This window comes from Collinsella aerofaciens (assembly GCF_040910245.1).
Lineage (GTDB): Bacteria > Actinomycetota > Coriobacteriia > Coriobacteriales > Coriobacteriaceae > Collinsella.
In genome coordinates this window covers 1-54449 of sequence record NZ_JBDGAY010000018.1, presented here as the reverse complement: position 1 = coordinate 54449, position 54449 = coordinate 1, and the positions used below count along the sequence as shown (strand labels likewise).

Below are 54449 nucleotides of genomic sequence, written 5' to 3'. Positions count from 1 at the left end.
AAAGCCGTTTGTCTCCACCCGCGTAGCGGGTGGTTTAAAGCTGGCCGCTGCGCGGCCAGCAGACTAAAGTCTTGAATGCAAAAAGGGATCCGTCCATTGCGGACGGATCCCTTAAAACAAGTGATCGTCAAACCGATTTACTCGGCGTCGGTCTCCTCGTCCTTCTTCTCGGAAGGCAGCGGGGTAACCTCGATCTCGACGCCCAGAGTCTCAGCAGCAGACTTCATGGACAGGGAGATACGACGACGGTCGAGGTCAATCTCCATGACCTTGACCTGAACCTTGTCGCCCACGTGGGTGACCTGAGAAGGCTGGTCGACGTGCTTGTTGGCCATCTCGGAGATGTGCACCAGGCCCTCGATGCCCTCGCCCAGGTCGACGAAAGCGCCGAACGGGACAAGCTTGGTCACAGTGCCCTCGACGATAGCGCCGACGGGGTACTTCTTGACCAGTGCGCGCCACGGATCCTCGGTGGTCTGCTTGAGACCCAGGGAGATGCGCTCACGGTTGAGATCGACGTCGAGAACCTCGACCTCGACCTCCTGGCCGACCTTGACAACCTCGGAAGGATGGTTGACGTGGTTCCAGGAGAGCTCGGAGATGTGGATGAGGCCGTCGATACCGCCGAGGTCGACGAAGGCGCCGAAGTCGACGATGGAGGAAACGGTGCCCTGGAGACGCATGCCAGACTTGAGCTTGGACAGGATCTCGGAGCGCTCGGCCTTACGGGACTCCTCGAGCACGACGCGACGGGAGAGGACGACGTTGTTGCGGTTGCGGTCCATCTCGATAACGCGGGCCTCGATGCGGGTGCCCATGTAGGAGGTGAGGTCCTTGACGCGACGGAGGTCGACGAGGGAAGCGGGCAGGAAGCCACGCAGGCCGATGTCGAGGATCAGGCCGCCCTTGACAACCTCGATAACCTCGCCCTCGACGTTCTCGCCAGAGTTGAACTTCTCCTCGATGCGGTTCCAAGCACGCTCGTACTCGGCACGCTTCTTGGACAGGACCAGACGACCGTCCTTGTCCTCCTTCTGGAGAACCAGGGCCTCGATGGGATCACCGAGTGCAACGATGTCTGCAGGGTTAGCGTCCTTGCGGATGGACAGCTCGCGGACCGGGATAACGCCCTCGGACTTGAATCCGATGTCAACGAGCACCTCGTCATGCTCGATCTTAACGACAGTGCCGTTAACGAGATCGCCCTCATCAAAGTCGGTAATCGTACCGTCGATGAGGTTGTTCATCTCCTCCTCGTTGACATCGTCAAGAGAGAAAATGGACGAGTTCTGAATCTCACTCAAAGGTGGACCCCTTTCGAACTACGGGGCCCCGATTGCTAGGACCTACAGAAGGGTGCGACAAGCACACAACGTTTAGGAACACTCGGGAGCCGACAGATACTAATGTGACGCTTATGCAATCACGTTCGTATAGGTTACGGGGAAATGGGTTCGATTTCAAGCGTGAACTGCGTTTTTTTACTCGTGTGAAGACTTTTTCGTAATCTTATGGACAGCTGTCTCCACAACTTGACGATAAGCAGTTTGCCCATACACCTTTAGGGTAAAGTATCCGGAGCCAACGATTCTGGAACGATTTTTCGAGAAAGGTGCCCGCGTGCTCAAAGCAGTCGTTTTCGATATGGACGAAACGCTTCTTAGCATCAACCTCAATGCATTCATCCTTCGATATTTTAAGGATGTCTCGTCGATGCTCGCGGATATCGGTCGCCGCAGCCACGGTGGCACGATGGCACGCCTCGGCACCATCTTGGTCGACCTCAACGCGAATCGCCGAAGCGGCACGGATAATCGCACCAATCTGGAGTTCTACCAAGAAGAGGTTGAGCGCCGGTGCGGCATTTGCCTCTCGGACCCACTTATCTACGAGGCGTTTACCTACTACGACCGCGAAGTCCTGCCGTACAAGAACGACGATGTCATCAACGCCCACGCCATGCCGGGCGCACACGCCGCGCTTCAGGCCGTACAGGATGCAGGACTGCGCTGCGCGCTCTTCACCAACCCCAGCTTTCCGCAGGGGGCCATCGAGTGCCGCATGGGTTGGGGCGATCTGGCCGACGCCCCCTTTGAGCTCGTCACGCACATGGGAAACACCACCCGCTGCAAGCCCGATGCCACCTACTATCTAGAGCAGCTTCAGGTGATGGGGCTCGAGCCGCACGAGGTCCTCATGGTGGGCAACGATCCCAAACGCGACTTCCCCAGCCCCGCCTGCGGCATTCAGACTGCCTATGTGGGCCAAGGCAAGCCCAGCCGAGCCACCTGGCGCGGAACCATGGAAGACTTCGCCCGCGACTTTAACGCCGTAGTAGAAGCCTTCTACGAGCACCAAATAGCCGACGAACTGTCCTAGCCAATAGAACAACAAACGAAGATAACGCCGATGTTTTGGCAACGACAGCGAAAGCCCGCCAGAGCGAGCAAGGTGCCTTGAAACGAGGCGGCATTGACCTTCTGGTTATGCCGCCGAAGTTGAAAGGCAGATTGCCGCTCTGGCGGGCTTGCAGCGTCGGCTAGTTACGCGGTTTGGTAAAACCGCGTAACTAGCATACTTGGGTTTTGCCGATCATGATGTTTAGGATCTCGACGTCGGTGTCCTTCATGCCCACACGGCCTACATAGCCCATGCTGGCGATTGTCTGCTCGACGGTATCCTGGATCAGGCCCTCACCGGCACGGAAGCCGCGGCCCTGCATGGCCATATCGTGGCCCAGAATCGCCGCATCAACGGCAGCGGAAATCTTGGCGGCACAGCTTGCCTTGGCGCCATCGCACACGATGCCGCCCACGTTACCGAGCGTGTTCGAAACCGTCGCGCCAATCTGCTCGCGCGTGCCACCACACAGCCAGGTAATCGCGGCACCGGCACCGCATGCGGCGCAAATAGCACCGCAAAACGCCGAGAGCGCACCAATATAGCTCTTGATATGCACGGCGATCAGATCGGACAGCATCACGGCGCGCACCAGGCGCTCGTGGTCGCAGCGCAAGTACTCGGCATACTCCATAACAGGCAGCGCGCAAGTAATGCCCTGATTGCCCGAGCCGCACACAATGGCGACTGGCAGCGCGCAGCCGTTCATGCGGGCATCGGACCCGGCGGCTGCACGGGCACGGGCACGGCAGGCGACGTCATCGGCACGTGCGCCCAGCAGCGTACGGCCCACCTCGGCGCCCCAAGCGTGCGCCAGGCCCTCGGCACTGATCGCGCCATTCAGCTCAATCTGACGCTCAACGGCAGCGCGGGCGTCCTCAATGTCACCGTCCTCGATAAAGTCGATGATGGACTCAATGCTCATAGGGGTATCGGCGCTATCTGCCGCACGCTCGGCCACGACGCGCTCGGCGCAGGCGGCACACTCCCCCGCCGACTTGCCGCATACCGGAATACCGTCGAGCGTATGGCACGTAACATTGGTGTGGTGGTCGGTAATCTCGACGACCGCGGCATGGCCCCCGGCCGTTGCGGTCACCTTGATGTAGAGGTTGGGCACACCCTCGACAAGCGACACATCGCAGTAACCGGCATCGGCGAGAAGCTCGGACACGCGAGCACGGTCTTCGTCGTTAACGCTCTCGAGCACCTCGAGCGCGCTCTTGGCGTCACCGCCCACGGCACCCAGCACGGCCGCCGCTTCAATACCGTGCATGCCGCCCGAGTTGGGCACGGTCACGCTCTTAACGTTCTTGATGATGTTGCCCGAGCAGGCAACGTCCATATGATCGGGTTCGCAACCGAGCGTCTGGCTCGCCAGCGCCGCGGCATAGGCAACGGCAATGGGCTCGGTGCAGCCGAGCGCACAGACAAGCTCGCGGTTCAAAACATCGCAAAACGCGGTATCACGAAGGGAATCGGCAGGCATAGGTATCTCCTACTTGTATAAAGGGCTGGGCTCTCGATAATAGTTAGCTCTTTTATTTGATAACAATGCATCAAAAACCGCAACCCAAGTTCCGGCGGACGGCGTTCAAGCGCAAACTGACAGCATTAATACATGAAAAACTAGTCTTGTTGCATGCTAAAAACTAGTCTTGTTGCATGCTAAAGCGTTTGACCAAAAAACACCCGAGCGTTTACACAAAAGTCGCGCTATCATGCAGTCGAACGCGGTAAAACCTTTAGCAATTCCGCCGCACGGACCAGAGAGGAACCACTCATGAAGATTGGTATCGGTAACGACCACGCCGCCGTCGAGCTCAAGAACATCATCTCCGAGCACCTGAAGGAGCGCGGCTGCGAGGTCGTGAACTTTGGCACCGACACCTCCGAGAGCTTCGATTACCCCATCGCCGGCTACAAGGTGGGTAAGGCCGTGGCCAACGGTGACGTCGACCTGGGTATCCTGATCTGCGGTACCGGCGTCGGCATCAGCCTGGCCGCCAACAAGGTCGAAGGTGTTCGCGCCGTCGTATGCTCCGAGCCCTTCAGCGCCAAGCTCTCCCGCATGCACAACAACACCAACGTGCTCGCCTTTGGCGCCCGCGTCGTGGGCTCCGAGCTCGCCAAGATGATTGTCGACGAGTGGCTCGACGCCGAGTTTGAGGGCGGTCGTCACGAGCGTCGCGTTAACCTCCTCAACGAGATCGACCACACGCGCGGCCTCAAGGTCGTCGACGAGGCCTAAACTACTCAGTGCCACAAGCTAACAGCAGGGGCCCGCTCGGAGCTCATGTCCGAGCGGGCCCCTTCATAGATTTTGGAATAAAAAGGGCGCCGCGGATGGAATTCCGCAGCGCCCAAGCCACACGCTAACAGCTTTAAGGAGTCAAAGCTGGTTTAGCCAAAAAAGCGCTTGATCTCGATCTCGGCGTTCTCCAGGCAGTCGGAGCCGTGGATCACGTTGGCATTGACATCGACAGCAAAGTCGCCGCGAATGGTGCCGGGGGCAGCATCAAGCGGGTTAGTAGCGCCCATAAGGGTGCGCATCTTGGAGACAGCGGAGAGACCGGAAACGACCATCTTGACGACCGGACCGCTCGTCATAAAGTCGCAGAGACTGCCAAAGAAGGGCTTGTCGGCCAGATGGGCGTAGTGCTCCTCGACGGTAGCGCGCTCGAGCGTGGTCATCTCCATGCGCTCGATGACAAGGCCGCTGCGCTCAATGCGAGCAACGATCTCGCCGATCTTGCGGTCGCGCACGGCGTCGGGCTTAATCATGATGAAAGTCTTCTCGATAGCCATAAGGTAGCCTTTCAAGTAGGTTCGCGCGTGCCCAAGTCCCATTCCGGCACCCGCCTGGACTGCATCGTAACAGAGTTTTAGCTGCAGTTAAACAAAAAGCTGTTTATTGAAACGCTGCAATTTATTAAAACGCTCCATATGTGTCACTTCTGTTTCGAAGCCCGATTAGAGTACCATCCGACCGCCCATCAACCGCATCGAACCGAGCGGACGGTCGGTTGTCGCCCGTGAACGCACCCCCTTCACAACCTGCCCAAAGGTCCTACAGAAGTTCTCGACAGACCCCTCCCTTCTCTATAACAAAACGGGCGCCCACCGTAGCGGGCACCCGTAAAGGCAAGATATGATGAACACACCAGACAGACGCATCCAATAAGTTAATTAGCCCCGTGACCCATCTCGACAACCTTGGTCAGCGATCCAAACATGCCTTCGTCGGCCACGAGCTGCGCCTCGGCACGCTGCAGCTGAACGGCAACGGCGGCAGGGGCGGTACCGCCCTCGGTCGTGCGCGCGGCGACAATCGACGGGATGTCGAGCGCCTCGGTAATGTCGCGCTCAAAGAGCGGGCTTGCCTCCTGGAACACCTCAAACGGCAGGTCCTCAAGATTGCAGCCGCGCTTCTCGCACATCAGGACCAGATGGCCCACCACGGCATGTGCCTCGCGGAACGGCAGGCCACGCTTGGCCAGGTAATCAGCAACATCGGTAGCGGCAAGGTGCCCCACGCCGCACTCGCGCGCCATGGCATCCTCGTTGACGGTCCAAGTCGAAATCATACCAGCCATAACGGACAGGCACTGCATGAGCGTGTGAGCGGTATCGAGCGCGCCCTCCTTGTCCTCCTGCAAGTCCTTGTTATAAGCAAGCGGCAGACCCTTCATGGTCACGAGCAGCTGCACCAGGTTGCCATAGACTCGGCCACTCTTGCCGCGGATAAGCTCGGCAAAGTCGGGATTCTTCTTCTGCGGCATGATGGACGAGCCGGTGGAGTACGAGTCGGAAAGCGTGATAAAGCCAAATTCGGAGCTCGACCACAGCACGATCTCCTCGGAAAGACGCGACAGGTGCATGGCCATGACGGAGCCGGCGTAATGCAGATCGAGCAGGAAATCACGGTCGGAAACCGCATCGAGCGAGTTGGGAATCACGCCCGCAAAGCCAAGTTCAGCAGCCGTCATCTGGCGATCGAGCGGATAGCTCGTACCGGCAAGCGCGGCAGCACCCAGCGGGCAGTTGTCGGCGGCATCAAAGGCGGCCTTCAAACGTGTAAAGTCGCGCGCGAACATCCAGGAATACGCCAGCAGATGATGCGAGAGCAGCACGGGCTGAGCGTGCTGCATATGCGTGTAACCCGGCAGAATCACCTTGTCGTACTTCTTAGCCGCATCCACCAGCACATGGCGCAGCTCAAGATTGGCCTCCATGAGCTCCTTGGCCAGCGCCTTGACGCCCAGGCGTGTATCGGTCGCCACCTGGTCGTTGCGCGAACGCCCAGTATGCAAGCGCTTACCGGCCTCTCCGATGCGGCGCGTCAGCTCGCTCTCGATGGACATATGAATGTCCTCGTCGTTGATATCGAAGGTGAAGTTGCCGGCATCGATATCCTGTTCGATTCCGGTCAGGCCCTCGGCAATCGCCTGCTCGTCCTCGGCACTGATGATGCCTTGGGCGGCCAGCATCTTGGCATGTGCCTTAGAGCCGGCGATATCCTGCTTATAGAGATGTTTGTCGACCGGCAGCGACGCGCCAAACTCCTGCGTGACCTCGGCCACGCCCGCCTCAAAACGACCGCCCCAAAGAGTCATGGGATCGTCCCCTTTCATCAAATACCAAACGAAGCGCCCAAAGCAATACGCCATGTCGCTAAAGCGATTTACCAACCGCTAGTTTTGCACATTCCCCACTGCATGCGAGGCCATGTAGCTAATTTGCAAAGAAGTGACGCACCATGCACTTGGCACCCAACGTCTCCCTCCGGATATTGCCCTGCGAACCGTCAATCCAAGCCTTCAGGCTCATAGGGACGTCCTCGACCTTTGCAGCATCGAGCTCGGGCGCGAGGGCAAGTAAAGCATGCGCGATGACATTGAACATATTGGATACTCCTCATATATATAGGCGCAAGGCCGACAAATTGATAGAAAGAGCCCCGCCGGACAACCCCGGCGGGGCTCGGACTCAGCCGCAAGCGCGGCATCATATATGCGGGCGGAACGTAGGGGCCACCGATGTTAAGAAGTGTCAGCAAGCATAACGAAAGGTAGGGACCCCGTGCGCCCGTTTTGTATCACGCGGATGGGCCGCGCGGATACCAAGGGAAGGAAAAGCCTTAGGCCTGGGCGGCGGCAGAGCTGGGACCCTGGACCTTTGCCCACGTCTTGAGCGACAGCGTATCGATCTCGATAAAGCCGGCGCTGGCCTTCTCGTCAAACGTGGTGTCGCGGTCGTAGGTAGCCAGACCGTAGTCGTAGAGGCTGAAGGGGCTCTTGCGGCCGACGACATGGCAGTTGCCCTTAAAGAACTTCAGGCGGACGGTGCCGGTCACGAACTTCTGGGTGTCGGCCATAAAGGCGTCGAGCGCGTTCTTGAGCGGGCTGTACCACTGGCCGTTATACACGGCGGTGGCCCAATCCTGCTCGAGCTTGATCTTGGTCTTGAGCAAGTCGCCCTCGACGCAAATGTCCTCGAGCGCCTTGTGGGCGGTGATGAGCGTCAGGGCGCCGGGAACCTCATAGCACTCGCGGCTCTTGAGGCCCACCAGACGGTCCTCAACCAGGTCGAGACGGCCAAAGCCGTTGTCGCCCGAAATCTTGTTGAGGGCGATGACGATCTCGGAGAGCTTCATCTTCTTGCCGTCGACGGCGACGGGCTTGCCGGCCTCAAACTCAATCTCGGTATACGTCGGGGTGTCGGGCGTGTCCTCGGGATTCTTGGTCATAACCCAAGCGTCGTCGAGCGGCTCGTTCCAGGGATCCTCCAGGTGGCCGCACTCAATGGCACGACCCCACAGGTTGTCGTCGATGGAATAGGGGTTGTCGTTGGCACCCTCGGGAACCGGTACGTTGTGAGCGTGGGCATAGGCGACCTCGTCGGGACGGCACTTCAGATCCCACTCGCGAACCGGGGCGATAACCTTGAGCTCAGGGTCGAGGGCCTTGACGGCAGCCTCGAAGCGGACCTGGTCGTTACCCTTGCCGGTGCAGCCGTGGGCGACGTAGGTCGCGCCAAACTCGTGAGCGACCTCGACAAGCTTCTTGGCGAGCAGCGGGCGAGACAGGGCGGAGAGCAGCGGGTACTTGTTCTCGTACATGGAGTTTGCAGCGATGGCCTTAGTCAGGAACTCATCGGAGAACTCGTCGCGCAGGTCGAGTACCTGGCAATCGAGAACGCCCAGGTCAAGCGCCTTCTGCTTCTTGGCGTCCAGGCCGGTCTCCTCCTGGCCCACGTTGCCGCAGACACAAACGACATCGAGATTCTTCTCGTCCTGGAGCCACTTGACACATACGGATGTATCAAGACCACCGGAATATGCGAGAACGACTTTTTCCTTGCTCATGGCTGTTTCCTTTCGCCCTTGGTAGCTAGTTAGAACATCGGTCAGTTGCAAGTCATTTCAAGGTCATATACCGTGCAATATCAGGTTAAATAGCAAAAATCAGCACATACATGCCCTAGAAACATGCGGCTATGTCGTGCTAAAACCCAACGACCTCAAAATGACTCTGTTGAGGCATTGCGCCCCATGCGGACAGAGACGATTGTTATCGTCGTCGGGAAATTGCGCGCTGGCGTCGGATGGCATTGTCTGCAGTGGTGATGATCTTTACGAACTGCATCTGCCTCTCCTTTCACGTATCGCCGGGCGCAATTCTAATATCGTAAACGGTACCTTTTCCTCGGTAAGCGGTTGTTTTTCCGTCTCCGTTTTCGATGTTCGCTATATTACGCTAAAGTGCCCGCAGCACAAGCGACAAATTCAAATTTCTGAAAAGTTTTTTCATTAGTTTGTGAAGCGTGGTGCAAATACGCTCCGTTCCTGCGAAAATACGGCCGACTACGAGTTGATGGTTATAACGTCTGAAACAATCTCGAAACGAAAGGCTCGCTTTTATGCAAACTTACGAATCGGACGCCAATATCGGAAACATTAAGCTCATCGCCGTCGACATGGACAAGACGCTGCTGACCGACGAGCGCGTGTTGCCGCAGGGTCTTGATGAGCGCTTGGACAAGCTCGCCGACGCCGGCATCGTATTCTGCCCCGCCAGCGGACGTCCAGCCCCCAAGCTCGAAGAGATGTTCGAGGGCATCAAGAACCGCCTCGCTTTTTGTCCCGACAACGGAGCGTGCGTCATCTATCGCGGCAACTATATCTATAAGAGCAATATTGACGTGGAGCTGTATCAGCAGGTCCTGAGCCGCGCCTCGGAGGATCCGCGCGCTGTCCCCGTCCTGTGCTGCTTCGACGAGTTCTACGTGCTTGCCCGCGACCATCAGTACCACGACGAGATCAGCGTCTACTACAACACAATCAACTACGTCGACAGCTTTGAGGGCATTGATTTCGAGTCCAACAAGATTTCGGTCTTCTTCCCCGGCTACGACGCCGAGCCCGCTTTCCGCGAGACCTATAGCCCCGAGTTCTCGGACAAGCTCTACGTCACCAACGCCGGGCGCGAGTGGATCGACTTTATGAACCTGGGTGTCGACAAGGGCGCCGGCGTCGCGCACCTGTGCGAGCACCTGGGCATCGATATTGCCGATGCCGCCGCCGTGGGCGATACCTACAACGACATCCCCATGCTCGAGCGCGTCGGCCACAGCTTTATCGTGGACAATGCCGAGGAGCACATGAACGCGCACGCCAAGTGGCGCATTCCGAGCAACAACGACGGGGGCGTACTGACGCTCATCGACGCCATCTTGGCGGCTCGCTAACGCGCTCGTCGGACCTGGCCGGGTGGCATGGGTTAACTTTTCGCTCGGTCAGGTCCTGGGCTCGCTCGGAAAGCACATTAAGTGCTTTCCGGCTCGTGCGGAATCTACGAAAAACTTACCCGCCTCGCCCGGCCAGGTCCTTGGGTAACTTGCTTGCCGCCTGGATGGCGTCTTGGCGTCTAGATACTTGGCTGATTTTTTGGAATGAAGGGGGCTCCTTGTTGGCAAGGAGCCCCCTTCTGTTTTGGTTACTTTGGGATTGTTGGTGCGTCTTTATTTGGCATCGGCCCAGGTTATGCCGGTGCTGGCTTCGGCGATCAACGGTACGCGGAGGTCTACTACGTGTTCCATGACGTCGCGGACCATGGCGGTGAGGCGCTCGACTTCGTCGACGGGGCACTCAAAGTCCAGTTCGTCGTGCACCTGCAGAATCATGTGGGCGGCAAAGCCCTCTTCTTCCAGGCGGCGGCTTACGCGGGCCATGGCGATCTTGATGATGTCGGCCGCGGTGCCCTGCATGGGGTGGTTCATGGCCGTGCGCTCGCCAAAGCCGCGGAGCTGTGGGTTTTTGGCCTTGAGCTCCGGAATGTGACGCCGGCGACCGTACATGGTCTCGGCGTAGCCCGTCTGCTTGGCACGCGCCACCACGTTGTCGAGGAACGTACGCACGCCCGGGTAGGCCTCGTAGTAGCGATCGATCATATCGCGCGCCTCGGCCATCGAGATATGCAGCGACTGCGACAGACCGTAGGCCTGCTGGCCGTACACGATGCCAAAGTTCACGGCCTTGGCGCGACTGCGCAGATCGGGTGTCACCTCGGACACCGGCACGCCAAATACGCGCGCGGCCGTCTCGGCATGGAAGTCCTCACCCTCGTTAAAGGCACGTACCAGATGTTCATCACCCGAAAGATGCGCCAGCAGACGCAGCTCGATCTGCGAGTAGTCCACCGCCAAAAAGACGCTGCCCTCGCCTGCCGAGAACGCCGTCTTGACGGTGCGGCCCAGCTCCGAGCGCGTCGGGATGTTCTGCAGATTGGGGTCGCTCGAGGACAGACGCCCCGTCGCGGTGATGGTCTGGTTGTACGTGGTGTGCACTCGACCGTCACCACGGCGCAACGGACCTAGCGTGTCCAGATAGGTCGACTTAATCTTGGACTTCTCACGCCAGTCCAAAATCAGGCGCACGATCTCGTGGTCGCGGGCAAGGTCGCTCAACACCTTGGCGTTGGTCGAATAATAGCCGCGCTTAGTCTTTTTGAGGCCCTTGGTCGGAAGCCCCATAACGTCAAACAGCACGTGCGACAGCTGCATGGGACTGCCAATATTAAAGGTCTCGTCACCCGCCAGGCCGCGAATGCTGCGCTCGACCTCGGCAATCTGGGTCGCCAGACCCTCGGACAGACTGTGCAGACGCTCGGGGTCCACGAGCATGCCCGCGCGCTCCATCTTGGCAAGCACCGGAACGAGCGGCATCTCGATGCCATCGAACACGTTGGCGGCATTCTCGCGGGCCATACGGTCACGCAACGGCGCCACGAGCGCCAGCGTCAAGGCCGCCGTGCGAGCGGCGGGCGCAGGAGCGTCCTCACCGGCACCCTCTGCGCCGCGTGCCGCAGGCAGCGACATCTGCAGGTAGGTATCGGCCAGATACGCCTCATCGAACTCGGAGCGGTCGGAATCCAGCAGGTAGGCGGCGACCACGGTATCGAAGATGCGCGTAGAATCGACTGCCAGCGAATCCATGAGCTCGGGCTCAGAAGAATCGATGGGCGAAAGCTCGTGCAACAGCGTCTTCATATCCGGGCTCGTCACGCGGCCTTCCATAAACAGGCGCGCGAGCACACCAGCGATCACGCCGTGGGCAAAATTGAAGCCCTCAACCTCAGCCGCCACACCGCTGTCGCCCTCCTCGAGCGCGAACAGGCCCTTGGACGTCGCCAACCACAGCGTGCGCGTCAGTCCAAAGAGCGCGCCCTCTTCCTTGTCGTCGTCCACCACGGCGGCGGCCCACTCGCCGGCATCGATCGCGCGGGAGATCTCAGCCGCAACGGCACCAAGCGCGTCAGCATCGCCGGCGGCTGCGCGAACCATCGCAGGCATCTCAAACACACTGGAGGCAGCAGCAGCCCCGTCCTCGCCGCCGATCAGCGCCAAGAAACGGTTCTGCATGGCGGTGATACCAAGCGTACCCAGCGCCGCGGAAACCTCATCAGCAGAAAACGCCGGGAAGGACGTCGCCTCAAAATCGAGCTCAACAGGCGCATCGGTGCGGATGGTCGCGACCTTGCGACTCAGCAGCGCGTCGTCGATGTGCGCGCGCAGGTTTTCGCCCATCTTGCCCTTGACCTCGTCGGCATGTGCGATGACCTCGTCCAGGCTACCGTACTGCGCAATGAGCGCGCTCGCCTTTTTGGGGCCGATGCCCGGCACGCCGGGGATGTTATCGGACGTGTCGCCCTTCAGACCATAAAAGTCGGGTACGAGCGCCGGCGTGATGCCGTGATACAGATCGTCCACGCTCTCGGGTGTCATGATCGCCACGTCGGACAGGCCCTTGCGGGTCGAGACCACGTTGACGTGCTCGGTCACGAGCTGATACATATCGCGATCACCGGTCACCAGCAGCATGTCACAGCCGGCCTGCTCGCCCAGGCGCGCCATAGTGCCCAGGATGTCATCGCCTTCCCAGCCCTCAGACTGCAGAATCGGCACGTTGAGCGCGGTGAGCAGCTCCTTGATCATAGGGAACTGCGCGTGCAGATCGGGGTCCATGGGCGGACGTTGAGCCTTGTACTGCGGCAGCATCTCCATGCGCACGCGCGGCTTGCCCTTGTCAAACGCCACGACCACGCCGTCGGGATTAAAGGCGTCAATCATCTTGAGGAACATATTCAAAAAGCCAAAGATCGCGTTGGTGGGACGACCGTCCGGCGCGTTCATGGTGGGCGGCACGGCGTGGAAGGCGCGGTGCATGAGCGAGTTGCCGTCGATAACGGCAAAGGTGCGGCGCTTGTCAGACATATTGAATACCTCGCTTTGGGCTGGGCACGGTTTGCTCACTCCAGTTTACACGCTCCCCGCCCCTCGGCCACCTCATATCAAGCTCCCCCGCCACCGTGAGCCCGCGCGTGATACGATGGCTCACGGTACATCAACCAGCACGATCGATCCGAAAGGAGCCTGCGTCATGGAGCGTCCCTGCGCATGGAAAAAGTACACGCCACAGCAAATCGAGGAGCTCGAGGAGCTTTGCCGCGGCTATAAGCAGTTTTTGAGCGAGAACAAGACCGAGCGCCTGTGCGTCAAGACCGGCATCAAGATGGCCGCGGAGGCGGGCTACGTCAATCTAGAGACCGTAATCGCCGAGGGCCGCGCGCTCAAGGCCGGCGACAAGGTGTACGCCGCCAACCACGGCAAGGACCTCATGCTCGTCAACCTGGGCACCGCCCCGCTCGAGCAGGGCTTTAACATCCTGGGCGCCCACGTGGACTCGCCGCGCCTGGACCTTAAGCAGAATCCCGCTTTCGAGGCCGGCGACATGGCTTATCTCGACACGCACTACTATGGCGGCGTCAAGAGCTACCACTGGGTCGCTTCCCCGCTCGCGCTCGTAGGCGTCATCTGCAAAAAGGACGGCACCACCGTCGACATTAACATCGGCGACAAGGCAGACGACCCGGTCTTTACCATCTCCGACCTGCTGATCCACCTCTCGAGCGAGCAGATGGCCAAGCCCGCCAAGGACGCCGTCGACGCCGAGATCCTCGACGTGATCGTGGGCGGCCGCCCCGTCAAGTTTGACGAGGACGACAAGGACGCCCCCAAGGAGCCCGTCAAGCAGATGTTCCTGGACATCCTCAAGGAGCAGTACGACGTCGAGGAGGAGGACTTCCTCTCCGCCGAGATCGAGGTCGTGCCCGCCGGCCCGGCCCGCGACATGGGCCTCGACCGCTCCATGATTCTGGGCTATGGCCACGACGACCGTGTCTGCGCCTATCCGTCCATGCTCGCCCAGATCGACGTCGCCAACGTGGAGCGCACGAGCATCACACTCATCGTCGACAAAGAGGAGATCGGTTCCGTGGGTGCCACCGGCATGACGAGCCGCTTCTTCGAGAACACCGTCGCCGAGATCATGACGCTCGCCGGCGAGGATAGCCCGCTGGCCCTGCGCCGCGCACTCGCCCACAGCCGTATGCTCTCCTCTGACGTGTCCGCCGGCTTCGACCCGGGCTACGCCGGCAAGTTCGAAACCAAGAACGCAGCCTTTATGGGTCGCGGCCTGTGCTTTAACAAGTACACGGGCAGCCGCGGCAAGGGTGGCTCCAACGACGCCGACGCCGAGTATGTGGCCCTCGTCCGCGACATCATGGACGAGGCCGGCGTAGACTTCCAGACCTGCGAGCTCGGTCGCGTCAACGCGGGCGGCGGCGGCACCATCGCCTACATCATGGCCGAGTACGACATGAACGTCATCGACTCCGGCGTTGCCGTCCTGTCCATGCACGCCCTGTGGGAGGTCGCCAACAAGGCCGACATCTACGAGGCCTACCGCGGCTACAAGGCCTTCCTCGAGCGCGCCTAACCAACCCTTCATCAGTTGCGGTGAAATACAGACTAAACTGGCCCATAAACGGCCAAAACAGACCGTATTCCACCGCAACTTCCTTTTTGGCAGAGGAGAGTCCATGCTGCAGGCCATCATTTCGCCCGCCAAGCAAATGCGCGCGGCCCAAGATGCTTTTGAAGTCCTGGGCATTCCACCTTTTGCGCACGAGACGGCTCGCCTCCACCGCGCACTGCTAGATATCGAGCGGAATGAAGGCAGCGGCGGCCTGCAGGCCCTTTGGAACGTGAGCGACAAACTGCTGGGGCCTTGCCTCAACACCCTGCATGAGTTCAGGCCCATCCTGAAAAACGGCGATCTCGACAATCCCGCACTCGCCCGTCACCTCTCCCCCGCCGTCATGTCCTATCACGGCATTCAATACCAGAGCATGGCGCCCAAGGTGATGGATTCCGCGCAGCTCGACTGGCTACAAAACCATCTCTGGATCCTCTCGGGCCTTTACGGATGCGTACGCCCCTTTCATGCCGTTGAACCGTATCGGCTGGAGATGGGCGCGAAGCTTGCCGTCGACGGTGCCCGAGACCTCTACGCGTTTTGGGGCGACAAGCTCGCACGGGCTATCGCTCCGGCAGGCTCCAACGCAACGATCGTCAACCTCGCCAGCGCGGAATACGCCAAAGCCGTTCTGCCCCGCCTCACCACCGATGTCACGGTCGTCACATGCCTCTTTGGCGAAGGCGTCCGCAACGGCAAGCCCATCCAGCGCTCGACCGCCAGCAAAAAGGCGCGCGGCTCCATGGTGCGCTGGATGGCAGAAAACAAGCTCAAGGATGCAAGCGAGCTCACCGCGTTCGACGTAGGTTATCGACACTTTCCCGAGCTTTCAGACAAAAACACCCTGGTATTCATGAACGTTCAGGCACAATAGGCCCGCCGTTTCCAAACACCCCGTTACTCCGCCAAGCCATCAGCCTTAGCGATCTCGCTCGTCGAGCCATCTTGATAAGTAACCTTGACATGCTCCACCTCGGACACCTTGACGCCCGATGGGGGCTCCAGGCGCCATTCCGTCAGCGCGATATCCATCGTCGTGGGCACATCCCCTTGATCTTTGAGCTCGACCGACAGCGTCTTAAGCGACGCATCGAAGGTCACGCGCTCGATCTCTTCACCAGGAATGGAGCCACCGCTCAGCTGCAGCTGAACAAACTCGTCGCGCGGATACCAATAGTCGCCCGGCGCGGCAACGGTATTGTCGCCCGCGACCTTCACTGTCATGATCGGCAGGGCATCGTCGGCCTCAAACTCCCAGGCAGCGCCGCCGCGACCGCCAAACGTCCAGATACAAAAGGCAATCACCAGCACGGCAAGCACCGCAAAACCAATCGCGACAAGGCCATGGTGCGCGCGGCTTTCCTCGGCCGATACATCCCATTGCGTCTCTCGATATAGATGCTTGTCTTCCATGTTCGCCTCCCCACAGGCACGCTCGTTGGCCCAATCGTACCCATTCAGGCTATACTTGAGCCCATGACATAACGGGGAGCTTGCAGGACAAGACGGCAGGCTGAGATTGGGCACGCCCGCCCTGACCCGCAAACCTGATATGGGTAATGCCAACGAAGGGAGCCGTGCCAATGAGCACACAGACCGAGCCCAAGCTCGTCACGCAAATCGACTTCGCCCGCGCCGGGCAGATCACACCGCAGATGAAGGAAGTCGCCGAGCGCGAGCATCGCGACCCCGAGTACATCCGCGAGCGCGTGGCCGACGGCCGCATCGCCATTCCCGCCAACATCGTGCACATCAAAAAGGGCATGCGCGCCTTTGGTGTCGGCGAGGGCCTGTCCACCAAGGTCAACGTCAACCTGGGCATCTCGGGCGATAAGGCCGATGCCGCCGAGGAGTGGAAGAAGGTCAAGATCGCCGAGGACTTTGGCGCCGACGCCATCATGGACCTTTCCAACTCGGGCAAGACGCGCCAGTTCCGCCAGCAGCTCATCGACGAGACGCCGCTCATGGTGGGCACCGTCCCCATGTACGACGCCATCGGCTACATGGAAAAGCCGCTGGTCAAGCTTACCAAGGACGACCTGTTCGAGGTCGTGCGCGCGCACGCCGAGGACGGCGTGGACTTTATGACCATCCACTGCGGCATCAACAAGTCGGTCACCAAGACCTTTAAGGAGACCGGCCGCCTGATGAACATCGTCAGCCGCGGCGGCTCGCTGCTGTTTGGCTGGATGGAGGTCACCGGCAACGAGAACCCGTTCTATGAGTTCTACGATGAGCTGCTCGAGATTTGCCATGAGTACGACGTGACGATTTCGCTCGGCGACTCCTGCCGCCCGGGCTGCCTCTACGACTCCAACGATGCCACCGAGACCGCCGAGATGATCGAGCTAGGCAAGCTGTGCAAGCGCGCATGGGCCGCGGGCGTCCAGGTTATGGTCGAGGGACCGGGCCACATGGCGCTCGACGAGATCGCCGCCAATATGAAGCTGCAGAAGCGCCTGTGCCACAACGCCCCGTTCTATGTGCTGGGGCCGCTGGTGACCGATATCGGTGTGGGCTACGACCACATCACCGCCGCCATCGGTGGCGCCATCTCCGCGAGCTCCGGCGCCGACTTCCTGTGCTACGTGACACCGGCAGAGCACCTGTGCCTGCCCAACGCCCAGGATGTGCTTGACGGCCTCATGGCCACTAAGATTGCCGCGCACGCCGCCGATATCGCCAAGAAGGTACCGCACGCCCGCGACATGGACGACAAGATGGGCCAGGCACGCCGCAAGCTCGACTGGGATGCCATGTGGAAGTGCGCTCTCGACCCGGTCACCGGCAAGAAGCGCTACGAGGAGTCCCCTGCCGCCACTGAGGGCACCTGCACCATGTGCGGCAAGATGTGCGCCGTCCGCACCGTTAACAAGGTGTTCGAGGGCACGACGATCGATCTTGGCATGGAGGATTAGCTTTTTCGAGGTAATCGCCATCAAGCCTGCTGTAACGTCCGTCAATTGTTGACTTGTGAACATTTGCTTATATTTGCGTAAAGATTGCATCGCCCGCCCGGGATCGGCATACAGCCGGCCCGGGCATCTTTATAATGCGGGGTAAAAGACCCATTTGAATCCGACCGGACAAGGGAGCGAACATGGATCGCAGTAAGGTACCCGCCGTTCTATCCATCGCGGGATCCGATTCCAGCGGCGGTGCCGGCATTCAGGCCGACATCAAGACCATTACGGCGCACCGCCTGTATGCCGAGACGGCCATTACAGCCATCACCGCACAGAACACCCTGGGCGTCACCGCCGTGCAGGATATCTCGCCAGATATCGTAGCCGCGCAAATCGACGCTGTCTTTGACGACATCCGCCCGAGCGCCGTCAAGATCGGCATGGTTTCTTCTGTCGAGATTATCGAAGTCATCGCCGACCGCTTGAGCGCTTGGAACGCAACGAACGTGGTCGTCGACCCCGTCATGGTCGCCACCTCGGGCGCTCGTCTCATTGCCGAGGATGCCTCCGAGGCACTCACCCGCCGCCTGTTCCCGTTGGCAACCGTCATCACGCCCAACATTCCCGAGGCTATGGCGCTGCTCGATTACGAGGTCGATTCCGAGCGCACACAGCAAAATGCCGCCATGCTTCTCACCCGCCGCTTTGGCTGCGCGTCCCTCGTTAAGGGTGGGCATCTTGTCAACGAAGCCAACGATGTGCTAGCAGAGCCCGCGCCGCTCGATGACGAGGGCAACCACCTGGGCGATCCACTCACCACGTGGTTCCGCCACAAGCGCATCGAGACCGGCAACACGCATGGCACTGGCTGCACGCTTTCGTCCGCCATCGCCTGCGCGCTGGCCCAGGACATGGAACTTGCCGACGCCGTCAACGCCGGCAAGGCCTACCTAACCGGAGCTCTCGCCGCCGGCTTTGACATGGGCAAAGGTTCCGGCCCCGTCAACCATATGTGGCAGTACTAAAGCCCGCAGCCCAAAACCACCGCAAAGGGGACAGACACCTTTGCGGTGGCTACCACAAACGTCTCGATCTGTAACAGTTAGAGCCCATTTTTCGGCCCACCTGTTACAGATCGAGATATTCTAATTCCGCTGAGAAGAGATCTCGATCTGTAACAGTAACTCGGCAAAATCGACCCTAGATGTTACAGATCAAGACAAACGACCGATATCGACCTAAATAATCTCAATCTGTAACATCTAGCCCGTTTTCGGCCTTAGAACTGTTACAGATCAAGACAAACGAAACAAGCCACCGCAAAGGGAGCTTTTGTGGTGCTTTGGGTCGCGCTACTCACCAAGCATCTCTTTGAGCTTGGCTGCCACGGCGTGGCCCAGGCTCTCGTGGCTTTCGGGCATCATATGCAGGTAGTCGATATCACCCGGCTCGGCGAAATCGGCGGCATTCAAAAAGTCGCAGCCAAACTGCTCTGCCACGTGCGCATAGTACTCGCCAAAATGCTCAGATGCCTCAACGGAATGCTCGTCAAAGTCGGTCATATACACATCGGCGATCTGCGGCTTGATCTTGATAGGAGCCATCAGCAGAATGCGCGGACAAGGCGCAGCGTCGGTCCACGGAAACGCGCAGGCGGCGCGAATCAGTGCCATGGCGCCACGGGCGATATCGGAAGCTGTCACGTTAAAGACCGTCTTACAGTCGTTGGTGCCCAGCATGATCACAATGGCGTCCAGCGGCTTATGGGCCTCGAGCAGCATCGGAAGCGCGCGAATGCCGTTGAGGTTAGTGTCCAGATGGCACATATCGTCGCGCACCGTCGTGCGGCCGTTAAGCCCCTCCTCAATCACATGCCAGCCCTCGCCCAGGTCACGCTGCGCCACGCCGCACCAGCGCACATCCTGCGCATAGCGCACCGCGGTGCCATCGCGCATACCAGCCGGATCATAGCCATAGGTGTTGCTGTCACCAAAGCACAGAACGTTTTTCATCGTAAGCCCTTCCTTTAGTAAAAAGCCGACGGGAGCAGCCCTCCCGCCGGCTCGACCTATCTGTCGGCACGTACCGATTACAGGTACTTGCGCCAATCGTCCTCGTCCTCATCATCCTCGGCAGCAGCCTGGGCCTGCTCGACGGCACGAGCGGCTGCAGCACGGGCGGCAGCCTGGGCATAGGACTCCTCGTTGCGCTCGGGGAAGCTTGCCAACACGTGCTCAAACTTGGCGAAGTCCTCATCCCAGCGCGTAGAAGGCACAGCAAAGAACACCTGCTTGACCTTGAAGTCGCCCGACGCGAGCTCCTTACGGAAGAGCTCGGCTACGGCCTCGGCATCAAAGCCGTTATTGTCGCAGCCCCAAGCACCCAGCACGAGCTTCTCACGACCCAGCTCATCGCAGATGGCAAGGACAAAGCGGATACGGTCGCGCAGGGCGTCAAGCAAGGCATCGTCGCTCACGCGGTACTCCTGGCGAGCACGCTTGACGTTGGGCGCGGCGGCCACGATCACGTCGGCATACGCATGCACATGGTTGCGATCGAAGCGCACCGCGGGCACCACCAGCGCACGGTTGCGGTACAGCTCGCAGTTGATGTTGCGGCGACGGTTCTCGCCGTACCACTTGCGCTGCTTGTCGAGCACGTTGTACAGGTACGAATCGGCGCAGAGCGTCGCCTCCTGGCCCAGGTAGCCCTGGATATAGCCGCCGCCCGGATTGGTAAACGAGGCAAAGGCAAGCACGGCCATATCGCAGAACTGCGCATAGCCGCGGCCGTTATCGAGGATTGCCTGCGTGGCGGAGGCATCAAGCACGGTGACCTCGGGCAGGACCGGAGCAGCCTCCTCCGCGGGCGCGGACTCAGCCTCGTCGGCCAACTCGGTGGAACCGAGCGCCACCTCAGGCTCGACCGCAGTCTCCACCTCAGCGGCCTCAACCTCGACAGCCTCAGCAGCCTCGACGTCCTCGGCAGCCTGCTCCTCAGCAGCCGCAGCCGCTTGGGCCTTGGCCTTCATCGCCGCGACAAAACCGGCAGGCATACCATCGAACTCGCGCACGCCGGTAAGCGAACGCTCGATGTCCTTGGCGCAGGCCTCGGACACAGCCGCCACATGGCGCTCGGCGGCCTTGGCACGCGCCTCGCGCTTGGGATTGGGCTGACCCGCCCGGTTAGACCTGCGGTTACGGTTCCTGTTGTCGACATCTGCCATACGTGGCCACCTTTCCTGTCGCTGCCGCTATCGGCTTTTTCCCATCCATGATACCCCGCCGCGCACAAAAAAGACGGCCCCGAAGGACCGCCTTTCGTATCGTTTTACCGTGTCCGGCAGGAAGCGTCGCAATGCCGCGCTTTAATCGCGACGGCCGAGGATGTTCAGAATGCGCAGGAACACGTTGATAATGTCCACGAACAGGTTAGACGCCATGAGCACCGCATTGGGCAGCGTGGGCGGCACCGTCGTGGCAACATAGGTGTCGTAGCCAATAAAGCCGGCGAACACCACGATCACGATCAGGTCGGTGATGGTCTGCGAGACACCCATGAACATCAGCACGATCTCAACCAGAATCGTGGCGAGCAGAATGCCAAAACCGATGCCATATACGCGCTGGAAAAACTTGGGGAAGGTCACGCCCAGCGCACCAAAGACAAAGGTGATGGCGGCCGTGGCGATAAAGGCGGTGTTGATAGTGGGCAGGTCATAGTTGGCAAGGCCAAACGACGCGGTCAGGCCAAAGGTGCTCGCAAAGATCACGTAACCCACGAGCGACAGGCCCACGGACTGCTTGCCCGCAGCAGCCGACATCATGACGATACCGACAATAGTCAGGATAAACGAGCCAAAGACCAGTGGCAGGGCGGCGCCGCTCATCATCATGCGGGCAAACGCCATGGTGCTCGTAAAGTAAGCACCGGCGCCCATGGCGCAAAAGCCCAAGAAGATGAGGGCAGACATGGCAAGATTGTACGCGCGCGGCGACATCTCCTTGGCGCGACTTGCGCCGGTCTCGATGGGGCCGTTCTGATAGCCCTGGATATCGTTCATACTTCGTCCTTTCAAAAGCGCACAACAGCGCCGTAGGTGACAAGATTTCTGCCATTGTACCCGAATGCTGTACGTCCTTACCTACGGCGCTCGCCCTCAAGCGTACGATCAAAGGCCCAGACCCACCAACGCATCACGTGCGCCTGCGAGCCGTCCGCCCGCTCGCGCGTCTGGTCCTCCAGATACAACTCGGTCGCGTGCCTGCCAAAACGCACCTTATATGTTGCCGTACGGATGCCGTGGACCATCAGGCCAAACCCAATGGTCGAGATAATTTCGTCGATCGTAAAACAACGGCCGTCGACCCAGCAGACGGTGACCGGCACGACCTGTCCGCCCGCGAGGATGCGAGCCACGACGTCCACATACTGCTTGTGCACGCGCCGAGTTTTGCCGTCTGTCTGTCGATATTCCATGCCCTCTATTATCGAACGCATGTTTGTATGTTGTAAAGCGAACAGACTGTGGTTTTGGGGTGTTGGGGCGCGCACGCGTGTCCTCATGGCGTGTTAGCAAAAAGAATACCCGCGGTCAACAGGGCTAATATTCAATTTTAGTGCCAAAAAATTCACTTCTCCCATCAGAACTCGGTAAAGAAACCCACAGGAGGTGATACGATTTATCATGTTTTTGTAACGTGTCTGCAAACTTCGAGAAAGCCCATATATGGACGTAACGTTCTCAACCTTCCTCGGCCAAATTGTGTCGAACCCAGTCCTTGCCGTCACCGTGATTCTCGCGCTCGGCGCCATCTTCGTCAACGGATGGACCGACGCGCCCAACGCCATCGCGACCTGCGTCACCACGCGTTGCATGCCCGCCCGCGCCGCCATTCTCATGAGCGCCGCATTCAACTTCTTGGGCGTGCTCATCATGACGCACTTTAACGCGAGCGTCGCCAACACCATCTCACATATCGTCGACTTTGGCGGAAACAGCACCATGGCGCTTGCGTGCCTCTGCGCCGCTCTGTTCTCCATCGTCGTCTACGGTGCCACGGCATCGCGTTTTGGTATCCCCACCTCGCAAAGCCACAGCCTTATCGCCGGCCTGACCGGTGCCGCTATCGCCCTCGGCGGCGCGAACAGCGTCAACGTCCACGAGTGGATGAAGGTCATCTACGGCCTGGCGCTCTCCATCGGCCTGGGCTTTGTCATGGGCTGGATCCTGTGCAAACTCGTCTCGATTCTGTTTGCCGCCGCCAATAGGCGACGTGCCAATGTCTTCTTTAAATACGCTCAGATCGCGAGTGCCGCGGCCATGAGCTTTATGCATGGCGCGCAGGATGGACAGAAGTTCATCGGCGTGCTCTTTTTAGGCGTGGCCTTCGCCAGCGGCCAGACGAGCGTCGGCGATGCCGGCATCCCCATCTGGATTATGCTGCTGTGCTCGGCCACCATGGGCATCGGCACCAGCGTGGGCGGCGAGCGCATCATCAAGTCCGTCGGCCAGAGCATGGTCAAGCTCGAGAAGTATCAGGGATTCTCCGCCGACCTCGCGGGCGCCGCGAATCTGCTGCTTGCCACCCTTACCGGTATCCCCGTGTCCTCCACCCACATCAAGACCTGCGCCATCATGGGCGTCGGTGCCGTCAAGCGCCTTTCGGCCATCAACTTCGGCGTGGTCAAGGACATGATGTTCACCTGGTTCTTCACCTTCCCCGCCTGCGGACTCATCAGCTTTGTCATGGCCAAGCTGTTCATGATGTTCATCTAGTCAAACCGAGCGTCCATCCGGACCGTAATACCTCGCCCACCCGACTTCGCCTCGAAAGGACCCACTCATGGCAAAGAAACCCGATTCGTTCTACTTCGACAACTACGTTGCTTGCGCCGACCTAGCCGTCCAGGCCGCAGAGCTGCTCACCAAGATTTTCGAGAACTTCGATCCCGCAAAGATTCACGATATGCTCAACAAGATGCACGCGATCGAGCATGCGGCCGACAAGAAGCATCATGAGCTTGAAGACGCCCTGCTCACGGCCTTTATCACCCCGCTTGAGCGCGAGGACCTGGACCTGATGAGCTGCTCGCTCGACACGGTGCTCGACCGTATCGAGGGCGTCGTGCAGCGCGTCTACTTCACCAACATCCAGAGCATCCATCCCGATGCCATCGTGATCGCCCACAAGGTGACCGACGCCTGTCGCGCCATGAAGGACCTGATGGTCGAACTGCCCAACTACCGCAAGTCCAAGACCCTGCGCGAACTCGTCATCCAGATCAACACGATCGAGTCCGAGGCCGACGAGCTCTACATCAACGCTATGCGCAACCTACATGTCAACGGCAAGGACCCGCTCGAGGTTATCGCCTGGCGTGACGTTTACGCCTTCCTGGAGTACTGCGCTGACTGCTGTGAGAATGTGGCCGATGTCGTGGATTCGATTGTCATGAAGAACAGTTAATTGGGGGTACGTGTCCCACCGGTCGCGGGCCCGATCACTAATAACCTTTTTCACTCCGGCTGCAAGCAGAGTCGTTCAAAAGGTTATTAGTGGTCGGGCCCGCTCCCTTATGTACCACCATTGGGAACTTTGGCTGATAGTTTTAGCGCAACGGGGGTTTGGCTGAAGGGACCTTTGGTACCCGTTCGGACACTTTGGCCCTTGATGAGCGTTTGGCTGATTGCTGCTTTGGGTACTCTTTGGGTTACTTTGGGTTTGTTTGATTTTTAATTGTTGGAGGGCTTGGTTGTGAGTTATTTGGATTTGGCTCGGGGTCGTTATTCTTGTCGCGAGTTTGAGGACCGTTCTGTTGGGCGGTCGGTGGTGGATGCCATTGTTGAGGCGGGGCGCATTGCTCCTTCTGCTTGTAATAATCATCCAACCCGTGTGATGGTGCTTGATACTCCGGAGCTGTTGGAAAAGGCCACTGCTTGTCAGCCTCGGTTTGCTCGTGATGGGTCTATCTTTGGGGCTCCGCTTATCTTCCTTATCTGCAGCGTTACCGATGACGCCTGGGTGCGCCCTTATGACCAGATGAACTCCAGTGCCATCGACACCTCGATCGTCTGCGATCAGATGATGATGGAGGCCGAGGAGCAGGGCCTGGGTACGTGCTGGGTGTGCCATTTTAAGCCCGAGGTGGCCTGTGAGCAGTTCAGCCTGCCCGAGGGCATCTATCCCTATCACATGCTCGTCTGCGGCTATCCTGCCGACCATATCGCCGATCCCGAGCATCGCGAGGCCCGCACCATTCCCCTCCCCGACTTCCTCCTCAAGTAGATTTTAGGACATGCCTTAAAATCTACCTTTGACCGCTCACCCGTTCGCCGAGTCCTGTGCCCTCAAACGCAGGACTCGGCGTTTTGTTTTGCAGACTGCGTACAGCCACAAAAAAAGGACCCGCAAACTGCGGGCCCTTTCTAGGCGCTACATGATAGCTGGATGTTAGTCCAGGTCGTCGGCGGCGAAATTGTCAATCGGTGCGAAGGGATCGGCAACGGGGATAACCGGCTCGGCGACGGGCAGCGGCTCGGCAGCAGGAACGGTCACAGCCGGAGAAGCGGCGGAACCGACCGGCGTGGAAGCCATGAGATCGGACGGGAAGGAGTTCTGAGCATCGTCCATGAAGTGCTGGATGAGCTTGAGGTACTCGGCCTTGAACTCCTCGCGGGAAGCCTTAAGACGGTCGATCTCCTCAAGCTCGGCCTGCTTCTCGGTCAGGGCCTGGCGGATGACCTCGCGGGCCTTGGCGTCGGCCTCGTTGCGAATACGGTCGGCGTTCTCGTTGGCATCGTTGACGATGCCCTCGGCGGTCTGCTGGGCAGCAATCAGGGCAGCGGAAATCTGGCGCTCCTGAGCGGAGAAGTCGGGTGCAGGAGCGGCCACAGGGGCGGCGGGAACGGCCTGCGCGGCAGCGTCCTGAGCCTGAGCAAGCTGGGCCTGCGTATCGGCAAGCTGCTGCTCGGTAGCAGTCAGACGACCCTTAAGATCGACGATCTTGGCGAGCATGGCATCGACCTCAGAGGACAGGGTCTCCAGGAAGACGTCGACCTCGGCGGGATCGTAGCCGCGCTTGGCCTCAGAGAAGGTCTGAGCCTGAATGTCAGCAGGGGTAATAGCCATAACAAGTTCTCCTTTATCTTCGCCTTGGCGCCGTGCGCCCGACGTGAGTTACTAAGCCAGTTTTATATGAGTATACCTATAAGAAGTTGCAGAACCAGCTTCTGTACCAACTGCAACGCAATAATCGCAACGACCGGTGAAAAATCGACGCCGCCCATGGGCGGGATAAACCGGCGGAACAAATTGAGCCACGGGCCGCACACGCTATCGAGAACGGCGGCGATATCCTGTAGCAATCCGCCCTGCTTCATAGGGATCCACGTCATAAGGCAGTAGACCACGATGAGCGTGGAGTAAAAGTTGAACAGCGTATTGACCAGCTGGACAATGGTGTAGATGTTGATGAGAATCTCCTCGTCTTGTCTTTACTTAAGGTAGCCGTCGGCACGGAGCTTTTTGAGGTCCGAATCCTTGACCTCGCAACCGGCGGGCAGCACCATAAACACGCGATCTCCCACCTCTTTAACTGTGGCACCCAGGCCGCAGGCAAAGCCGTAAGAGAAGTCCAGGACGCGCTTGGCGACCTCGGTACGAACGCCCACAAAAATCAGCGCGACAGGCTGCTTGGTGCGCACGCGGCGCACGACGGTCTCCACGTCGTCATAGCTCTCGGGGCGCAGGACATAAGCCGGCAGCTGCGGCGTAGCGTTGATGATGTTGCTCGCATACGCCGAGGCATCGCTCGGTGAGGGAGCAGGTGCGGGGGCAGCAGCGCGGGCACGCGTGCTCTCGGCGTAGCTCGACGGCGTGTCGTAGGCACCGGGACGATAACCGCCCGCAACCGTCTCCTGCGAGCGCGATGGCGGGTTGTAGGTCGTAGCATGGCGAGAATCGTCGCCGACCAGCTGACCGGAGCGCGTGTACACGGCCACCGACTCGGCCTCGCCGCGGCGCGTCTGACCCAACAGGCCGTTGCTCGGCTCATCCTGGGTGTAGAAGCCCTCGCCCGAGACACCGCTGTAACCGTTGTTCTGGTAGCCGTCGTCATAGCCATCATCGTAGCCGTAGTCGTCGTCCTGACCATAACCCTGGTCGTAACCCTGCTGGCCGCCCAGGTGCATCTTATTTTTAATCTCGTCAAGGAAGCCCATGGTTGTGTCCTCTCGCGGTTTAGTGCAGGCGCTCTGATAATCAGTGCGCACTTCAGAGCCTTATTTTACTGCAAACTCCGGGCTAAATACTACCCTGCCCAGGCGAACGAGCGTAGAGCCTTCCTCAAGAGCAGGCTCAAAGTCCTCGCTCATGCCGCAGGAAAGTTCGGGCAGGCTCAGATCGGAGTGCGTCGCCTCAAGCTCATCCCTTAGTTCGCGAAGTCCGGCAAAAGTGCGGCGCGCCACATTCTTATTCCCCCGGGGCGCCATAGTCATAAGGCCCTGCACACAAATTCCCTCAAGCTCCGCAAGCTCACCTGCGGCGTCTCGGACCTCGTCGGGCGAAAAGCCGCCCTTGGACTCCTCGCCGCTCACATTGACCTCGATCAGCACACGCTGGGGGCCGGAGAGCTCGCCCGCCTCAATCTTGCGGACCGCACGGCTCGAGATAGCCTGAGCCAAATGCAGCGATCCCACCGAATGAATCAGCTCGGCCGAGCCCAGAACCGCATTGATCTTGTTGGTCTGCAGGTTGCCGATCATATCGAAGCGCACCTCGGGTAGCTCCGGATGCTCTACGAGGCCCGCAAGCTTGCGAACGAGCTCCTGCGGGCGGTTCTCGGCAAAATGGCGATACCCCGCCTGAATAGCGGCAACGGTCTCATCAACGCCAACAGTCTTGGAGACGGCAATCAGGCGCGCGGCATCGTGGGGACGGCCCGCGCGATCGAGTGCTGCATAAAAACGTTCGAGAATCTGCTCGCGGCGAGCGCGTATCAAGTCCAAATAGTTATCCATTGCCAATCGCCTCCGCAGACAGCCAAACAAGTAGTCCCATGCTAACGCAAGAGCGCGGCCTCGCATGTGCAAGGCCGCGCTCACTTAGGTATTTACAATCTTTCGACGAACGGGGCCGCCCTACTCCTCGTCGTCCTCGGCGTCGTCCTCGTCCTCGAGGTGCTCGAGCAGGTAGCGGAGACCCTCGCTCACCTCGTTAGCGGGCACTTTGGCAACATAGTGTGCATCGACGGCAGGCCTCATGATGACACCCTCGCCCGAAGGCACGCGCATGCTCTCAAGCTCATCCTCGTCCGTACGGGCGATATCGCCGGCAGTCAAACGCTGTCCGGTCAAAAGGAAGGTCAGACGGCAGGCGGCATCGATCGAAATCGAGGCGATACGATCGAGGTAGCGCGAAACCATGATGGCGCGGCGCAGGTCGTCATAGTTGCTGTCGTCGTCCATAAAATCGCCCGTGTCCATGCGGTTAAAGGTGCGGAAGAACTTCTCGTACGCCGCATGCACCGGCTCGTCCTCGCCGGCCAGGTTGCAGATGATGGACATGTCGTTGGTGACGAGCGCAGAAAGTGACGAACCCAGCACCTGGTAAACAGCCTCGGCCTCGGCCTCGACCGTAGCGACGAGTTCCTGGGGCAGCGAGATGTCGGCCTTGACCATGTGACGCGTGGCGCGGCAGATCTGGCGAACCTTATCGGTCATGCGCTGCAGGTTAAAGTCGACGTAGATGATCGTCTGCAGCAAGCGGAAGTCGGAGGCGACCGGCGACTGCGTAGCGATCAGGTTGTAGCACACGGCCTCCAAGTTGGCGCAGCGCGCATCGATCGAGAGCGTGCGCTTCTTGGTCTTGGTGGCGAGCTTGCGATCGTCGGTCACATAGGCCTTCACGGCGTCGTGAAGCGCCAGGTCTACAGCCTCGTAGATGCTCAGCATCTCGTGACGGGCTTCGATGAGCTGACGGGAAAACAGTTTGCGCATGGTTCACTCCAATCAGTTGGGTGCGGTCATGCCGCCCGCACAGTGAATACGCACCGGACCAGGTCCGATCGGCTTGGGACTAGTCGCACCGATCAGCCAAAGCGGCCGGTGATATAGTCTTCCGTCCGTGAATCCACCGGGCTGGTGAAGATCGCGTCGGTTTGACCATACTCGATGAGCGTGGCGGGCTCGCCGGCAACTTCCTGCAAGAAAAATGCGGTGTAGTCGCTAATACGAGCGGCCTGCTGCATAGAATGCGTGACGATGATGATCGTCATCTCGGGCGCCAGCTCGGCCATCAGATCCTCGACCTTGGAGACGGACGTGGGGTCGATGGCGGAGCAGGGCTCGTCCATCAGAAGGACATCGGGCTGCACCGCAAGCACACGCGCAATGCACAGACGCTGCTGCTGACCGCCCGAGAGCGCCAAACCGTCCTTGTTGAGCTGATTGGATACCTCTTTCCAGAGGTTGGCGCGCTTGAGCGATTCTTCCACGATGTCATCGAGGTCGCTTTTGCTAGTCACGCCCTGCAGACGAGGGCCAAAAGCGACATTCTCGTAGATGGATTTGGGGAACGGGTTGGGCTGCTGAAAAATCATGCCCACGCGACGGCGAAGGTCGACCGGGTCGACGCCCTCGGCATAGATATCGTTGCCGTCGAGCGTCATGGTGCCCTCGACGCGGGTGCCCTCGATCAGGTCGTTCATACGGTTGATGCAGCGCAAAAACGTCGATTTGCCGCAGCCCGAAGGACCGATAAACGAGGTGATGGCGTTTTTGGCGATGTTGAGGTCGAGCCCCGTCAGCGCATGAAAGTCACCGTACCAAAAGTTGAAATCCTTGGCCGTGATGGCCGCTTGCTCCGGCGTGGGAGCGGACTGATAGACGGACATGGGACTCCTTAACTAGCGGCGTTTGCGCGACAGATAGCGCGCAAACAGGTTGAAGGCCAGAATAATCGCCATCAGCAAAAGCGCGGTGCCATAGGCTGCGTTCATGTTGATGCCGTCGTTGGCAAGCAGGTACAGGTGGACCGTCATGGGGCGGCCGGAATCGAGTGGCGAGATAGGCAGGTTGATGGCCTGACCCATGGTGTAGAGCACCACCGCAGTCTCGCCGATGGCGCGGCCGATGGCAAGCACGATGCCGGTGGCGATGCGGCCAAAAGCCGAAGGAAGCACGATCTTGGAGACGACCTGCCACTTGGTGGCGCCCAGGCCATATGCGCCCCAACGGATATAGCGCGGAACGGCGCGGATTGCCTCCTCGGTGGTGCGCATGACGATAGGCAGCATCAGAAGCGCCAGCGCCAGCGCGGCCGAAACCATCGAAAGGCCCAGGCCCATGGCCTCGACAAACAAGGCGTAGCCAAAGAGGCCCATAACAATGGAGGGCACCGAGGCCAGGGCATCGGCAGCATAGCGAATGATGTCGACAATCTTGCCCTGCTTGGCGTATTCGGCCAGATAGACCGCAGCCAGGACGGCAACCGGCGTGCAGATGAGCATGGCGAGCGCCGTCACGTAGATGGTCGAGACGATCGTGGGCCAAATGCCGCCCTCGGCGTTGACGCCCTGCGGCCAGCCGAAGATAAAGTCGAGCGAGATATGCGGCAGGCCGTTGATGACCACGTAGGCGATGATGGCGATCAGCACCAGCGTGGTGATATAGGCCGCGGCGCGAAACACGCCGAGCATGATCTTGTTGGACAGATCCTTGTTGATGCGGCCCTTCTTGCCATGGGAAAGGGCACGCTTGATGCGCTCACGCGACGAGGTCGTATCGACCGTCGTGTCAACGGAATCGGACATAGCCTACCCCCTCTTCTTGGAAATCAGGCGGACGATACCCACCAGTGCAGCGGAGATGATAAACAGGACAACGCCCATGCCAAACAGAGCCGAGCGGTGCAGGCCCGAGGAATAACTCATGTCGAGCGCGATCTGACTCGTGAGCGTCGAGATGGGGCTCGAGATGCTATCCGGAATGACCGGGGCGTTGCCCACGACCATCAGCACGGCCATGGTCTCACCGATGGCACGCCCCATACCCAAGACAATTGCATCGACGATGCCCAGCTTGGCTGCAGGAAGCACGACCTTGTAGATGGTCTGCCACTTGGTGGCACCCATGGCATAGGATGCCTCGCGAATGCCCATGGGAATGGAATTGAGGGCATCGATGGTGAGCGTGGTGATGGTGGGAACGATCATGATGGCGAGCACGAACCACGCCGTCAGCGCGCCAAAGCCAAGACCGCCGGTCAGCTGCGCGATAAACGGACGGATGATGACCATGCCAAAGAAGCCGTAGATGATGGAGGGGATGCCCGCCAGCAGGTCGACGGCAGGGCTGATGAGCTTGCGCACGCGCTTGCTGGCAATCTCGACCAGATACACGGCTGTGCCCACACCCAGGGGCACACCCATGGCGAGCGCACCGACAGTCACCAGACCAGAACCCGCCAGCAGCGACATAATGCCGTAGTGGCCCTCAGAGGGTGCCCATGTAAAGCTAAAGAAGTCCGCCAGGCCGATGTCGGTAAAGACCGGCAGCGCCGAGTACGTGGTAAAGACAAAAATCAGGATGACGGTGACGACCGCCAAGAACGCGCAGGCAAAGAAGATCCACTGCAGCGCCTTCTCCTTAAGATAGGTGCTGCGCGACACCAACGCCAACTCACGCTTTTTGGGCACCCGGGTCTCCTGCTCAATCTGGGGGGTTTCCTGTGCTTCCACGCTACTCACTCCCCTTTCCGTCGTTGGTGACGGGAATAAAGCCCGCCTCGCGAATCTGCTTGTCCATCTTTTCGGACGTCACATAGTCGATGTAATCCTGCGCCTGCTGCGAAGGCGTCCCCTTCACAAAGAAGTAAAGGTCACGCGAGATGGGATAGCCGCCACTTGCGACCGTCTTCTCGGATGCCTCGACATGGTTGACCGAAACGGCCTTGACCGAGGTCTTGGCGTTGAGGCTCTCGACAAAACCCAGCGAGATGTAGCCAATGGCGCCACGCGAGCGAGACACGACATCGCGCACCTGGCCCGTGCCCGAAAGAACAGCCGAGCGGCGATCGAATGGCGTGCCGTCCATCACGATAGTGCGGAAGGCCTCGCGCGTACCGGACGCCTCGTCGCGGTTGATAACCTGAATCTTCAGGTCCTCTCCGCCGACTTCTTTCCAGTTGGTGATCTTGCCGGCGTAAATATCGCGGAGCTGCTCGGTCGAGAGATTATCGACCGGGTTGTCGTCGTTCACGATGACTGCAATGCCGTCGTGCGCGATAACGATAGGCGTCAGACCCAGGTCTTGCTCATCGGCGCTGAGGCCACGAGAGGAGCTGGCGATATCGGCGGTGCCGGCGCTAACAGCTTCGATGCCAGCAGATGAGCCAAGGCCGGAGACGAGCACGTCGGTGCCGGTCTCCTCTTTAAAGCCCTCGGCCGCGATCTCGGCAATGGGAAGGCACGTCGTAGAGCCGGCAACGGTGATGGAAGAGGTAGAAGATCCCGAGGAGCAGGCGCACAGCGTGAGCGTGAGCACTGCCGCGCTCAGGACCGATGCGATCTTTCTCATAGCATCACGCCGATCGCAGCATGGCGCCCACAGGTCCCGCCCTCGTTGCGATAGGAATAAAAGCGGTCGTTTTGACGCACGGTGGAAAGTTTGGTGTCCACAATGCCATTCACATCGACACCGGCATCCACCAGCGCCTCGCGAATGGCGGCGGAAAGATCGAGCATACGGGAAGCGGTAGCATCGATGCACGCGAACTCGGCGGCAAAGCGATCCATAAGTTCTTGGGACACCTCATACTCGTCACCCAGGATATGGGGCCCAATATAGGCAGAGATGTCCTCCGGCGTGCAGTCAGCCGCCTCGCAGAGTGCTTGGCTGGCCTTGGCGGAAATGCGCGCAATCGTGCCCTTCCAGCCAGAATGCACCACGGCAAAGCCGTTGGGAGCCACCAGCACCACGGGAACACAATCGGCAAAGCAGAGCATCACGGGCACCTCATGGGCCGTACAGACGATGGCATCGCAGCCCTCTGCAATCTGTTCGCGAATGTTCTCGAGATCGTCGGCGCCGTTCGAGGTCACCGTCACGACATGGTCGCCGTGCACCTGATTGGGAACAAGCAGATTATGCTCGCACTCAGCGGCGCCCATGGCTTCGAGCGCTCGACGACGATTTTCTTGAACAGCAAAGGGGTCATCGCCTACATGCGAGCCCAGGTTGAGCGAGGAGTACGCATCTTCGGAAACGCCACCGGTGCGCTCGGTAAAGGCAAAGCGAACATCGAGCGTCGCGCCCTCTACCAACGTAACTCCATCATGGTCGACACGCGAAACGTTGTCCGCACGTGCTGCCATACTAAAGCCTCCTATTACAACAAGTACCGCGGCGTCGCCGCGCAGTCCGTGTTTATACGGCTGTCATACTTCTTTAAAAGGATACCCGCAGCGGTAGGGACCAAACGTAAAGGGAACGTAAGGAGATTGGAGGCTTTCGTTTACAAACGAGAAACAAAAAGGGCGCATCCATACGGACGCGCCCCTGTGCAAAACAATGCGAAGAACGACTTAGAAGCTGCCGCGCTTGAGGAAGTCGGGAAGCTCAAACTGATCGTTGCCAAAGTTGGGCAGCTCGGTACCACCGACGTTGCGAGTCGGGGCAGCCTGAGCGGGGCTGGCAGCCGGAGCAGTGCGCTGCGGCTCAGCGGAAGCAGCAGCCTTGCTCTGGGACTGCTGGGCAGCGAAGAGCTCGTCCTGACGGTTGACGTTGGAGTCGGAGAAGCCCGTAGCGATAACGGTGATGCGCACCTGGTCGCCCAGGGACTCGTCAACAACGGTACCGAAGATGATGTTGGCCTCGGGGTCGACAGCATTGGCGACAACGTCGGCGGCGTCGCTGATCTCCTGGATGCCCAGGTCCTTGGAGCCGGCGATGGAAAGCAGGACGCGCGTGGCGCCATCGATGGAGCTCTCGAGCAGCGGACTGGAGATAGCCTGCTGGGCAGCGTCGACGGCACGGGTGTCCCCAGAAGCGGTACCGATACCCATCATGGCGGTACCGGCCTGCTTCATGATGGTCTTAACATCGGCGAAGTCCAGGTTGATGATACCCGGGACGGTGATGAGGTCGGTGATGCCCTGGGTGCCCTGGGAAAGGACGCCATCGGCAATCGCGAACGCCTCGAGCATAGTGGTCTTCTTCTCGGCGATGTCGAGCAGCTTGTCGTTAGGGATAACGATCATGGTGTCGACGCAATCGGAGAGGGTCTTGATGCCCTCCTCGGCGCTCTTCTTGCGCTTGCGACCCTCGAAGGTAAAGGGCTTGGTCACGACGGCGACGGTCAGCGCGCCGACCTCGTTCATCGCGATATCGGCAACGATGGGGGCAGCGCCGGTACCGGTACCACCGCCCTCGCCGCAGGTGATGAACACCATGTCGGCGCCAGCGAGCGCCTCGGCGATATCGTCGCGGGACTCATCGGCAGCCTTGCGGCCAACCTCGGGGTTGGCGCCGGCGCCCAGGCCGCGGGTAAGGTCGGTGCCGATGTGCACCTTGATATCGGCATCAGAGATCGCGAGCGCCTGAGCATCGGTGTTGATGGCAACAAACTCGACGCCGCGGATGCCCTCTTCGATCATTCGATTGACCGCGTTGGTACCGCCGCCGCCGACGCCGACCACCTTAATGACGGCAAGGTAGTTGTTGATCTCTGTCTCGTGCATGTCGGTCCTCCGAACAAAGGTTATAGCCATAGCATGGGTTGACCCCTGCGCACATTAACCTTCAGGTTGAAAGTAAATGCAAAGGTAAACCGTATTATGTTTGCACATTATGAGCGTTTCAGTCAAATAATTGACCGTGAAAACCAAACAAACCAGATAAACGGCGTGGTATGGCCCCTCAACAAAGCCGTTTAGGATACTAGGCGGTCGGTGCGTTCCTAAACGTGTAGTTGCCCGGAGAGCGCACATTGATATAGGTCACGCCCTCTACCTGCGAAAGCAGCTTGGTCACGATGCGTTCTTTCTTGGCGATATCGTCCGAATCGCCCAGCGACACCTCAACGCCGTTGTCGAGATTTGCCGAGATAGCCTCAACGGAAGGTGTGGAAATATCCTTCACCTGGTCCAAGAACTCGCTCGAAAAACCGCGTGCGTAATCCAGGCCGGCCTTGACGGCCTTGGAGCTCACCGCCCGACCCGAAACCGGTGCGACATCGGCCGAGACGTCAGTCAACAGCACGGCGCCGTAGTGCTTGGCAAGCGCCAGGGCCGCATCGATGCCGGTCAGGGTGTTGGCACCCTCCCCCGATGTAATGACGTTCCCCTGGTCGTCCACCTCGACAGACGTCGACAGCGGAGCGATCCAGGTGTCATCGTCTCCGATAGCCCAGGCAAGGTCGTCGGAGCTGATATACGCAATGGCGGTAACTTTATGCTCCGTCGGCGTGATGATAAGCGTATGGGGAAACTGGCGCTGGACATCCACGCCCGAGACCCATGGGTTTTGCTTGAGGCCCTCGGTGATCTGATCGGGATCCACGTTAAAGAGCGACGTGTTCTCGGGAAGACTGATGAGCTGCATGGCGTCGTGCTTGGTCACATGCTCGCTGCCATGAATCTGAATATCGGTGGCGGAGAACAGGCCAGAGTTGATGACGACGATGGCAATAATGGCAAGTACGGCCACGGCCGCCAAGATGCCGCCCGCGATCTTGCCCTTACCCTTAAGGGCAGAAGCGGCGTCGGTCGTCTTGCTTGCCATGGCACCCAGCGATGACAGAGGATTGATGCCCTTTTTTGCCGAAGACGCCTTGGCGGCGGGTACCGATGTCAGTGAACGCGGCTTAGCGCCAGCCAACGTACGGCCGGCATGCGGCGCACGAGTTCCCAGCGAAGGCTTGGGCGTCGCCATGGGTCGGGAGGTCTTGGTGCCCATCGCAGGTTTGGGCGTCACCGAAGGACGCGGAGCCGGACGGCTCGTCTTTTTAGAAGTGGGGCGTCCTCCCAGCTGCGAGCCGACGACCGGGCGCTTGGCAGGACGAACGGACCCAACAGACTTGGAGGGCATGGCGGGCTTATGTTGAGGCTGGGCAGGTGCGCCGGAACGCCCTCCGGCGCGGCGGAAGGTTGGTTTCGATGCTCTAGAAGCCGAGGAATTTAACTTCCGGTCTGAGCTCGATGCCATACGCCTCCCTCACCTTTCCGTGCACATGCCTGATAACCGCGGCCACGTCATCGGCCGAGGCGGTTCCGTTATTAACGATAAAATTAGCGTGTACGGGCGAAACTTCCGCACCGCCAACCGAAAAACCCTTTAATCCACAATCCTCAATCAACTTGCCCACGCTTGCGTCGGGCGGGTTGCGAAAGACCGATCCGCAGGATGCACGGCCCATGGGCTGCGTGCGCTTGCGGCGCGTCAGGTACCGCTCCATACGCTCGCGAATGTCTGCCTTGGGCGCGGGCTTGAGTTTAAGCACGCACTCGAGAATGATCTCGTTACGCGGCAAGCTGCACTCGCGATACCCCCAAGCGATCTCGGACCCTGCATAGTGCTTAATACCGGACGCCGGATCAAACGTGACCACGTCCTCGATAAGGGAGCCGATCCACTCGGTCCGCGTACCTGCGTTCATGGACACGGCACCACCGACCGAACCGGGAATACCGACCGCGAACTCAAGGCCCGAAAGCCCGCGCGACAAAGCGTCGTTGACCAAACGCGCGAACATCACGCCCGCACCAACGGTCAGCGTGCAGCCGTCCTCGGCAACAACCGTGCGCTGAAACTCACGTCCCAGCGAAATAACGGCGCCGCGATAACCGGCATCGGCAACCAACAGGTTGGACCCCTTGCCGATAATCACCCACGGCACCCGCTCGCGGTCAAGCACCGCCACGGCGCGACGCAGGGCATGGTAGCTATGGCACGTCACAAAGAGGTCGGCCTTGCCGCCGATACGATAGCTTGTATGGCGTGCAAGACGTTCGTCCTCGACCGCGTCCGTGTCGATCATGCCCGAAAGCGCCATGACGGCGTTAAACAGACCCATGGGGTTTAAGCGTCTTTCTTGGCAGTCAGATACTCGATGAACTCGGGGCCGACGGTCGTAACGTCACCGGCACCCATGGTGAGCAGCAGGTCGCCCTCGCCCACGAGCTTCTCAAGCTCCTGGTTGAGCTCAAGACGACTGGAGCAGTACACGACCTCCTTGCCGGGGTGCTTAGCGCGAACGGTATCTGCGAGCATCTTGGAGGTAACGCCCGGGATCGGCATCTCGCCGGCGGAGAATACATCGATCAGCAGCAGCTTGTCGGCGTTGGCAAAGGCATCGGCAAAGTCATCGCACAGAGCCTGCAGGCGCGAATAGCGGTGCGGCTGGAACACGACGTCGACATGTTTGTAGCCCAGCGAAGAGGCAGCAGCGAGCGTCGCCTTGATCTCGGTGGGATGATGGCCGTAATCGTCAACCACCGTGATGCCGTCGATATCGCCCACGTGGGTAAAGCGACGGCGGACGCCCTCAAAACTCGAAAGTGCCTTAGCGGCGGCGTCGATATCGAGGCCAAGGACATGGGCGACGGTCAAGACGGCCGTGGCGTTGAGCATGTTGTGACGACCGGGGTTGCTCTTGATCTCGACAGCGTGCTCGGTGCCGTCCTCAAAGCGAACGATAAAGTCGCTCTGGATGCCCTTGACATCCGGATGTACGCAGACGATGTCGTTGTTCTCGGCAAAGCCATAGGAAAGCACATGACGGCCCGTCGACTTGGCGAGCTCGACCAGATGCGGGTCCTCGCCGCAAACAATGACGGTGCCGTCCTCGCCCACCAGACCCATAAACTTGGCAAAGGTGGCCTCGATCTCCTCGATGCCCGAGTAGTGATCGAGATGGTCGGCCTCGACGTTGGTCACGATGACCACGTTGGGGTTCAGGAACAGGAACGAGCTATCGGACTCGTCGGCCTCGGCGACAAAGTAGTCGCCCGAGCCATTCTTGCCGTTGGTGTCGTAGCCCTCGACGATGCCGCCGATCAAAAAGCTGGGGTCCAGACCCATGCGATCGAGCATCGTGGCGCACATCGAAGACGTCGTGGTCTTGCCGTGCGTGCCGGCAACGGCGACGGTGGTGTAGCCGTGGCCCAGAGCCGAGAGCATCTTGGCGCGGGGCCACACGGGAATACCCAGCTCGCGTGCACGCACGAGCTCGGGGTTGGACTCGGGAATAGCGGTGGAGACCACAACCACGTCGGGCTTGACCTCGTCGATCGTCGCAGCCTCATGGCCCACGTGGACCTTCACGCCGGCGCGGGTAAGCTGGCGAATATAGCGCGACGTCTTAAGGTCGGAGCCGGTAACGGTATAACCGCGCTCGTGCAGGACGAGGGCGATGCCGCTCATGCCGGCGCCACCGATACCGATAAAGTGGGCGCTCTTGAACTCGGGCGCGGAGGTTGCAGTCTGGGAATCAGCCATGTGCTCGTGTACTCCTTGCGTAAACACTGCCTGTAACCCGTTAACTGTACCGCACCTACCGCATCCGCGCGAGGGCGACCGGCGATATCCCGTCTAACTAACGCAATCCCTCTACCGCGTCGGCCAAAAGTGCGGCGGCACGGTCCTGGGCCAAGCCGCGCGCCGCCTGACGCATGGCATCACGCGCCGCAGCGTCATCGATCAGGTGCAGAAACTCGTCGGCAAAGGCAGGGGCATCGATATCGGCATCGGCGCAAAGCACGCCGGCACCGGCATCGACCAGGTAGCGCGCATTCGTGGTCTGGTGGTCGGCCGTCGCGTGCGGATACGGCACGAGTACCGAGGGCACGGCAAGCGCGGCGATCTCGGCCACGCTCGAGGCACCGGAACGCGAGAGCACCAAATCGGCCGCAGCCAGCATATCGCCCATGTTGTCGATGTAGGGCTGGACACGATAGCGCTTCGCCTCCTCGGGCGTCAGCGCCAAAGCGCGCTCGGTCTCCTCAAACCCGTCGGCACCCGTCGAATGCAAAATGAAGAGATTCTCGCGGGTCAGCAGCTCACTCTTGAGCGAGGCAACGCGCTCGTTGAGATGCTGAGCACCGAGCGAACCACCAAAGACGAGCAGAAGCGTCGCGTCCTCGGGCACACCGAGCGTCTTACGACCGCGGGCGCGATCGCCCTCGATCACCGAACGACGCACAGGATTGCCCGTCATGAGCACATGGTCGGGGTCGCCCTCGCGCTCAAAGACCGCACGGGCCGCAGGTACCGAAATGCACACGCGGGCGGCATGTGAGCTCATCATCTTATTGGCCAGACCCGGAACAGAGTTCTGCTCGTGCAGCAGATACGGAACGCCGGCGCCCTTGCACCAACCCAGCAGCGGGACCTCAACGTAAGCACCAAAGCCGATAGCGGCATCGGGCTTACCGACCTTCGAGAAGTGACGGGCAAGCGCACGCTTCGCCTTGTTGACGCGCCACAGCGAGGTCAGCGCCGTCCAGGGACGGGAGCGATCGAAACCCGTGACCGTGATGGGCACAAAATCGAATCCGGCCTCGGGAACCAGACGACCCTCGAGCTTGCGCGACTGGCCCACGAACACAACGTGATGACCGCGGTCACGCAGTTCCTCGGCCAAGGCGAGCGCGGGGTTGATATGTCCTGCCGTGCCGCCAGCTGCAATAGCAACGGTCATCTTATCGGTCATGGTAATCCCTTCGTACACGCGGTCCCTGGTCATCGGTGCGCAAACGCGCCGACGGGTCCGAATTCAAATCGATTCGATTATATCCACCGCCCGCATTACGAGGAGTGGGGCGCTGCGGACGACCTTGCGGCGCCATTCGCTGACGCGGACGGGCTGCCGGCTCGGTCGCAGAGCCATCCAGGACGGTAAAGCCGTTACGCGAAGATCGCTCGCCGCGCACGTGGGGCACGCCGGCGGTACTCTCATCCATAACGGCAAAGCTCTCGCGGCGACGGTCGTATTCATCGCGACGGGCGCTCTCATACGAAACGCGCAGGATCAGACCGGCGAGCATAAGCGACACAATAATCGACGAGCCGCCGTAGCTAATAAACGGCAGCGGCTTGCCCGTCATGGGAAACACATTGAGAATGCCCAGCGCGTTGATCAAAAACTGCACCGCAAGGATGACCGCGGAACCCGATGCCATAAGTGCTCCGCGACGGTCGGTCGCCTGCTCGGCAATACGAAACGCCGAGTAGATCAGCATCGCGAACACCAAGAAGAACAGCACGGTTCCGATAAAGCCAACTTCCTCGCCGATAATAGCCAAGATGTAGTCGTTATGCGCCTCGGGCAAATACGAGTACTTCATGGTGGAGTTACCGATACCGCGACCGAACAGGCCGCCCGAGGCAAACGCCATAATGGCAAGCGTGGCCTGATAGCCATCACCATATTCGTCTGCCCAAGGATTCCAAGCAACCTCGACACGCGTCATACGATACGGCTCGGCGATAAGGGCGATCGCAATGACGGCGATGCCGGCAACGACCGTCCAAACGATATATTTGGGGTCCAATCCCGCAAACAACGCCATGCACATGAGGGTCAGCAAGATGATCAGAACGGTGCCAAAATCGGGCTGAACAAAAATCAGAAAGAGCGAAATGCCCAGGTAGACACCCATCTTGCGAAGAAACTCGTTGATGTTGCCGCCGGGCGAAAAGATGCGGTCGAGCATGATGGCCGAATACGCGATGGCGAACGGCTTTAAAAACTCAGACGGCTGGAACTGAATACCGGCGATGTTGAGCCAGCGCGTGGCGCCACGACTGCCGCTACCCATAAAGAACACCAGAACCAGTAGCCCTATCATGCCCATGAGGAAGATCCTGAGCACGTCTTCCCCAAACCAACTGTCCGGCAAGATGCGCACGATGGCAACCATAGCCAGCACGCCAACTCCGGCAAACGCGGCTTGTCGAAACAGGAAAAACGTCGCCGAACCATTCTCGTGCAGTGCCTCGACCGAAGATGCCGAGTACACCATCAGCAAGCCAAAGCAAACCAAGCTAAACAGGCAAGCCATAAATATCAAACGGGGGCGCATGATGCGGGCGGGGACGCCGGCAATATAGCGCTCACTGAACGTCTGCCCGCCGCGTCCGGAACGCGGCGTGCTACGCAGCGAGGAAGCACGGTCCGAGTCGGGCCTCCTCATATCACTTCGGGGGCTCTCCTCTCTCACCGGCAACCCCTATTCCGTTTGCGATTTCGCTGCTGCGGCAAGCTGGACAACGTAGTCCTTAAACACGCGACCGCGCTCCTCGTAGCCCGAGAACTCGTCAAACGAAGAGCAGGCGGGCGAAAGCAGGATCACGTCGCCGCGGCTCGAGAGTGAGCGGGCAACGTCAACGGCATCGCGCAGATCATCGGCCTGGGCGATATCCACGTCACCATCGACATCGGCCTCGTCCATAGCGGCGGTAAAGCGCTCGCGCGCATCGCCAAAGCAAACGACCGAGCGCACGTTGTCCATAACGACGCGGGCAAAGTCCGCAAGCGGCGTACCCTTATCGTGGCCGCCGAGCAGCAAAATCACATCGTCGTCGGGAAACGCCGTCAGGGCCTTTTCGACTGCATCGGTGTTCGTTGCCTTGGAATCGTTGACGTAGCGCACGCCATCGATCTCGCCACAGGGTTCCACGCGGTGTTCGAGTGGCTGGAACGATGTCAAACCGCGGCAAATGCCCTCGGGATCGGCACCGACGGCCAGAGCAGCCGTGGCGGCACATAGGGCATTGATGACATTGTGATGGCCCGAGATCTTGAGCTCGGACGTGGCGACAAGCTGAGTCTCGACACCCCTCAGGCGCACGACCATCTTACCGTCGCGCACAAAGGCGGCGTCTGCACCCTCGGGCTCGTCAAAAGCGACCTTGCAGATACGGCGACCCGGTGTGTAGATGTACTCATCGAACTCATGGATGCCGGCATCCTCGACGTCGATAACCACGAGGTCGTCGTCGACCATATTCTCGAACAACTTGATCTTGGCAAGCGCATAGTTCTTGTGGCTCTTGTGCCAGCCCAGGTGGTCGGGCGTGATGTTGAGCAGCACCGCCACGCGAGGATGAAGCTCGGCTGTCGTAGCAATCTGATAACTCGACAGCTCGGCCACAAACCACTCATTGTGTGCGCGGCCGTCGATCTCGTTCACCGGCGGCTCGCCGATATTGCCGACGGCCACGCTGGCTTCACCGGCGGCCTTGAGCAGATAATCGGTCAGCGACGTGGTAGTTGTCTTGCCGTTGGTGCCCGTGATGGCGATCCAATTTTGGGGAGACAGGCGATAGGCAAACTCGGGCTCGCCCATAATCTGAGCGGCATGCTCACGCCCAGCCTTAAAGAAGGCCGAGAACTCCGAGATACCCGGGCATGTCACGCACACGTCATAGGCACCCTCGACCTGCTCGGTGCCGTAGACAAACGACGCGCCCTGCGCCTCGAGCGCACGCGTGGCTTCATTGGGCTCGGAGCTACCGCCGCCATACACGGTCGTGGCACTCACGCGCTCGGGGTGAGCCAACGCCCAACGGGCGACATCGAGACCGGATTTACCCTGCCCCAAAACAAGCAGGCTAAAGACATCAGCAAGAGGCATGAAAGACCACTATCCCAACTGGAAGAACAGGGCGAGGCCAACGGCGCCAAAGGCCGCGGCGATAATCCAAAAACGGATAACGACCTTGGTCTCGGCCCAGCCCTTCTTTTCGAAATGATGATGAATGGGCGCCATAAGGAAGACGCGCTTGTGCGTAAAGTGGAAATAGACAACCTGGATCATGACCGACAGAGTCTCGACGATAAACAGACCGCCGATGATGAGGGAAACGACTTCGGTGTTGGTCATGATGGAGGTGCAGGCAAAAGCGGCACCCAGGGCAAGCGAGCCGGTATCGCCCATAAAGATGCTCGCCGGGTAGCAATTGAACCACAAAAAGCCCAGGCAGGCACCGGCGCACGCCGTGCAGAAGATGGACAGGTTCACGTCACCGTGCAAAAACGCCATGGCGGCCATGGCGAGCATGGCGATCATGGAAGTGCCACCGGCAAGGCCGTCCAGACCATCGGTCAGGTTCACGGCATTGGAAAGACCGGCGATCATCAGCCAGCAAAATACAATGTAGAGCCACGGGAACGAAAGGCCGCAGATGGTGGTCGAAAGAACACCGAGGTCAATCGTCAGGCCGCCGGGAAAACGAATCTCGGGGGCGACGCCGCACCAATTGACGGCGAGCACGGTAAAAGTGACGCAGATGATGGTCAGACCGATCATCTTGGCGTGAGGCGTCAGGCCGAGCGAGCGACCATGCGTGACGGAGGTCAGGTCGTCGATGAGACCCAGAACGCCGGTGGCCAGCGTGGCAAGCAGCACGAGCACGAGCTCGGTGGTGAGCTTGCCCATCAGCAGGCAGGTCAGCGATATCGCGACAAGGATGATGACGCCGCCCATGGTCGGCGTACCCTGCTTAATCAAATGACGCTTGGGGCCGTCGGCTCGGACCTGTTGGCCGATACCCTCGACCTTCAGCAGCTTGATCCACCACGGCATAAGCAGCAGCGCAATGGCGGCAGCGATGCCAAGTCCCAAAAAGGCCTGATACGTAGGATACGAGGGATTGCCGAACATGGGCTAGCACACACCTTCCACAAAGCGGTCGAGCTCAACAAAACGGGAACCCTTGACCAGTACAACATCATGATTTTCAAGCGCGCCGCCCATGCGGTCGAGCACCTGCTGATAATCGGAGAATACCTGGATGCGGTCCTCATCCATACCCATCATACGTGCGGCATCGGCCATGAGCTGAGCCAGCTCGCCGCCGACGCACGCGAGCATGTCGAGCTTCTTGGCGGCGGCATAGGCGCCCACGAGCTCATGCATGCGGGGAGCCTCGTCGCCCATCTCGCCCATCTCGCCCAGGATCGCCATGCGCGAACCGTCACATGAAAGCGAGCACAGCAAATCGAGGCCGGCAGCCATAGACTCGGCACTGGCGTTATAGGAGTCGTCGATGATGCGCGCTCCGCTCTTGGCGCGCTTGATCTCCTGACGGTGACCGGTGATCGTAAGGCCCCTAAAGGCAGCATCGATCTGCTCGGGCGTCACGCCCAGACGATAGCCGACAGCGGCGGCCTTGACGGCATTGGGCACGGACTGCACGCCGGGAATGGCCAGCATGGTATCGACCGTGTCGCCCTGACCAAAGTCGAGCGTAAAGACCGGATGGCCCTCGTCGTCGACGCGAATGTCGCGTGCGCGGACCTCGTCGTCGTCCGAGACACCGGCCAGCATCACGTCAATACCCGCAGGCTGGGCGAACGTATCGCGAATGAACGGCGTAAAGTCGTCCTCGCCGCCCAACACCAGCAACGGCGAGAAGTCGCCGGCGGTGCACATGCCCTGGACAATCTCGGACTTGGCGCGGGCGATGTTCTCGCGGCTGCCCAGAATACCGATATGGGAGGTTCCGATCTTGCTCACGATGGCAAGATTGGGGTTGGCAGACTGGGACAGGCGCTCAATCTCATGAAAATGGTTCATGCCCATCTCGAGCACCAGAACCTCGGTATCGGCCGGAGCGGAAAGCACCGTGAGCGGCATGCCGATCAGGTTGTTGAAATTGCCCTTGGTGGCCCAGACGCGATAACGCTTGGCGAGCACGGCGGCGAGCACGTCCTTGGTCGTCGTCTTGCCAATCGAACCGGTAATGCCGACGACCAGGCAGCCAAGCTCCAAGCGATATACATGCGCCAGGCGCAGCAAGAACTCCTCGGGGTCGTCGGTCAGCAAGATGGCGCATCCCTTGTCCTGCGCCAGCGAAACCAGCTCGGCATCGGGTTCGCGCGTCATCACGACGGCACCGGCACCCGACTCAATGGCACGGGAGGCAAAATCATTGCCGTCGACCTTTTCGCCGGGGAAGGCGACAAAGATCGTCCCCTCCTCGACCTGACGCGAGTCGATAACGCACCCGCGGCATACCCGATCGACTTCTTCCGTCACGGTTCGGGCCCCCGTTGAGGCCGCGAGGTTGTTGACGGCGATCTCTATCATTGCAGCTCCCCTGTAAACCTAATAATGCTATCGGCGTATTGTATCCCAGTGCCATGCGCGCGTGGTGCAGGGCATGTGAACACCCTTCAGATCAAACGGCAGACCACGCTCAAGATTGTAACCCCCTACTTCGTCCGCGGGATTCCCAGCACGTCGAGCGCGTTGGCCATAATGGACTGGAATGGCACCGCGGCGGCATCCGAGCCGCTCGGCGTTCCATCGAGTGTGATATAGCACAGCACCTTGGGCGATTGTGTCGGCGCAAAGCCCATAAAGGACGACATGTAGTTCTCCTTGAGGTAACCGCCGTTCTCGTCAGCACGCTCGGCCGTACCGGTCTTGCCCGCCACGTCATAGCCATCGACCGCACCGCCAACACCCGTGCCTTCGGACACGACCGTCTGCATGCACGATGTCACCTGGGTGGCAGCGTCCTCCGAAATCGCACGCTCGCCTTCGCCCCAGTCCTTCTCATCGCCCTTGCTGGACTTATAGAAGTGCGGAGTCATCATCACGCCGCCGTTCGCGATGCCGCCCACGGCACGTGCGACCTCAATCGGCGAGACGGACAGCGCCTGGCCAAAGCTCATCGAGCCCAGCGTGGCGCCGTCGTACTGGTCGCGCTCCTTGACGATGCCCAGACTCTCACCCGGAAAATCGACACCGGAGCTATGACCGATACCCCACTTGTCCACATAGGTGGCAAAATCATCGGCACCGATCTTGCGTCCCACCAGGACAAAGCCCACATTGGACGAACGGCGCATCATCTCGCGCACGTCCATGGTCATGGTGTAGTCGCGCTTATCGGCGTCGGTAACGGTGTCGTCGCCAACCTTAATGCTCGCCGGCACCTCAAACGACGTGCTCGAACGCACGGCGCCCAAGTCGAAGCCGGCACCGGCCACGAGCGTCTTAAAGACCGAGCCGGGCTCGTAGGCATCGGTAACCAGGCGCAAGTTCATGTCCTCGGTCTTGGCGTTTTCCAGATCGGTCTGGTCATATGTCGGATACGAGCATGCCGCCAGAATCTCGCCCGTCGTGGGATCGGTGACCAGGGCCGAGCCATTCTTGGCCTTGGTCTTTTCGACCGCCTCGGCCAGGGCGTCCTCGGCGGCACGCTGGATATTGACATCGAGCGTCGTCACGATGTCCACGCCGTCCACCGCGGCAACCTTCTTATAGGCGCCGCCCGCGATATAGCTACCGTCCCTCGCCCGCTCGCGCACCAGCGAACCGTTGGTTCCGGTCAAAAGCTTGTTGTACTGTTTTTCGAGGCCCGTCAGACCGTCGTTGTCCACGTTTACCACGCCAAGCACCTGCGATGCCAGGTTGCCGTAGGGGTACACACGCTTCATGGCCTGCTCAAAGAGCACGCCTGGCAGGTTCTTCTTCTCCAGCGCCGCGACATCATCCTCGTCCACCTGACGTTTGATATACACCCAGGTGCCATCCGACTCAACGAGCTCGCGACAGGTCTTTTTATCGATGCCCGTAGCTTTGACCAGTGCCGATACCGTCTTGTCAACGTCCTCGATAAGCTGAGGATTCACGGCGATGTTGCGGCATTCGACCGACGACGTCAGCACGTTGCCGTTACGGTCGTAGATGGTACCGCGCTTGGCATACAGCGTCTGCGCAAGCAAGCGACGTGCATCGGCGCGGTCGCGTAACTTATCGGCTTCCACGATTTGATAGTCGGCAAGGCGAAGGACGCCCAAACCCAAGCCAAACCCGATGAAGCCCATGACGGCTTTGCGACGGGGCAGCGGCGTGCCCGTGAGCCATTCGGTCGACGAGCTCTTGCGCGGTCTGGTGTTATGCATTTGAGGACCACTCGAGCCACGGAGACGCGACGCAGGGTCGTTGCCATAGGACGGCCTCGCGTTGTAAGATGGCCGACCCGTTCCTTGATAACCAGAACGTCCCCGCGATGAGGGACGTCCAGAACCGCGACCCCCGTCGGAGCCGCGGCGATAGTCATTTGTCATACTCAGCTACCGTCTTGTTACTGAGCGGTCGCGGTCGAGCTAGCGCCCGCGGCTGCATCCTGCGAAAAATCAAGTGTAACGCTCTCGCTGGGCTCCACCATGCCATAAGCGCCCGCAAGGTCGCGAATGCGCGTGTCGGCACCATAGACCGAATGCATGACCTCCAGGTCGGAGCTCTCGTCGGTCGCCTTCTCGAGCGTGTTGGTAAGCGCGGCGTTGTTGTTGAGCACCTGGGCCGTAACGCCGGCGAGCGCCACACGGGCGACACCGATCGTCATGAAGATGGCCGCAATGATGCAAAACGTTTTAAGAACGCTCATGAAAACCGGGCTTACCGCCTGGTTTGCCTGACGGCCCGCGCCCGTGTAGACATCAAAGCGCGGCGTGCGCTGCTCGCGGGGAGCAACGGGGGCCTGCGGTGCCTCACGATAGGCGGGCATGGCGTTCATATCATAGGCGAGTGCTGCGTTTGAGGTGTTGTAGCCCATGATATGCCGCCTCCCATCCCGAGTACGTTGGTAGTGTGTTTAAGCTTCGTTTGTGGTACGAGCGGGAGGTCCAATATCGCGCGGTCGCGTCTACAGACGCTGCGCCACGCGGATCTTGGCTGATCTCGCCCGAGGGTTGCGCGCAACCTCATCGGGTTGGGCAACCAGGGGTTTGCGGGTGATGACCTTGAGTATCGGCACGTTGCCGCACACGCACACCGGAATCTCCGGCGGACACGTGCACCCCTGGCTCATCTCCTTAAAGTGGTTCTTTACGATACGGTCCTCGAGCGAGTGATACGAGATGACGCAGATGCGTCCGCCCGGGTTGAGCCACCTTGTGGCGGCGTCAAGCCCTCGCTCGAGCACATCGAGTTCGTGATTGACCTCGATGCGAATGGCCTGGAAACTTTTCTTGGCTGGGTGTCCGCCATGCCGACGAGCGGCAGCGGGGATACCAGCCTTGATGATCTCGACAAACTGACCGGTGGTTTCGATCGGCTCATGCTCGCGGCGGCGCACGATCTCACGCGCGATCTGCGAGGCGAACTTCTCTTCGCCATAGACGCGTAGAATCCGGGCGAGGTCGTGTTCGTTATAGGTGTTGATGACCTCAGCTGCGTTTAAGGTGTTGTTACCCGGATCCATCCGCATGTCCAATGGGGCGTCCTCGTTGTACGAAAAGCCCCTGCCAGGGATATCGAGTTGCGGCGACGAAACGCCCAAGTCGAACAGGAAGCCATCGACCCCGGGCACCTCGGCCGAGCAAAGCAGCTCGTCCAAGTCGCCGAAGTTGCCCTTCAGCAGCTGGTGCGGTACGCCGGGAACCTCGCGGTCCAGACGGGCGCCAGCGGCCTCGAGGGCCATGTCGTCCTGATCGACGCCGAGCAAAAGGCCGGTCTCCCCCACCTGCGCGGCCATCTTTACCGAATGGCCGGCACCGCCAAGGGTGCAGTCGCAGACGACGGAGCCGCTCTTTAGCTGCAGCGACTCAAGCACTTCGCCGAGCATGACAGGTTCATGCCGATATTCTTGTGTCAAGATCCCACGCTCCATCCGTTACTCGTGCCTTGCCCTTACGAGAAGAAGAGGTCCAGCAGGGCCTCGTCGTCATCGTCCTCATCGGCCGTAGCGCGGTCCCAAACCTCGAGGTGGTCGTAGTTGCCCACAACCGTGACCTCGCGGTCGAGATTCGCCTGCTTGCGGAGAGACTCAGAAAGACCGATACGACCCGCGCTGTCCACATCCATCGACGTGGTGCGCTTGTTGATCGCCCTCATGAGCTTCTGGTCGTTGATGTCACGCGGGTTAAAACCCTCGTGGCCCTCACGACCCGCGAAGAGTCCTTCGACCCACTTATCGAAGGCCTCGGCAGAGAACACGTACAGAGCATCGACATCCAGGGCTTTGAACACGCGAACGTGCTCTCCAAGCTCCTCGCGAAGGGGTGCAGGCAGGGACAGACGACCTTTTGCATCGAGATTGCGCTCGTATGCACCCGTCATTCCCATGTGCGCCCTCCCCTCGGTTACTCAGATGGCACGTACGCGGGGAACCACCCCGCCTGTCGACGTCATCAATAATATGGGGAACCGCCCCATTTTTCAACACCTTTCCCCACCCCTTCCCCCACCCCACCCCACCACTCCACCCCCAATATGTTGTAAAACACCCCCGAGCATATGTTCGAAAACACAATATGTTGTGTTTACAGCAAAGGCGGGATGCCACCTGTAGAACCACGCCCGCGAACCTCAACCTTCAAGTTGACCTTGAGGCGATTTTTACGTCCCTTTACACACCGTTCACATCGCCCCCAGACTCCCCCACCCACGGTACACACAGCCCACCACCGCGTCGGTGTCTAGCGAAAAATGGGACGGGCCCCAGATTGCCCATGCGCGCAAAAGTGCGTCTCGGCAATCTGGGGCCCGTCCCCTTTAATATTTATAAATATGCAGGTCAACGAGGTGCTAGCGATGTGCCAGCGGATGCGCCGCCAGATAGACCTCGGTCAGTTGCGTGCGGTCGACATGCGTGTAGACCTGCGTGGTCGAAATATCGGCATGGCCCAAAATCTCCTGCAGCACACGCAGGTCGGCACCGCCCGCGAGCATGTGGGTGGCAAAGGAGTGGCGCAGAGTGTGGGGGTGGAGCCCAACCAGCCCCACCTGGCGCCCATACCGCTCGCATATCGCATGCACGGCCTGGCGCGACAGGCGACGTCCGTTCTTATTTAAAAAGACCGCCGAGGTCTCCGTCCCGTGAGCATGCGCGGCCAGGAGAGTGCGCCCGTCACCTATATAGTGTGTCAAGGCGCGAGCCGCGCTTCCCACCAACGGGGCCAGACGCTCCTTGGAGCCCTTACCGCGCACCAGGACAAACCCGTCATCGATATGGATATCGCCCACATCGAGCCCAACCAGCTCACTCACACGCAAACCGCATCCGTAGAGCACTTCCAAGATGGCATGATCGCGCAGCCCCATCTCACCCTCGGGAAAGTCTTGATCGAGCAGTGCCGAGACATCCTCCACCGAAAGGTATTCCGGCAGGCGATCTGCCTTTTTGGGCAGGCGCAACGCCGCCGTCGGGTTTTGGGCCACGGCCCCATCGCGCACCAAAAAGGCATGCAGGCCCTTCACGGCAGCAAGCGCGCGCTCCACCGAGGCGTCGGAATAGCCTCCGTCGCGGCGATCGGCAACAAAGTCCTCCACGACCTGACGGGTCACATCTTCAAAAGACGCGATGTCAGCTCGCTCCAGATAGGCGCAGTACGTCGTCAGGTCACGACGGTAGGCCGCAATCGTATTGCGCGCCAAACCCCGCTCGACCGCAAGGTAATCGAGATACTCCCCCGCCGCCACGGCGAGCGACGAGGGAGTAGCTTCGGTATGTTCCTTATTCGCCGGCACCCTTAGTCCGTAGCGAGGTTCTTGGGCGTCACCTGCAAGCGATCGACGCCCTCATGCTGGCCGATCGAGGCGCGCACGAACTCGCGGAACAGCGGCTGCGGGTTGGTCGGGCGGCTCTTGAACTCGGGATGAGCCTGGGTGGCCACATACCACGGATGCACGTCGCGCGGCAGCTCGACCATCTCGACCAGACGCTCGTCGGGTGAAAGACCCGAGATTACCAGACCGGCGTCCTCGAGCTGGTCACGGAAGGCGTTGTTGAACTCAAAACGGTGACGGTGACGCTCGTAGACGAGCTCCTCACCATAGGCCTCGCGAGCGAGGGTATCGGCGGCAAGCTTGCACGGATAGGCGCCCAAACGCATGGTGCCGCCCTTCTCGGTCACGTCCTCCTGCGAGCTCATCAAGTCGATGACACTATACGGGCCATCCGGATCGAACTCGGAAGAGCTGGCGCCGGCAAGGCCGACCACGTTGCGGGCAAATTCGCACACGGCCACCTGCATACCCAGGCAAATGCCCAGATACGGAATCTTGTGCTCGCGGGCGAACTCGGCCGCGAGGATCTTGCCCTCCAGGGCGCGCTTGCCAAAGCCGCCAGGGACCAAGATGCCCGAGGCGTCACCCAGGACCTCGGAGACGTTCTGCTCATCGAGGCTCTCGCCATCGACCAGCTGCACGTCAACGTGGCGATCGTAGAACACACCCGCGTGGTGCAGGGCCTCGATAACCGACAGGTAGGCATCGGGCAGCTGCGTATACTTGCCCACGACGGCGATCTTCACCTTGTCGGCGTGCTGGTTGGCATGGTTCTGCTTGCGCAGGAACTCGTTCCACTGACTCATGTCGCGCTCACGCGGGTCAAGACCCAGACGCTCGCAAATGCGCAGGTCAAAGTCCTGCTCGGCGAGCAGCTGCGGAACATCGTAGATGCTCGCGCAGTCCTCGTTGGTAAAGACACAGTCGGTGTCGACGTCGCAGAAGCTTGCAATCTTGCCGCGGATGGCGTCGTCGATATGGTGATCGGAGCGCAGGACGATAATATCGGGCTGGATACCAAAGCTGCGGAGCTCCTTGACGGAGTGCTGCGTCGGTTTGGTCTTGACCTCGTGGGCGGCGGCGATATAGGGAACGAGCGAAACGTGGATGTAGCAGACGTTCTCGGGGCCGGCCTCCTTGCGATACTGACGGATGGCCTCGACAAACGGCTGCGACTCGATGTCGCCGATGGTGCCGCCCAACTCAGTGATGACCACATCGGAGCCGGTCTGCTCCTCAATACGACGGAACTTATCCTTAATGGCGTTCGTGACGTGCGGAATCACCTGCACGGTGCCGCCCAAAAAGTCACCGCGACGTTCACGGGCGATCAGGCTCTTATAGATGGCACCAGTCGTAAAGTTGGAATCGCGGGTCAGGTTCTCGTCAATAAAGCGCTCGTAGTGGCCCAGGTCCAGATCGGACTCGTAGCCGTCCTCGGTCACAAAGACCTCGCCATGCTGGAACGGGCTCATGGTGCCGGGGTCGACGTTCAGATACGGGTCGGCCTTTTGCATCGTCACCTTGTACCCGCGCGACTTGAGCAGACGGCCCAGCGAGGCCGCGGTAATACCCTTGCCCAGAGACGAAACCACGCCGCCGGTCACGAACACATGCTTGGTCATATTGAGTTACCTGCGCTTCCCGTAGAAGTTGTCCATACACATCTTACGGGTCTTCATTGTAATACTCGCGACGCGCGCCGCACGCAATTTTTCTTACGCGCAATCGCATTTCTCCATCTCGAAACAAAACGCCGTCCGGTTGCCCAGGCGGCGTCGTTTCCACTATGAATGCGCGCCGTTATCGATCGGCGACTTCGTCCTTGATCAAGTCCTGCACGAGTATGCCGGCACGGATGCCCTCTAGATACCATTCGCCACGCTCCGTGAGACAAATACCATTTGCGAGCTGGCCGCCGTCGTCGCTGTAGCGCGAGACGACCTCGATGATGTCTTCGGATTCCAAGCGTTCAATTGCCGCGCGGGCGCGATACGGAGACACCCCCACACGCTCGGCAAGCGTCTTGCGCGAAAAGCCATAAAATCCGCCGTTGTCTTCGGACTGCTGTGCGATCTCCATCAGCACCTGCACCTCGACGCGCTTCATATCGTTGACACTCGCACGACCCTTGCCAGCCATGGCAGCCTCCTCAAACCGAGCACGGGCATCACCTGCACCGTGCGCGACCGGCACACCCCATGATGGCCGGCAACATCCATCATGCGGCATCCCCGCAAAAGGATGAAACAATTAGGGTTATTGTATACCGCCCAAATCACTTATAGGCAGGTAAGCGGGCTATTTTTAGGTTAAACGGTAGCTTTGTTGATAAAAGGGGCACACCGAATGCATACCCGATGTGCCCCTTTCAGACCAATTTATCCAGGCTTAGCGGTGGAAGAAACCACGGCGCTCGAACTTGGGCTCACAGCACACGTTGATGCCCAGCTTGCGCAACACCGTCTCGTCCGTCGGCGAGATGATTACGCTAAAGAAGGCATCGCAGCCGCGCAGCTGCTCCAGGCCCGAAAGGACGCGGGCCGCCGTCTCGCTCGTTGCCGAGGTGATCGAGAGCGCCATAAGCGTCTCGTCAGTGTGCAGGCGCGGGTTCTTGCTACCCAGGAAATGCGTCTTGAGCTTGCTGATAGGCTCGATCGCCTCATCACTAATGACCTCGAGCTCAAGGTCAACGCCCGAGACATGCTTAAGTGCATTCATGATGAGCGAGCTCGCGGCGCCCAGGCGCGTGGAAGTCTTGCCGGTCACCACGGAGCCATCGGGCATGACCATGGCGCCTACGGGGCCACCCGTCAGCTGCTCCCTGGTAAGGGCGGCCGAGCGTGCCGGCGAGTAATTCTTGTCGATACCAGCCTTCTTCATAATGATCTTGAGACGGTCGACTTGCTCATCGCCCACGCCGGTACGGCGCACATTTTCGACCGCGGTAAAGTAGCGGCGGACGATCTCCATCTTGGAAGCGTCGCGGCAGGCATCGTCATCGGTGATGGCAAAGCCGACCATATTGACGCCCATGTCCGTGGGGCTCTGGTAGGGGCTCTTGCCCAGGATCTTTTCCATCAGGGCACGGACCACCGGGAAGGCCTCGACGTCGCGGTTGTAGTTGACCGTAGTCTTGTTATAGGCCTCCAAGTGGAAGGAGTCGATGATATTCGCATCGTCGAGGTCGGCCGTGGCGGCCTCATAGGCGATGTTGACCGGATGCGTGAGGGGAAGGTTCCAGACCGGGAAAGTCTCGAACTTGGCGTAGCCGGCGGCGGTGCCGTGCTTGTGCTCGTGATAGAGCTGAGACAGGCAGGTGGCGAGCTTGCCCGAGCCGGGGCCGGGCGCGGTGACCACGACGAGCGGACGAGTGGTCTCGACAAACTCGTTCTTGCCATAGCCGTCGTCGGACACGATCAGGTCGACGTCGTGGGGATAGCCCTCGATGGGATAGTGCAGCTTGGCAGGAATGCCGAGCGCGTTCAGGCGATTGCGGAAGACGTCAGCGGCGGGCTGGCCGGCGTACTGGGTGATAACCACGGCCGCGACAGCAAAACCGTTGCCGCGGAACAGGTCGACCAGGCGCAAGACGTCCTCGTCATAGGTAATGCCCAGGTCGCCACGGGCCTTATTCTTCTCGATGTGGTTCGCGTTGATCGCGATGATGACCTCAACGTCATCGGCAATGCTCTTGAGCATGCGGAACTTGCTGTCCGGTTCAAAACCCGGCAGCACGCGACTCGCGTGATAGTCGTCAAACAGCTTGCCGCCAAACTCCAAATACAGCTTGCCGCCAAACTGCGAGATGCGCTCCTTAATATGAGCGGCCTGCAGCTCGATATACTTCGCGTTGTCGAAACCCTGGCGCATGTATGGCTCCCGTCCCGTTTCCATTTAATGTTCTAGGCGATTATAACGGAGCCCGCCCTCCCCGATACCCAGACCATCAACAGGCACCAACCAAACACGCCATCAATAAGTTGCGGTGAAATAATTCCCGTTTAACCCCTCAAGACGGCCAAACAGGAACTATTCCACCGCAACTTCCCCTTTTGGCGCGAAGTAACCTGACCCCATTGCACCAGCGAACGGGCGCCAGAGCGAGCAAGCAGCCCCCTGCACCAACAATGGCAGCGCCGCAGGTGGAGCAAACGTCAGCGAAAGCCCGCCAGAGCGAGCAAGGTGACGTGAAAGAGGAGGGCATAGGCCTTTTGGCCATGCCCGACGATTGAACGTCA

49 protein-coding genes and 1 riboswitch are annotated in these 54449 nt (G+C 59.9%); of the genes, 10 read left to right on the top strand and 39 right to left on the bottom strand.

The window, feature by feature from the left end:
- Positions 1-137 precede the first annotated feature (137 nt).
- A complete protein-coding gene (gene rpsA, locus AB5Z20_RS07350) occupies positions 138-1304 on the bottom strand; it encodes a 30S ribosomal protein S1 (RefSeq protein ID WP_022095232.1) in 1167 nt (388 codons plus the stop codon).
- 316 nt (positions 1305-1620) lie between these two features.
- On the opposite strand from rpsA, the gene AB5Z20_RS07345 reads away from it, so the two are divergent.
- Positions 1621-2379, top strand: a complete 759-nt coding sequence (locus AB5Z20_RS07345; RefSeq protein WP_343006760.1) for an HAD family hydrolase — start codon at positions 1621-1623, stop codon at positions 2377-2379.
- Between the two features lie 190 nt (positions 2380-2569).
- On the opposite strand, the gene AB5Z20_RS07340 is transcribed toward AB5Z20_RS07345, so the two are convergent.
- The gene (locus tag AB5Z20_RS07340; RefSeq protein WP_368156802.1) at positions 2570-3889 is read right to left on the bottom strand and encodes a serine dehydratase subunit alpha family protein; all 1320 of its coding nucleotides are present in this window, start codon (positions 3887-3889) and stop codon (positions 2570-2572) included.
- Positions 3890-4183: 294 nt separating this feature from the next.
- Here AB5Z20_RS07340 and rpiB point away from each other — a divergent pair, with 294 nt between their 5' ends.
- The gene (gene rpiB / locus AB5Z20_RS07335) at positions 4184-4651 is read left to right on the top strand and encodes a ribose 5-phosphate isomerase B (RefSeq protein ID WP_006234151.1); all 468 of its coding nucleotides are present in this window, start codon (positions 4184-4186) and stop codon (positions 4649-4651) included.
- Between the two features lie 152 nt (positions 4652-4803).
- On the opposite strand, the gene ndk is transcribed toward rpiB, so the two are convergent.
- The 4 genes from ndk to AB5Z20_RS07315 form a co-directional block, all read right to left on the bottom strand.
- A complete protein-coding gene (gene ndk, locus AB5Z20_RS07330) occupies positions 4804-5208 on the bottom strand; it encodes a nucleoside-diphosphate kinase (protein WP_117757021.1) in 405 nt (134 codons plus the stop codon).
- 377 nt (positions 5209-5585) lie between these two features.
- A complete protein-coding gene (gene argH, locus AB5Z20_RS07325) occupies positions 5586-7016 on the bottom strand; it encodes an argininosuccinate lyase (RefSeq protein WP_368156801.1) in 1431 nt (476 codons plus the stop codon).
- A 118-nt stretch (positions 7017-7134) separates the two neighbouring features.
- Positions 7135-7305 (bottom strand): hypothetical protein, encoded by a 171-nt coding sequence (locus tag AB5Z20_RS07320; RefSeq protein ID WP_271738655.1) that lies wholly within the window; start codon positions 7303-7305, stop codon positions 7135-7137.
- A gap of 235 nt (positions 7306-7540) precedes the next feature.
- Positions 7541-8767 carry an argininosuccinate synthase gene (locus tag AB5Z20_RS07315; protein ID WP_035138001.1) on the bottom strand — a complete coding sequence of 409 codons (1227 nt, stop codon included), beginning with the start codon at positions 8765-8767 and terminating at the stop codon, positions 7541-7543.
- Positions 8768-9321: 554 nt separating this feature from the next.
- Here AB5Z20_RS07315 and AB5Z20_RS07310 point away from each other — a divergent pair.
- Positions 9322-10149 (top strand): Cof-type HAD-IIB family hydrolase, encoded by an 828-nt coding sequence (locus AB5Z20_RS07310; RefSeq protein WP_368156800.1) that lies wholly within the window; start codon positions 9322-9324, stop codon positions 10147-10149.
- 273 nt (positions 10150-10422) lie between these two features.
- Here AB5Z20_RS07310 and polA read toward each other — a convergent pair whose 3' ends face one another.
- Positions 10423-13173: a DNA polymerase I gene (polA, locus tag AB5Z20_RS07305; protein ID WP_368156799.1), complete on the bottom strand. Its 2751-nt coding sequence runs from the start codon at positions 13171-13173 to the stop codon at positions 10423-10425.
- Between the two features lie 166 nt (positions 13174-13339).
- Between polA and AB5Z20_RS07300 the strand changes: the two genes are divergently transcribed.
- Both AB5Z20_RS07300 and AB5Z20_RS07295 read left to right on the top strand, forming a co-directional pair.
- Entirely contained in the window at positions 13340-14737 is a 1398-nt protein-coding gene (locus AB5Z20_RS07300; protein ID WP_368156798.1) for an aminopeptidase, read from the top strand.
- 103 nt (positions 14738-14840) lie between these two features.
- Complete coding sequence (locus AB5Z20_RS07295; RefSeq protein ID WP_368156797.1) at positions 14841-15650, top strand: YaaA family protein; 810 nt, start codon at positions 14841-14843, stop codon at positions 15648-15650.
- Between the two features lie 23 nt (positions 15651-15673).
- Here AB5Z20_RS07295 and AB5Z20_RS07290 read toward each other — a convergent pair whose 3' ends face one another.
- A complete protein-coding gene (locus tag AB5Z20_RS07290; protein ID WP_349073697.1) occupies positions 15674-16189 on the bottom strand; it encodes a hypothetical protein in 516 nt (171 codons plus the stop codon).
- Positions 16190-16251: 62 nt separating this feature from the next.
- Positions 16252-16368, top strand: a riboswitch (TPP riboswitch).
- Here AB5Z20_RS07290 and thiC point away from each other — a divergent pair.
- Both thiC and thiD read left to right on the top strand, forming a co-directional pair.
- A complete protein-coding gene (gene thiC / locus AB5Z20_RS07285; protein ID WP_349116792.1) occupies positions 16360-17694 on the top strand; it encodes a phosphomethylpyrimidine synthase ThiC in 1335 nt (444 codons plus the stop codon). (Overlaps the previous riboswitch by 9 nt.)
- Positions 17695-17876: 182 nt before the next feature.
- Positions 17877-18707, top strand: a complete 831-nt coding sequence (gene thiD / locus AB5Z20_RS07280) for a bifunctional hydroxymethylpyrimidine kinase/phosphomethylpyrimidine kinase (RefSeq protein ID WP_368156796.1) — start codon at positions 17877-17879, stop codon at positions 18705-18707.
- Positions 18708-19034: 327 nt separating this feature from the next.
- On the opposite strand, the gene AB5Z20_RS07275 is transcribed toward thiD, so the two are convergent.
- The 4 genes from AB5Z20_RS07275 to AB5Z20_RS07260 form a co-directional block, all read right to left on the bottom strand.
- Positions 19035-19694: a GDSL-type esterase/lipase family protein gene (locus tag AB5Z20_RS07275; RefSeq protein ID WP_368156795.1), complete on the bottom strand. Its 660-nt coding sequence runs from the start codon at positions 19692-19694 to the stop codon at positions 19035-19037.
- 77 nt (positions 19695-19771) lie between these two features.
- Positions 19772-20908, bottom strand: a complete 1137-nt coding sequence (locus AB5Z20_RS07270) for a TIGR02452 family protein (RefSeq protein WP_368156794.1) — start codon at positions 20906-20908, stop codon at positions 19772-19774.
- Positions 20909-21049: 141 nt separating this feature from the next.
- Complete coding sequence (locus tag AB5Z20_RS07265) at positions 21050-21745, bottom strand: Bax inhibitor-1 family protein (RefSeq protein WP_217750571.1); 696 nt, start codon at positions 21743-21745, stop codon at positions 21050-21052.
- A 77-nt stretch (positions 21746-21822) separates the two neighbouring features.
- Positions 21823-22161 carry a hypothetical protein gene (locus AB5Z20_RS07260; RefSeq protein ID WP_217750572.1) on the bottom strand — a complete coding sequence of 113 codons (339 nt, stop codon included), beginning with the start codon at positions 22159-22161 and terminating at the stop codon, positions 21823-21825.
- 250 nt (positions 22162-22411) lie between these two features.
- On the opposite strand from AB5Z20_RS07260, the gene AB5Z20_RS07255 reads away from it, so the two are divergent.
- The 3 genes from AB5Z20_RS07255 to AB5Z20_RS07245 all read left to right on the top strand — a co-directional run bounded on the left by AB5Z20_RS07255 (position 22412) and on the right by AB5Z20_RS07245 (position 24971).
- Positions 22412-23461 carry an anion permease gene (locus tag AB5Z20_RS07255; RefSeq protein WP_368156793.1) on the top strand — a complete coding sequence of 350 codons (1050 nt, stop codon included), beginning with the start codon at positions 22412-22414 and terminating at the stop codon, positions 23459-23461.
- A gap of 67 nt (positions 23462-23528) precedes the next feature.
- A complete protein-coding gene (locus tag AB5Z20_RS07250) occupies positions 23529-24152 on the top strand; it encodes a DUF47 domain-containing protein (protein WP_006234238.1) in 624 nt (207 codons plus the stop codon).
- Positions 24153-24440: 288 nt separating this feature from the next.
- Positions 24441-24971 (top strand): nitroreductase family protein, encoded by a 531-nt coding sequence (locus tag AB5Z20_RS07245; RefSeq protein WP_368156792.1) that lies wholly within the window; start codon positions 24441-24443, stop codon positions 24969-24971.
- A gap of 165 nt (positions 24972-25136) precedes the next feature.
- Here AB5Z20_RS07245 and AB5Z20_RS07240 read toward each other — a convergent pair whose 3' ends face one another.
- From AB5Z20_RS07240 to AB5Z20_RS07110, 27 genes are all read right to left on the bottom strand, one after another.
- On the bottom strand, positions 25137-25814 hold the full coding sequence (locus AB5Z20_RS07240) for a DivIVA domain-containing protein (RefSeq protein ID WP_343006698.1): 678 nt from the start codon (positions 25812-25814) through the stop codon (positions 25137-25139).
- A gap of 62 nt (positions 25815-25876) precedes the next feature.
- Positions 25877-26122, bottom strand: a complete 246-nt coding sequence (locus AB5Z20_RS07235; RefSeq protein WP_222838021.1) for a YggT family protein — start codon at positions 26120-26122, stop codon at positions 25877-25879.
- Between the two features lie 57 nt (positions 26123-26179).
- Entirely contained in the window at positions 26180-26905 is a 726-nt protein-coding gene (locus tag AB5Z20_RS07230; protein WP_368156791.1) for a cell division protein SepF, read from the bottom strand.
- A gap of 60 nt (positions 26906-26965) precedes the next feature.
- Entirely contained in the window at positions 26966-27703 is a 738-nt protein-coding gene (locus tag AB5Z20_RS07225; RefSeq protein ID WP_368156790.1) for a YggS family pyridoxal phosphate-dependent enzyme, read from the bottom strand.
- A gap of 120 nt (positions 27704-27823) precedes the next feature.
- Positions 27824-28681 (bottom strand): phosphate signaling complex PhoU family protein, encoded by an 858-nt coding sequence (locus AB5Z20_RS07220; RefSeq protein WP_195502927.1) that lies wholly within the window; start codon positions 28679-28681, stop codon positions 27824-27826.
- Between the two features lie 92 nt (positions 28682-28773).
- Positions 28774-29577, bottom strand: a complete 804-nt coding sequence (pstB, locus tag AB5Z20_RS07215; protein ID WP_035137966.1) for a phosphate ABC transporter ATP-binding protein PstB — start codon at positions 29575-29577, stop codon at positions 28774-28776.
- Positions 29578-29589: 12 nt separating this feature from the next.
- Positions 29590-30495 (bottom strand): phosphate ABC transporter permease PstA, encoded by a 906-nt coding sequence (gene pstA / locus AB5Z20_RS07210; protein WP_368156789.1) that lies wholly within the window; start codon positions 30493-30495, stop codon positions 29590-29592.
- 3 nt (positions 30496-30498) lie between these two features.
- Positions 30499-31422, bottom strand: coding sequence for a phosphate ABC transporter permease subunit PstC (gene pstC, locus AB5Z20_RS07205; protein WP_368156788.1), 924 nt, complete (start codon positions 31420-31422; stop codon positions 30499-30501).
- Position 31423: 1 nt separating this feature from the next.
- On the bottom strand, positions 31424-32260 hold the full coding sequence (locus AB5Z20_RS07200) for a phosphate ABC transporter substrate-binding protein (protein WP_368156787.1): 837 nt from the start codon (positions 32258-32260) through the stop codon (positions 31424-31426).
- Positions 32257-33057 (bottom strand): polyphenol oxidase family protein, encoded by an 801-nt coding sequence (locus AB5Z20_RS07195; RefSeq protein WP_368156786.1) that lies wholly within the window; start codon positions 33055-33057, stop codon positions 32257-32259. The genes AB5Z20_RS07200 and AB5Z20_RS07195 overlap by 4 nt, the downstream gene beginning before the upstream one ends.
- A 210-nt stretch (positions 33058-33267) precedes the next feature.
- The gene (ftsZ, locus tag AB5Z20_RS07190) at positions 33268-34422 is read right to left on the bottom strand and encodes a cell division protein FtsZ (RefSeq protein WP_117647221.1); all 1155 of its coding nucleotides are present in this window, start codon (positions 34420-34422) and stop codon (positions 33268-33270) included.
- 199 nt (positions 34423-34621) lie between these two features.
- Positions 34622-35770, bottom strand: a complete 1149-nt coding sequence (locus tag AB5Z20_RS07185) for a cell division protein FtsQ/DivIB (RefSeq protein ID WP_368156785.1) — start codon at positions 35768-35770, stop codon at positions 34622-34624.
- A 73-nt stretch (positions 35771-35843) separates the two neighbouring features.
- On the bottom strand, positions 35844-36755 hold the full coding sequence (gene murB / locus AB5Z20_RS07180; protein ID WP_368156784.1) for a UDP-N-acetylmuramate dehydrogenase: 912 nt from the start codon (positions 36753-36755) through the stop codon (positions 35844-35846).
- Between the two features lie 5 nt (positions 36756-36760).
- Positions 36761-38179 (bottom strand): UDP-N-acetylmuramate--L-alanine ligase, encoded by a 1419-nt coding sequence (gene murC, locus AB5Z20_RS07175; RefSeq protein ID WP_368156783.1) that lies wholly within the window; start codon positions 38177-38179, stop codon positions 36761-36763.
- A 97-nt stretch (positions 38180-38276) separates the two neighbouring features.
- Positions 38277-39392 (bottom strand): undecaprenyldiphospho-muramoylpentapeptide beta-N-acetylglucosaminyltransferase, encoded by a 1116-nt coding sequence (gene murG / locus AB5Z20_RS07170; RefSeq protein WP_368156782.1) that lies wholly within the window; start codon positions 39390-39392, stop codon positions 38277-38279.
- Complete coding sequence (ftsW, locus tag AB5Z20_RS07165; RefSeq protein WP_346964902.1) at positions 39382-40902, bottom strand: putative lipid II flippase FtsW; 1521 nt, start codon at positions 40900-40902, stop codon at positions 39382-39384. Before ftsW ends, murG begins: the two co-directional genes overlap by 11 nt.
- 9 nt (positions 40903-40911) lie before the next feature.
- Positions 40912-42318, bottom strand: a complete 1407-nt coding sequence (gene murD, locus AB5Z20_RS07160) for a UDP-N-acetylmuramoyl-L-alanine--D-glutamate ligase (RefSeq protein ID WP_346964901.1) — start codon at positions 42316-42318, stop codon at positions 40912-40914.
- Between the two features lie 9 nt (positions 42319-42327).
- Positions 42328-43347, bottom strand: a complete 1020-nt coding sequence (gene mraY, locus AB5Z20_RS07155; protein ID WP_117746963.1) for a phospho-N-acetylmuramoyl-pentapeptide-transferase — start codon at positions 43345-43347, stop codon at positions 42328-42330.
- Positions 43348-43350: 3 nt separating this feature from the next.
- Complete coding sequence (locus AB5Z20_RS07150; protein WP_368156781.1) at positions 43351-44775, bottom strand: UDP-N-acetylmuramoyl-tripeptide--D-alanyl-D-alanine ligase; 1425 nt, start codon at positions 44773-44775, stop codon at positions 43351-43353.
- Positions 44776-44900: 125 nt separating this feature from the next.
- Positions 44901-46601, bottom strand: coding sequence for a peptidoglycan D,D-transpeptidase FtsI family protein (locus AB5Z20_RS07145; protein WP_368156780.1), 1701 nt, complete (start codon positions 46599-46601; stop codon positions 44901-44903).
- A gap of 182 nt (positions 46602-46783) precedes the next feature.
- Entirely contained in the window at positions 46784-47254 is a 471-nt protein-coding gene (locus AB5Z20_RS07140; RefSeq protein WP_368156779.1) for a hypothetical protein, read from the bottom strand.
- A gap of 90 nt (positions 47255-47344) precedes the next feature.
- Positions 47345-48310, bottom strand: coding sequence for a 16S rRNA (cytosine(1402)-N(4))-methyltransferase RsmH (rsmH, locus tag AB5Z20_RS07135; RefSeq protein ID WP_117636014.1), 966 nt, complete (start codon positions 48308-48310; stop codon positions 47345-47347).
- A 20-nt stretch (positions 48311-48330) separates the two neighbouring features.
- Positions 48331-48765 carry a division/cell wall cluster transcriptional repressor MraZ gene (locus AB5Z20_RS07130; RefSeq protein WP_035137949.1) on the bottom strand — a complete coding sequence of 145 codons (435 nt, stop codon included), beginning with the start codon at positions 48763-48765 and terminating at the stop codon, positions 48331-48333.
- Positions 48766-49227: 462 nt separating this feature from the next.
- On the bottom strand, positions 49228-50169 hold the full coding sequence (gene xerD / locus AB5Z20_RS07125; protein WP_368134643.1) for a site-specific tyrosine recombinase XerD: 942 nt from the start codon (positions 50167-50169) through the stop codon (positions 49228-49230).
- 2 nt (positions 50170-50171) lie between these two features.
- Positions 50172-51833: a CTP synthase gene (locus AB5Z20_RS07120; protein ID WP_271748368.1), complete on the bottom strand. Its 1662-nt coding sequence runs from the start codon at positions 51831-51833 to the stop codon at positions 50172-50174.
- 178 nt (positions 51834-52011) lie between these two features.
- Positions 52012-52350, bottom strand: coding sequence for a hypothetical protein (locus tag AB5Z20_RS07115; protein WP_035137943.1), 339 nt, complete (start codon positions 52348-52350; stop codon positions 52012-52014).
- A gap of 249 nt (positions 52351-52599) precedes the next feature.
- Positions 52600-54081 (bottom strand): DUF1846 domain-containing protein, encoded by a 1482-nt coding sequence (locus tag AB5Z20_RS07110; protein WP_006234276.1) that lies wholly within the window; start codon positions 54079-54081, stop codon positions 52600-52602.
- Positions 54082-54449 lie beyond the last annotated feature (368 nt).

Bases quoted from the DNA above. Each gene is read 5' to 3' on its own strand.
- AB5Z20_RS07250 (WP_006234238.1), top strand. From the start codon at position 23,529: ATGGCAAAGAAACCCGATTCGTTCTACTTCGACAACTACGTTGCTTGC.
- argH (WP_368156801.1), bottom strand. From the start codon at position 7,016: ATGACTCTTTGGGGCGGTCGTTTTGAGGCGGGCGTGGCCGAGGTCACG.
- pstB (WP_035137966.1), bottom strand. From the start codon at position 29,577: ATGTCCGTCTATCAGTCCGCTCCCACGCCGGAGCAAGCGGCCATCACG.
- AB5Z20_RS07320 (WP_271738655.1), bottom strand. From the start codon at position 7,305: ATGTTCAATGTCATCGCGCATGCTTTACTTGCCCTCGCGCCCGAGCTC.
- pstA (WP_368156789.1), bottom strand. From the start codon at position 30,495: ATGTCCGATTCCGTTGACACGACGGTCGATACGACCTCGTCGCGTGAG.
- AB5Z20_RS07225 (WP_368156790.1), bottom strand. From the start codon at position 27,703: ATGGATAACTATTTGGACTTGATACGCGCTCGCCGCGAGCAGATTCTC.
- AB5Z20_RS07115 (WP_035137943.1), bottom strand. From the start codon at position 52,350: ATGGCTGGCAAGGGTCGTGCGAGTGTCAACGATATGAAGCGCGTCGAG.
- polA (WP_368156799.1), bottom strand. From the start codon at position 13,173: ATGTCTGACAAGCGCCGCACCTTTGCCGTTATCGACGGCAACTCGCTC.
- AB5Z20_RS07140 (WP_368156779.1), bottom strand. From the start codon at position 47,254: ATGGGCTACAACACCTCAAACGCAGCACTCGCCTATGATATGAACGCC.
- AB5Z20_RS07260 (WP_217750572.1), bottom strand. From the start codon at position 22,161: ATGGAATATCGACAGACAGACGGCAAAACTCGGCGCGTGCACAAGCAG.
- AB5Z20_RS07340 (WP_368156802.1), bottom strand. From the start codon at position 3,889: ATGCCTGCCGATTCCCTTCGTGATACCGCGTTTTGCGATGTTTTGAAC.
- AB5Z20_RS07150 (WP_368156781.1), bottom strand. From the start codon at position 44,775: ATGATAGAGATCGCCGTCAACAACCTCGCGGCCTCAACGGGGGCCCGA.
- murG (WP_368156782.1), bottom strand. From the start codon at position 39,392: ATGACCGATAAGATGACCGTTGCTATTGCAGCTGGCGGCACGGCAGGA.
- ndk (WP_117757021.1), bottom strand. From the start codon at position 5,208: ATGGCTATCGAGAAGACTTTCATCATGATTAAGCCCGACGCCGTGCGC.
- AB5Z20_RS07300 (WP_368156798.1), top strand. From the start codon at position 13,340: ATGGAGCGTCCCTGCGCATGGAAAAAGTACACGCCACAGCAAATCGAG.
- AB5Z20_RS07110 (WP_006234276.1), bottom strand. From the start codon at position 54,081: ATGCGCCAGGGTTTCGACAACGCGAAGTATATCGAGCTGCAGGCCGCT.
- thiC (WP_349116792.1), top strand. From the start codon at position 16,360: ATGAGCACACAGACCGAGCCCAAGCTCGTCACGCAAATCGACTTCGCC.
- AB5Z20_RS07130 (WP_035137949.1), bottom strand. From the start codon at position 48,765: ATGGGAATGACGGGTGCATACGAGCGCAATCTCGATGCAAAAGGTCGT.
- AB5Z20_RS07185 (WP_368156785.1), bottom strand. From the start codon at position 35,770: ATGCCCTCCAAGTCTGTTGGGTCCGTTCGTCCTGCCAAGCGCCCGGTC.
- murC (WP_368156783.1), bottom strand. From the start codon at position 38,179: ATGGCTGATTCCCAGACTGCAACCTCCGCGCCCGAGTTCAAGAGCGCC.
- rsmH (WP_117636014.1), bottom strand. From the start codon at position 48,310: ATGGAGCGTGGGATCTTGACACAAGAATATCGGCATGAACCTGTCATG.
- AB5Z20_RS07275 (WP_368156795.1), bottom strand. From the start codon at position 19,694: ATGAAAAACGTTCTGTGCTTTGGTGACAGCAACACCTATGGCTATGAT.
- AB5Z20_RS07315 (WP_035138001.1), bottom strand. From the start codon at position 8,767: ATGAGCAAGGAAAAAGTCGTTCTCGCATATTCCGGTGGTCTTGATACA.
- AB5Z20_RS07310 (WP_368156800.1), top strand. From the start codon at position 9,322: ATGCAAACTTACGAATCGGACGCCAATATCGGAAACATTAAGCTCATC.
- AB5Z20_RS07230 (WP_368156791.1), bottom strand. From the start codon at position 26,905: ATGGGCTTCCTTGACGAGATTAAAAATAAGATGCACCTGGGCGGCCAG.
- murB (WP_368156784.1), bottom strand. From the start codon at position 36,755: ATGGGTCTGTTTAACGCCGTCATGGCGCTTTCGGGCATGATCGACACG.
- AB5Z20_RS07145 (WP_368156780.1), bottom strand. From the start codon at position 46,601: ATGCATAACACCAGACCGCGCAAGAGCTCGTCGACCGAATGGCTCACG.
- AB5Z20_RS07220 (WP_195502927.1), bottom strand. From the start codon at position 28,681: ATGCGCAAACTGTTTTCCCGTCAGCTCATCGAAGCCCGTCACGAGATG.
- rpiB (WP_006234151.1), top strand. From the start codon at position 4,184: ATGAAGATTGGTATCGGTAACGACCACGCCGCCGTCGAGCTCAAGAAC.
- AB5Z20_RS07195 (WP_368156786.1), bottom strand. From the start codon at position 33,057: ATGGCAGCACGTGCGGACAACGTTTCGCGTGTCGACCATGATGGAGTT.
- ftsZ (WP_117647221.1), bottom strand. From the start codon at position 34,422: ATGCACGAGACAGAGATCAACAACTACCTTGCCGTCATTAAGGTGGTC.
- mraY (WP_117746963.1), bottom strand. From the start codon at position 43,347: ATGTTCGGCAATCCCTCGTATCCTACGTATCAGGCCTTTTTGGGACTT.
- AB5Z20_RS07295 (WP_368156797.1), top strand. From the start codon at position 14,841: ATGCTGCAGGCCATCATTTCGCCCGCCAAGCAAATGCGCGCGGCCCAA.
- thiD (WP_368156796.1), top strand. From the start codon at position 17,877: ATGGATCGCAGTAAGGTACCCGCCGTTCTATCCATCGCGGGATCCGAT.
- AB5Z20_RS07270 (WP_368156794.1), bottom strand. From the start codon at position 20,908: ATGGCAGATGTCGACAACAGGAACCGTAACCGCAGGTCTAACCGGGCG.
- AB5Z20_RS07120 (WP_271748368.1), bottom strand. From the start codon at position 51,833: ATGACCAAGCATGTGTTCGTGACCGGCGGCGTGGTTTCGTCTCTGGGC.
- AB5Z20_RS07240 (WP_343006698.1), bottom strand. From the start codon at position 25,814: ATGGCTATTACCCCTGCTGACATTCAGGCTCAGACCTTCTCTGAGGCC.
- AB5Z20_RS07265 (WP_217750571.1), bottom strand. From the start codon at position 21,745: ATGAACGATATCCAGGGCTATCAGAACGGCCCCATCGAGACCGGCGCA.
- AB5Z20_RS07290 (WP_349073697.1), bottom strand. From the start codon at position 16,189: ATGGAAGACAAGCATCTATATCGAGAGACGCAATGGGATGTATCGGCC.
- murD (WP_346964901.1), bottom strand. From the start codon at position 42,318: ATGCCTCTTGCTGATGTCTTTAGCCTGCTTGTTTTGGGGCAGGGTAAA.
- AB5Z20_RS07255 (WP_368156793.1), top strand. From the start codon at position 22,412: ATGGACGTAACGTTCTCAACCTTCCTCGGCCAAATTGTGTCGAACCCA.
- AB5Z20_RS07200 (WP_368156787.1), bottom strand. From the start codon at position 32,260: ATGAGAAAGATCGCATCGGTCCTGAGCGCGGCAGTGCTCACGCTCACG.